This window comes from Streptomyces goshikiensis, assembly GCF_014650555.1.
Lineage (GTDB): Bacteria > Actinomycetota > Actinomycetes > Streptomycetales > Streptomycetaceae > Streptomyces > Streptomyces goshikiensis.
The window spans coordinates 115,343-171,973 of sequence record NZ_BMVE01000010.1; the positions used below are offsets into that span (position 1 = coordinate 115,343).

At 73.7% G+C, this 56,631-nt stretch carries 53 protein-coding genes (2 of these 53 only partly in view); 30 read left to right on the forward strand and 23 right to left on the reverse strand.

Annotated elements, in window-relative coordinates:
• Positions 1-491, reverse strand: the beginning of a protein-coding gene (locus tag IE248_RS25850; RefSeq protein WP_190031856.1) for a helix-turn-helix transcriptional regulator. The gene continues 529 nt to the left of window position 1, outside the view; 491 of the gene's 1,020 nt are visible here — the first part of the coding sequence; its start codon is at positions 489-491; its stop codon lies off the left edge, out of view.
• A gap of 108 nt (positions 492-599) precedes the next feature.
• Between IE248_RS25850 and IE248_RS25855 the strand changes: the two genes are divergently transcribed.
• On the forward strand, positions 600-1,706 hold the full coding sequence (locus IE248_RS25855; RefSeq protein WP_190031936.1) for a winged helix DNA-binding domain-containing protein: 1,107 nt from the start codon (positions 600-602) through the stop codon (positions 1,704-1,706).
• An 8-nt stretch (positions 1,707-1,714) separates the two neighbouring features.
• On the opposite strand, the gene IE248_RS25860 is transcribed toward IE248_RS25855, so the two are convergent.
• Together IE248_RS25860 and IE248_RS25865 are read right to left on the reverse strand one after the other, a co-directional pair.
• A complete protein-coding gene (locus tag IE248_RS25860; protein WP_037796916.1) occupies positions 1,715-2,545 on the reverse strand; it encodes a hypothetical protein in 831 nt (276 codons plus the stop codon).
• 87 nt (positions 2,546-2,632) lie between these two features.
• A complete protein-coding gene (locus IE248_RS25865) occupies positions 2,633-3,871 on the reverse strand; it encodes a hypothetical protein (protein ID WP_190031937.1) in 1,239 nt (412 codons plus the stop codon).
• Between the two features lie 206 nt (positions 3,872-4,077).
• On the opposite strand from IE248_RS25865, the gene IE248_RS25870 reads away from it, so the two are divergent.
• Both IE248_RS25870 and IE248_RS38265 read left to right on the forward strand, forming a co-directional pair.
• Complete coding sequence (locus IE248_RS25870; RefSeq protein WP_037796914.1) at positions 4,078-5,565, forward strand: glycoside hydrolase family 18 protein; 1,488 nt, start codon at positions 4,078-4,080, stop codon at positions 5,563-5,565.
• Positions 5,566-5,729: 164 nt separating this feature from the next.
• Positions 5,730-8,546 (forward strand): AAA family ATPase, encoded by a 2,817-nt coding sequence (locus IE248_RS38265; protein WP_190031857.1) that lies wholly within the window; start codon positions 5,730-5,732, stop codon positions 8,544-8,546.
• 24 nt (positions 8,547-8,570) lie between these two features.
• Here IE248_RS38265 and IE248_RS25880 read toward each other — a convergent pair whose 3' ends face one another.
• The 3 genes from IE248_RS25880 to katG all read right to left on the reverse strand — a co-directional run bounded on the left by IE248_RS25880 (position 8,571) and on the right by katG (position 14,423).
• Complete coding sequence (locus IE248_RS25880; protein WP_037799163.1) at positions 8,571-8,915, reverse strand: GNAT family N-acetyltransferase; 345 nt, start codon at positions 8,913-8,915, stop codon at positions 8,571-8,573.
• 239 nt (positions 8,916-9,154) lie between these two features.
• On the reverse strand, positions 9,155-11,962 hold the full coding sequence (locus tag IE248_RS25885) for an AAA family ATPase (protein WP_190031858.1): 2,808 nt from the start codon (positions 11,960-11,962) through the stop codon (positions 9,155-9,157).
• Positions 11,963-12,191: 229 nt separating this feature from the next.
• Entirely contained in the window at positions 12,192-14,423 is a 2,232-nt protein-coding gene (gene katG, locus IE248_RS25890; RefSeq protein WP_190031859.1) for a catalase/peroxidase HPI, read from the reverse strand.
• 223 nt (positions 14,424-14,646) lie between these two features.
• Here katG and IE248_RS25895 point away from each other — a divergent pair, with 223 nt between their 5' ends.
• Positions 14,647-15,078 (forward strand): Fur family transcriptional regulator, encoded by a 432-nt coding sequence (locus IE248_RS25895; protein ID WP_190031860.1) that lies wholly within the window; start codon positions 14,647-14,649, stop codon positions 15,076-15,078.
• Positions 15,079-15,149: 71 nt separating this feature from the next.
• Here IE248_RS25895 and IE248_RS25900 read toward each other — a convergent pair whose 3' ends face one another.
• From IE248_RS25900 to IE248_RS25910, 3 genes are read right to left on the reverse strand one after another with little or no spacing between them, the layout of a single operon-like run.
• Positions 15,150-15,635 (reverse strand): GNAT family N-acetyltransferase, encoded by a 486-nt coding sequence (locus IE248_RS25900; RefSeq protein WP_190031861.1) that lies wholly within the window; start codon positions 15,633-15,635, stop codon positions 15,150-15,152.
• A 34-nt stretch (positions 15,636-15,669) separates the two neighbouring features.
• Positions 15,670-16,140 (reverse strand): cyanase, encoded by a 471-nt coding sequence (cynS, locus tag IE248_RS25905; protein WP_008742991.1) that lies wholly within the window; start codon positions 16,138-16,140, stop codon positions 15,670-15,672.
• Between the two features lie 46 nt (positions 16,141-16,186).
• Positions 16,187-16,753, reverse strand: coding sequence for a carbonic anhydrase (locus IE248_RS25910; RefSeq protein WP_190031938.1), 567 nt, complete (start codon positions 16,751-16,753; stop codon positions 16,187-16,189).
• Positions 16,754-16,894: 141 nt separating this feature from the next.
• Between IE248_RS25910 and cynR the strand changes: the two genes are divergently transcribed.
• Complete coding sequence (gene cynR / locus IE248_RS25915) at positions 16,895-17,827, forward strand: transcriptional regulator CynR (RefSeq protein WP_190031862.1); 933 nt, start codon at positions 16,895-16,897, stop codon at positions 17,825-17,827.
• On the opposite strand, the gene IE248_RS25920 is transcribed toward cynR, so the two are convergent.
• Both IE248_RS25920 and IE248_RS25925 read right to left on the reverse strand, forming a co-directional pair.
• Entirely contained in the window at positions 17,811-19,157 is a 1,347-nt protein-coding gene (locus IE248_RS25920; protein ID WP_229895526.1) for a L,D-transpeptidase, read from the reverse strand. The two genes, cynR and IE248_RS25920, sit on opposite strands and share 17 nt — an antisense overlap.
• Positions 19,158-19,433: 276 nt before the next feature.
• On the reverse strand, positions 19,434-20,300 hold the full coding sequence (locus IE248_RS25925) for a helix-turn-helix transcriptional regulator (protein ID WP_100581773.1): 867 nt from the start codon (positions 20,298-20,300) through the stop codon (positions 19,434-19,436).
• 101 nt (positions 20,301-20,401) lie between these two features.
• On the opposite strand from IE248_RS25925, the gene IE248_RS25930 reads away from it, so the two are divergent.
• A complete protein-coding gene (locus tag IE248_RS25930) occupies positions 20,402-21,856 on the forward strand; it encodes an MFS transporter (RefSeq protein WP_373301615.1) in 1,455 nt (484 codons plus the stop codon).
• A gap of 30 nt (positions 21,857-21,886) precedes the next feature.
• Here the strand turns inward: IE248_RS25930 and IE248_RS25935 are convergent, their stop codons facing one another.
• The gene (locus IE248_RS25935; RefSeq protein WP_190031863.1) at positions 21,887-24,157 is read right to left on the reverse strand and encodes a HelD family protein; all 2,271 of its coding nucleotides are present in this window, start codon (positions 24,155-24,157) and stop codon (positions 21,887-21,889) included.
• A gap of 156 nt (positions 24,158-24,313) precedes the next feature.
• On the opposite strand from IE248_RS25935, the gene IE248_RS25940 reads away from it, so the two are divergent.
• The 20 genes from IE248_RS25940 to IE248_RS26030 all read left to right on the forward strand — a co-directional run bounded on the left by IE248_RS25940 (position 24,314) and on the right by IE248_RS26030 (position 43,566).
• On the forward strand, positions 24,314-25,015 hold the full coding sequence (locus IE248_RS25940) for a ribonuclease H family protein (RefSeq protein ID WP_008742986.1): 702 nt from the start codon (positions 24,314-24,316) through the stop codon (positions 25,013-25,015).
• Between the two features lie 160 nt (positions 25,016-25,175).
• Positions 25,176-26,330, forward strand: a complete 1,155-nt coding sequence (locus tag IE248_RS25945) for an NAD(P)/FAD-dependent oxidoreductase (RefSeq protein WP_073794497.1) — start codon at positions 25,176-25,178, stop codon at positions 26,328-26,330.
• Between the two features lie 41 nt (positions 26,331-26,371).
• Positions 26,372-26,617 (forward strand): hypothetical protein, encoded by a 246-nt coding sequence (locus IE248_RS25950; RefSeq protein ID WP_143196225.1) that lies wholly within the window; start codon positions 26,372-26,374, stop codon positions 26,615-26,617.
• A 122-nt stretch (positions 26,618-26,739) separates the two neighbouring features.
• Positions 26,740-27,009: a DUF6225 family protein gene (locus IE248_RS25955; RefSeq protein WP_008742983.1), complete on the forward strand. Its 270-nt coding sequence runs from the start codon at positions 26,740-26,742 to the stop codon at positions 27,007-27,009.
• Positions 27,010-27,260: 251 nt separating this feature from the next.
• Positions 27,261-29,036, forward strand: a complete 1,776-nt coding sequence (locus IE248_RS25960) for an enoyl-CoA hydratase-related protein (RefSeq protein ID WP_229895527.1) — start codon at positions 27,261-27,263, stop codon at positions 29,034-29,036.
• A gap of 121 nt (positions 29,037-29,157) precedes the next feature.
• Positions 29,158-30,213, forward strand: a complete 1,056-nt coding sequence (locus IE248_RS25965) for an NADH-quinone oxidoreductase subunit B family protein (protein ID WP_073777732.1) — start codon at positions 29,158-29,160, stop codon at positions 30,211-30,213.
• A 92-nt stretch (positions 30,214-30,305) separates the two neighbouring features.
• The gene (locus tag IE248_RS25970) at positions 30,306-32,090 is read left to right on the forward strand and encodes a nickel-dependent hydrogenase large subunit (protein ID WP_008742979.1); all 1,785 of its coding nucleotides are present in this window, start codon (positions 30,306-30,308) and stop codon (positions 32,088-32,090) included.
• Positions 32,087-32,608 carry a NifU-related iron-sulfur-binding protein gene (locus IE248_RS25975; protein WP_008742978.1) on the forward strand — a complete coding sequence of 174 codons (522 nt, stop codon included), beginning with the start codon at positions 32,087-32,089 and terminating at the stop codon, positions 32,606-32,608. Before IE248_RS25970 ends, IE248_RS25975 begins: the two co-directional genes overlap by 4 nt.
• A 302-nt stretch (positions 32,609-32,910) precedes the next feature.
• Complete coding sequence (locus tag IE248_RS25980) at positions 32,911-33,525, forward strand: DUF5947 family protein (RefSeq protein ID WP_229895549.1); 615 nt, start codon at positions 32,911-32,913, stop codon at positions 33,523-33,525.
• On the forward strand, positions 33,522-34,223 hold the full coding sequence (locus tag IE248_RS25985) for a DUF6084 family protein (RefSeq protein ID WP_190031865.1): 702 nt from the start codon (positions 33,522-33,524) through the stop codon (positions 34,221-34,223). Before IE248_RS25980 ends, IE248_RS25985 begins: the two co-directional genes overlap by 4 nt.
• Entirely contained in the window at positions 34,220-35,644 is a 1,425-nt protein-coding gene (locus IE248_RS25990; RefSeq protein ID WP_190031866.1) for a hypothetical protein, read from the forward strand. Before IE248_RS25985 ends, IE248_RS25990 begins: the two co-directional genes overlap by 4 nt.
• Positions 35,641-36,174: a hydrogenase maturation protease gene (locus IE248_RS25995; protein WP_073794189.1), complete on the forward strand. Its 534-nt coding sequence runs from the start codon at positions 35,641-35,643 to the stop codon at positions 36,172-36,174. The genes IE248_RS25990 and IE248_RS25995 overlap by 4 nt, the downstream gene beginning before the upstream one ends.
• Positions 36,175-36,192: 18 nt before the next feature.
• Positions 36,193-36,297, forward strand: coding sequence for a DUF6893 family small protein (locus tag IE248_RS38595; protein WP_373301617.1), 105 nt, complete (start codon positions 36,193-36,195; stop codon positions 36,295-36,297).
• A 141-nt stretch (positions 36,298-36,438) separates the two neighbouring features.
• Positions 36,439-36,861: a hydrogenase maturation nickel metallochaperone HypA gene (gene hypA / locus IE248_RS26000; protein WP_073794190.1), complete on the forward strand. Its 423-nt coding sequence runs from the start codon at positions 36,439-36,441 to the stop codon at positions 36,859-36,861.
• A 3-nt stretch (positions 36,862-36,864) separates the two neighbouring features.
• Positions 36,865-37,710, forward strand: a complete 846-nt coding sequence (hypB, locus tag IE248_RS26005) for a hydrogenase nickel incorporation protein HypB (protein ID WP_190031867.1) — start codon at positions 36,865-36,867, stop codon at positions 37,708-37,710.
• Positions 37,710-40,088: a carbamoyltransferase HypF gene (hypF, locus tag IE248_RS26010; protein ID WP_190031868.1), complete on the forward strand. Its 2,379-nt coding sequence runs from the start codon at positions 37,710-37,712 to the stop codon at positions 40,086-40,088. The genes hypB and hypF overlap by 1 nt, the downstream gene beginning before the upstream one ends.
• Entirely contained in the window at positions 40,057-40,449 is a 393-nt protein-coding gene (locus IE248_RS26015) for a HypC/HybG/HupF family hydrogenase formation chaperone (RefSeq protein WP_073794195.1), read from the forward strand. Before hypF ends, IE248_RS26015 begins: the two co-directional genes overlap by 32 nt.
• Entirely contained in the window at positions 40,446-41,618 is a 1,173-nt protein-coding gene (gene hypD / locus IE248_RS26020; protein ID WP_190031869.1) for a hydrogenase formation protein HypD, read from the forward strand. The genes IE248_RS26015 and hypD overlap by 4 nt, the downstream gene beginning before the upstream one ends.
• A complete protein-coding gene (hypE, locus tag IE248_RS26025; protein ID WP_008742967.1) occupies positions 41,611-42,672 on the forward strand; it encodes a hydrogenase expression/formation protein HypE in 1,062 nt (353 codons plus the stop codon). Before hypD ends, hypE begins: the two co-directional genes overlap by 8 nt.
• Positions 42,673-42,714: 42 nt before the next feature.
• Complete coding sequence (locus IE248_RS26030; RefSeq protein WP_100581760.1) at positions 42,715-43,566, forward strand: aldo/keto reductase; 852 nt, start codon at positions 42,715-42,717, stop codon at positions 43,564-43,566.
• A gap of 26 nt (positions 43,567-43,592) precedes the next feature.
• On the opposite strand, the gene IE248_RS26035 is transcribed toward IE248_RS26030, so the two are convergent.
• The 4 genes from IE248_RS26035 to IE248_RS26050 form a co-directional block, all read right to left on the reverse strand.
• Positions 43,593-43,976 (reverse strand): hypothetical protein, encoded by a 384-nt coding sequence (locus IE248_RS26035; protein WP_073794200.1) that lies wholly within the window; start codon positions 43,974-43,976, stop codon positions 43,593-43,595.
• Positions 43,977-44,150: 174 nt separating this feature from the next.
• Complete coding sequence (locus tag IE248_RS26040; protein ID WP_037794593.1) at positions 44,151-44,402, reverse strand: EF-hand domain-containing protein; 252 nt, start codon at positions 44,400-44,402, stop codon at positions 44,151-44,153.
• Between the two features lie 104 nt (positions 44,403-44,506).
• Positions 44,507-45,127: an L-threonylcarbamoyladenylate synthase gene (locus tag IE248_RS26045; protein ID WP_037794591.1), complete on the reverse strand. Its 621-nt coding sequence runs from the start codon at positions 45,125-45,127 to the stop codon at positions 44,507-44,509.
• A 94-nt stretch (positions 45,128-45,221) separates the two neighbouring features.
• Complete coding sequence (locus IE248_RS26050; RefSeq protein WP_190031870.1) at positions 45,222-46,280, reverse strand: YncE family protein; 1,059 nt, start codon at positions 46,278-46,280, stop codon at positions 45,222-45,224.
• A 171-nt stretch (positions 46,281-46,451) separates the two neighbouring features.
• Here IE248_RS26050 and IE248_RS26055 point away from each other — a divergent pair, with 171 nt between their 5' ends.
• Complete coding sequence (locus tag IE248_RS26055) at positions 46,452-47,348, forward strand: LysR family transcriptional regulator (protein WP_190031871.1); 897 nt, start codon at positions 46,452-46,454, stop codon at positions 47,346-47,348.
• A gap of 4 nt (positions 47,349-47,352) precedes the next feature.
• Here the strand turns inward: IE248_RS26055 and IE248_RS26060 are convergent, their stop codons facing one another.
• On the reverse strand, positions 47,353-48,807 hold the full coding sequence (locus tag IE248_RS26060; protein WP_190031872.1) for an alpha/beta hydrolase family protein: 1,455 nt from the start codon (positions 48,805-48,807) through the stop codon (positions 47,353-47,355).
• A gap of 206 nt (positions 48,808-49,013) precedes the next feature.
• On the opposite strand from IE248_RS26060, the gene IE248_RS26065 reads away from it, so the two are divergent.
• Positions 49,014-49,466: a hypothetical protein gene (locus IE248_RS26065; RefSeq protein WP_124289772.1), complete on the forward strand. Its 453-nt coding sequence runs from the start codon at positions 49,014-49,016 to the stop codon at positions 49,464-49,466.
• 34 nt (positions 49,467-49,500) lie between these two features.
• On the opposite strand, the gene IE248_RS26070 is transcribed toward IE248_RS26065, so the two are convergent.
• Positions 49,501-50,244: an aspartate/glutamate racemase family protein gene (locus IE248_RS26070; RefSeq protein ID WP_190031873.1), complete on the reverse strand. Its 744-nt coding sequence runs from the start codon at positions 50,242-50,244 to the stop codon at positions 49,501-49,503.
• A 162-nt stretch (positions 50,245-50,406) separates the two neighbouring features.
• Here IE248_RS26070 and IE248_RS26075 point away from each other — a divergent pair, with 162 nt between their 5' ends.
• Positions 50,407-50,910, forward strand: coding sequence for an FBP domain-containing protein (locus IE248_RS26075; RefSeq protein ID WP_008742956.1), 504 nt, complete (start codon positions 50,407-50,409; stop codon positions 50,908-50,910).
• Here the strand turns inward: IE248_RS26075 and IE248_RS26080 are convergent.
• The 4 genes from IE248_RS26080 to IE248_RS26095 form a co-directional block, all read right to left on the reverse strand.
• Entirely contained in the window at positions 50,900-52,198 is a 1,299-nt protein-coding gene (locus IE248_RS26080; protein ID WP_190031874.1) for a PP2C family protein-serine/threonine phosphatase, read from the reverse strand. The two genes, IE248_RS26075 and IE248_RS26080, sit on opposite strands and share 11 nt — an antisense overlap.
• A gap of 60 nt (positions 52,199-52,258) precedes the next feature.
• Positions 52,259-52,816 carry a DUF6328 family protein gene (locus IE248_RS26085; RefSeq protein ID WP_190031875.1) on the reverse strand — a complete coding sequence of 186 codons (558 nt, stop codon included), beginning with the start codon at positions 52,814-52,816 and terminating at the stop codon, positions 52,259-52,261.
• A gap of 55 nt (positions 52,817-52,871) precedes the next feature.
• Positions 52,872-53,258 carry a VOC family protein gene (locus IE248_RS26090; protein WP_073794214.1) on the reverse strand — a complete coding sequence of 129 codons (387 nt, stop codon included), beginning with the start codon at positions 53,256-53,258 and terminating at the stop codon, positions 52,872-52,874.
• A gap of 107 nt (positions 53,259-53,365) precedes the next feature.
• Entirely contained in the window at positions 53,366-54,616 is a 1,251-nt protein-coding gene (locus IE248_RS26095; protein WP_100581751.1) for a phospholipase D-like domain-containing protein, read from the reverse strand.
• Between the two features lie 196 nt (positions 54,617-54,812).
• On the opposite strand from IE248_RS26095, the gene galK reads away from it, so the two are divergent.
• Positions 54,813-55,952: a galactokinase gene (galK, locus tag IE248_RS26100; RefSeq protein WP_037796909.1), complete on the forward strand. Its 1,140-nt coding sequence runs from the start codon at positions 54,813-54,815 to the stop codon at positions 55,950-55,952.
• A 13-nt stretch (positions 55,953-55,965) separates the two neighbouring features.
• Here galK and IE248_RS26105 read toward each other — a convergent pair whose 3' ends face one another.
• Positions 55,966-56,631 carry the 3' portion of an MFS transporter gene (locus IE248_RS26105; protein ID WP_190031876.1) on the reverse strand. 576 nt of this gene lie beyond the right edge of the window, so 666 of the gene's 1,242 nt are visible here — the last part of the coding sequence; the start codon falls outside the window, past its right edge; its stop codon occupies positions 55,966-55,968.

A 56,631-nucleotide genomic window follows, 5' to 3' on the forward strand; every position in this document is an offset into this window, starting at 1 on the left:
TCGGCCGCCGGGTAGTCGAAGCGCAGCAGGTGACGGGCGTGGACGGCCGCGCTGAGCGTCAGCAGTACTTGCGGGTCGGCCTGCGGACGCGGCCGGTCCGGCGCCCGTTCGACCGCCGTGACCCGCAGGGCGTCGATGCGGTGGCGCAGCCGGGCGGGCATGACCTGCCGGACGGTGTTCAAGGCGCGCGCCGCGGCCTCCTCGATCCCGGCGCCGGTGCCGGCGGCCGTCTGGAGGGCGACCGCGAGGGCGACGGCCTGGTCGTCGTCGAACAGCAGCGGCGGCAGCTCCGAACCGGCATCGAGCCGGTAGCCGCCGTCGGGGCCCCGGGTCGCGGCGATGGGATAGCCGAGCTCCCGCAGGCGGTCCACGTCGCGGCGCACCGTGCGCGGGGTGACCTCCAGCCGGTCGGCCAGCAGCTGCCCCGGCCAGTCCCGGCGCGCCTGGAGCAGGGAGAGCAGGGACAGCAGCCGTGCCGAGGTCTTCGCCATGACACCCATGGTGCCCCAGGTAGCGGACAGTACCTGTCCGCTACCCCTGCGACCGTGACCGTACCGAACGACAAGAACCACTGGAACGACTGGAAGGAGCCGGCCACGATGACCGTGCTCGACGCGCGGGCGCTGGGCCGCGCCACTCTCGCCCGGCAGCTGCTGCTCGATCGCGCCGATCTGCCGGCGCTCGACGCGGTGGCGCACCTCGGGGGCATGCAGGCCCAGGAACCCCAGGAGCCGTTCGTCGGGCTCTGGGCAAGGCTGCGGGCCTTCGAGCCCGGCACGCTCTCGGAGCTGCTGGTCCGGCGCCGGGTCGTACGGACGCACCTGATGCGACGCACCGTCCACCTCCTCGCCGCCGAGGACGCGCTGGCCTGGCGCTCCCGCCACGACGCCATGCTGCGCCAGCGGGTGCTCGGGAACTACCGCGCCGAGCTCGCCGGAGTGGACCTCGACGAGCTCGCCGCGGCGGGCGGGGCGGTACTGGCCGACGGGGAGCCCCGCTCGATGACCGAACTCGCGCGGGCGCTCGCCGGGCGCTGGCCCGAGCCGGGGCCGCGGGCCCTGGGGGAGATGCTGGTCGCCGCCCTCGTCCCGGTGGTGCAGCTGCCGCCGCGCGGGCTGTGGCGGGCCAAGGGCGGCGTGCGCAACGTACCGCTCTCCTCCTGGCTGGGCCGCGAGATCGACCCGCCGTCCCCGGACGCCTCCGATCCCGTCGGCCAGGCGCTGGTCCGCCGCTACCTGGCCGCGTACGGCCCCGCCGCCCCGGCCGACCTGCGCGCCTGGTGCGGACTCGCGGGGCTCCCGGCCGCGGTGGCCGCGATGCGCGCGGAACTGGTCACCTTCCGGGACGAGCGCGGCCGACAGCTGCTGGACCTCCCCGACGCCCCGCGTCCCGACCCCGCCACACCCGCCCCGGTGCGGTTCCTGCCGGCGTTCGACAACGCGATCCTCGGCTACCAGCACCGCGGCCGGATCATCGACGACGCCCACCGCGGCCTGTCCGTCGCAGGCGAGCGCGTCGTCCTCGTCGACGGCCGGGTCGCCGCGACCTGGAAGGCTGCGGCCGCCGCCGTGACGGTCACCCCGCTGCGCCGCTTCTCCCGGGCCGAGAGCGCCGCCGTCGCCGAGGAGGGCCGGGAACTGGCCTCGTTCCTCGCCGACGGAGCCGGGGCGGACCACGAGGTGCGGATCGCCCCGCCACCCGGCTGACGGGCTCCCTACCCGGGGCCGTCCGGCCCGGCGGGGGCCGGCTGCGTACCGTCGCGGTCGTTCTGCTGCTTCAGCCGCCGGGTCAGCCCGCCGCCGACGACGATCAGGGCGACGCCGAGCCACCACAGCTGCCCGTCGAAGACGAGGACGGCGATCCCGATCGGTACGAGCAGGCCCGCGAGCGGGAGGAGCAGCCCGGCGAGCGGCAGGCGCTGGGGACCGCCGTGCGCCCGCGCCCGGACGACCTCGGGGTACCAGGCGGTGAAGCGCAGGGCCGCGACGATGGCCAGGACCTGGATGATCCACCCGGTCCAGATGTTGTTCGGGTTGTGCAGGACCAGGTCACCGAAGGCCCCGGCGATCGCGGCCACCAGGAAGGCCAGCCCCCACACCCCCGTGATCATGTAGTTGGTCCGGAGGAAGGCCGGGGAGTACCACAGCGCGGGATCGACCCGCTCGCGCGCGTACTGGAGGGTGAAGGGCTTGTGGAGGGCCATGGAGCCGAAGGCGATGGCCATCAGGGCGATGTTGGAGACCTCACCGGCGTAGGTCTCCAGCCAGCGGTGCGTACCGGGGCTGGCCAGGGCGCCGATGACGGCGAGGATCGCGAAGAACACGACGTCCGAGACCTCAAGGATCTTCAGCGAGCCACCGGGCTTGAGCAGCCGGCTCACGACGACGAGGGCGATGGAGATCGTCAGCGCGATCACGACCGCCCACTCGAAGCGCCCCGGCCCTACGAACAGCGAGAACACGATCCACGGGGACATCCCGATGAACGGGCTGTCCAGCAGCCCGGCCGCCTTCTGGCGGAGGTGAGTACCGGAGGCCTCTGCCATGGGCCCGCCCTTCCTGCGCCACCACCCCCCGCAGTCCTTTCCAACGTACGCCGCCCCCCGCCTCCCGACCTTCCGAACGACGCCGACTCAGCCCTCCGCGTCCCCGCGCCGACGGCGGGTCCGCTCGGCGATCCCGTCGGAGAGCCTGCCCTTCACCGAGCCGGCCCGGTCGAGGGTCCCGCTGCCGAGGGCCCTGGCGGCATCGACGCCCTTCGCTCCCGCCGCGAGCGCCTTGTCCTTCGCCTCCGCGGCCGCATCCGCCCATCGCCTCGCCTCCGATGACCGGCGACCGGAGGTGATCCCGAGCCGGCCGTGGAAGTCATGGACTCCGGTCGCGACGTCGTTGCTCGACTGGACGACGGCGGGAGATTTGGCCGGGTGCAGCAACACCTTCGCGTTGGCGGCGCCGGCGGCCGCGTTCATCCTGGCCACCAAGCGCTGCGTGCTCCGCGAGATGTGCTCCAGCCGGGCCTGCCGGGCGGCCTTCAGCCCGAGGCGATGCCCGTGCAGCTCCTCCGGAGACGCGTCCAGCACCCGGTCGAGTTCGAGCACGGCGATCGCGTCCTGCAACTGGAAGCAGCGAGCCAGAACGGCGAGCCACTCCCGCACCCCGGACTCGGCCTCCCGGGCCGCCTCGGCGAGATCACCGATCTTGGTCTTGATCTCCATCTTCTCGGCCAGAGCGTCGAGTTGGCGCAACGCGTACGCCTGGGTCTCCGCGATCGTCGCCGGTACGGCCTGCACCTTCGACCAGGTGACCTCGTCGACCCTGCCCCTCTTCTCCCGGAGGGTCATGGCCTCCTCGATGACGAAGCCCACTCCGATCATGCGGGCCAGCGCGGCGTCCTTCTGCGCGCGCAGCACGTCGTCGACCTTCTCGTCGATCGTGGCGAGGTAGTCGGTGATCTCGTCCATGGTCTGCTGCATCGCGACCTGCGTCATGATCCTGGCGGCGCCGGCGAGAGCGGCCGGGTTGGTCAGGAGCGACCGGGGCCCCTTCACGAATTCCAGGAATCCCCGGACCTGGCCCTTTTGCCCCTTCACCACGCCGGTGCTGAGACCCGTCTTCGAGCTCTCCCTCAGCCCGTACTTCTCGACGAGCCGCGCCGACTCCTGCGTCAGCTGCACCCAGCGGCCGGAGTTGGCGGCGATCTCCGAACCCGCCTGAGCGGCTCCAGCCCCCGTACCGGCAACGGACTTGAGCCGCTGCAGTCCGAGGTCCTTCGAGGAAAGGCCCTCCGAGGTGAGGAAGCGGTCGACGTCCGTCGGGTTTCCGATGACCGCCAGTCCGTCGCCGTCACTGATCAGCTGAATCTCGTTGTCCATCGCCCGCTCCTGAAGTGGCTTCACGCGGTTGAGGGTAGTGCGGGGTGTGCGCCGGGGTGGTGGGGGTGGTGTTTCTGAGGTGGTGCTTACCTCTGGCTTAAGGGGGGCTCAAGAACGGAGGGGTGGGGGGCGGGGTGGGGATTTGCCGGGTTTGTGGTCGCTAGCGTGCTGATCGATCCTCATCCCGACTCCAGAGGCAGGTCCCCATGACTGGCAATTCCCATCGCCGTACGACGAGCGGCAAGGCAAAGGCGGCCGGGGCGTTGGCCGTCGCGGCTGCCGTCGGGGGTACCGCGCTGGCGTTGACCGGTACCGCGCAGGCCGCGTCGGTCGGCGCCGCCTTCACCAAGGCGAGCAGCTGGAGCACCGGTTACACCGGGCAGTACGTCATCACCAACCACGGCGGTGCGGCGCTGAAGGACTGGACCCTTGAGTTCGACCTGCCCGCCGGTACGAGCATCGCCTCGCTCTGGAACGGCGAACAGAGCGTCAGCGGGCAGCACGTCACGGTCAAGCCGCCCCGCTGGGACACCGCGGGCCTCGCGCCCGGCGCCTCGGTCACCGTCGGATTCGTCACCGCCGCCGGACAGGACGCGGGGGCGCCGACGGGCTGTCTGATCAACAAGGAGAAGTGCTCGGCGGGGACCGGGGCGACGCCCAGCCCCAGCGGCCGGCCCACCACCGCGCCGACGGCGACCGCGACCGCGCCCCAGCCCACGGTCAAGCCGACCGCCCGGCCCACCACGGCGCCCACCGCCACCACCGGGCCGAAGCCGACCGCCACCGCGCCCCGGCCCTCCGGCGGCGCCGCCTTCGCGCCGTACGTGGACACCTCGCTCTATCCGTCCTACGACCTGCTCGACACGGCGGCGAAGACCGGGGTCAAGGAGTTCAACCTCGCCTTCGTCACCTCCGGCGGTGCCTGCTCCCCGCTCTGGGGCGGCACCACGGCCCTCGACGCGGACCGGGTCGCCTCGCAGATCGCCGCCCTGCGGGCGAAGGGCGGGGACGTCCGGGTGTCGTTCGGCGGCGCGGCCGGCTCCGAACTGGGGCTGGTGTGCACCTCCGCCGACAGCCTCGCCGCCGCGTACGGGAAGGTCGTGGACACGTACGGGCTGACCAAGGTGGACTTCGACATCGAGGGCGCGGCCCTGCCCGACACCGCCGCCAACACCCGGCGTGCCCAGGCCATCGCGCAGTTGCAGAAGTCGCACCCCGGGCTCGACGTCTCCTTCACCCTCCCCGTGATGCCCGAGGGCCTCACCCAGCCGGGCGTGGACCTGATAGCCAACGCCCGGCAGAACGGGGTGGCGATCTCCGCCGTCAACATCATGGCGATGGACTACGGCCCGGCGTACAGCGGGGACATGGGCGGATACGCCATCCAGGCGGCCACGGCCACGCAGGCACAGATCAAGGGGGTGCTCGGTCTCGGTGACGCGGCGGCGTGGAAGGCCGTGGCGGTCACGCCGATGATCGGTGTCAACGACGTCAGCAGCGAGGTCTTCACGGTGCAGGACGCCACGCAGCTCGTGGAGTTCGCCCGCGCCAAGGGTCTCGGCTGGCTCGCCATGTGGTCCGGCGCCCGCGACAAGCAGTGCCCGGGCGGCGCCAAGAACTCCGCCGACCCGACCTGTTCCTCGATCCTCCAGGAGCCGCTGGCCTTCACGAAGGCCTTCGCCGCCCGCGGCTAGGCCGCCTCTCGCGGATTCCGCCCGCGCGAGCGGCTGTTCTACTGTGCGCTGAGCACAGGAATGGCAGAACGGCGGGGCAGCGCGTGGAGATCGGGACCCGGAACGGGTGGGGGAGCGCGAGCGGGACGGCGGCGCAGGCGGACCCCGCGGAGCCCGCAGAGCCCATGCAGCCCGCGGACTCCGCGGAGCCCGCTCCGGGGCCCGACCGGACCGGGCGCGGTCCGGAGCGGGCGCTCCTGGAGCCCGCCCTGGCCGCCGTCCGCGAGACCGGCGCGGCGCTCCTGCTGCGGGGCGACCCCGGCATGGGCAAGACCGCCCTCCTCGACTGGGCGGAGGACCGCGCCGCGCGCGCCGGTCTGCGCGTGCTCCGGATGGCCGGGGCCGAAGCGGAGTCCGATCTGCCGTTCGCCGCGCTGCACCAGGTGCTGTGGCCGCTGCTCGACACCGGCCCCGCCCTCCCGGACGGCGCCCAGGGCCCGCTGGAGCGGGCCCTGGGCCTCAGGGAGGGCGCCCTGCCCGCTGTCACGGAGGTCTCCGACGCCGCGCTCGCGCTGCTGGCCCGCGCCGCCGCCGACCGGCCCCTCGTGCTGCTCCTCGACGGCCTGCAGTGGGCCGACCCGGCCAGCGCCGCCGTGTTCCGCTCCGTGGCCGAGCGGGCGGCCGGGCTCCCGCTCGTCGTCATCGGAGCCACCCGCCACGAGGGCACGTACGCGACCTGCCCGGCGGGCCGCGCGATCGACCTCGAACCGCTGGACGACACCCGCGCCGCGCGCCTGCTGCGCGTACTGCACCCCCATCTCGCCGACTGGGCCCGCCGCCGCGTCCTGCGCGCGGCCGGCGGCAACCCCCTCGCCCTGCGGGAGCTGCCCGCCGAGCTCGAACGCGCCGCGCCGGACCGGCTCGCCGTCCTCGCCGACCCGGAGAGCGCGGAACTGCTCGGCGAACTCCCGCTGGGGGAGCGCCTCGGCCGGCTGTACGAGGACAGGCTGCGCGCCCTGCCGCAGGAGGCCCGGCGCGTCCTGCTGCTGGCGGCGCTCGGCGGCCCGGCCGCGCCCACCCAGCCCGGTACGCCGAGCCCTTGGCGGACGATCGAGGACTCCGGGCTCGCGCGCCTCGACCCGGCGACGGGCCGCGTACGGTTCCGCCACCCTCTGGTACGCGCCGGCCTCGTCCACATCGCCTCATCCGCGCAACGCCGCGCCGCCCACCGCCGGCTCGCCGACACGCTGCCGCCGCACGACCCGCGGCGGACCGCCCACCTCGCGGCCGCCGCGATCGGGCCCGACGACGGCCTCGCCGCGCTGCTGTACGCGGAGGCGGAGGCCATGGGGGACCGTGGCGCCGAAGCGGAGGCGGCGAGCGTCATGGCGCGCGCCGCCGGACTCACGGCGGACGTGGAGCGCAGGGCCGCCCGGCTCGTCGCCGCGGCGGAGATGGCCGCCCGGGGCGGCCGGCTGCGCTTCGCGGACCGGCTGCTCGCCGAGGCCGCGACGGAGGCCGCCCCGCGCACGCCGCAGCCGGCTGCCCTGTACGCGCTCGTCGTCGCCTACGTCCGGCTCCACCGCGCCTGCGACTCGGTCCCCGCGGTCGAGAGGCTGCCCGCGATCCTGGACGCCGTTGCCGCCGCCTCCGGCGAACCCGCCGCCCCCGGGGACGCCGCCCGGCGGGCGGCCCTGGTGGAGCCGGCGCTGTTCGTCCTCCTGCTGGTCGCCGTGCACACCGGTGACGAGCGGGCCCGGGCCGCCCTGGACCGGCACGCCGCCGGCGGCTCCCCGCTCGCCGCGCTCTGCCACCAGGCGTGGGCCGACCCGCCCCGTACCGCGCGGGACGTACCGGCCCGCCTGCGCGCCGCCGCCGCGGAGCTGGGGGACGACGCGCACCCCCTCGCGGACCGGCTGCTGCTGTGGACCGCGATGGCGGTCGACCGCGTCGGCGAGCACGACGCCCTGTGGAACCGGCTGGCGCACGGCGGCACCTACGTCACCCAGGCGTTCATCGACCTCGCCCGCACCCACGACGGCTTCCTGCGCGGCCGGTGGGACGAGGCCCTCGCGCGCGCCCGGCGCGGCACCGCGGCCTCCGCAGCGCACGGCTACGGCTTCAACGAGATGATGTTCCTCCTCCACGAGGCCCAGGTCCTCGCCGGCCGGGGCGACACCGCCGGCCTGGAGGCCATCGGCCGGACCCTGTCGCCCTGGGCCACCGAGCACCGCGTCCGCCTCGTCACCGGACGGCTGCTGGGCCTGAAGGCGCTGTGCGCCCTCGGGCACGGGCGGGTCGGCGAGGCCTGGCACCACGTACGGTCCCTGACCCCGCCCGGTGTGCTGCCCCCGGACGTGCCGTGGATCCAGCTCACCCTGCTGGACTTCGCGCAGGCCGCCGTGGAGAGCGGCCACCGGGACGAGGCCCGGGCGCACCTGTCGGCCGTACGGGCGGCCGGGGTCGCAGAGGTCTCGCCCCACCACGCGTTCCTCGTCGCCGCCGCCGAGGCGCTGGCCGCGCCCGACGACAGGGCCGAGGAGCACTACACCGCGGCGTACGCCGTCCCGGGCGCCGGAGACTGGCCCTTCGAGCTCGCCCGGCTCCACCTCGCCCACGGCGCCTGCCTCAGGCGCCGCTCCCGGCGCCGGGAGGCCGCCGCCCGGCTGGCCGCCGCGCACACCGTCTTCGAGCGGCTGCGCGCGACGCCCTGGGCCGGACAGGCCGCCCGGGAACTCGCCGCCGCCGGCGGCGCGGGCCCGGAGCCGGAGCGGCCCGGCACCCCCGCCCGCGGCATCCGGCACCCGCTGTCCGCACAGGAGCTGAGGATCGCCGAACTGGCGGCCCAGGGACTGACCAACCGGGAGATCGGCGCGCGGCTGCGGCTGTCCCCGCGCACCGTCGGCGCACACCTCTACAAGATCTTCCCCAAGCTCGGCATCACGACCCGGGGCGGCATGGCCCAGGCCCTGCGCGAAGCGGGCCCGCGGGAGCCCGCCTAGGCAGGCTCTCGCGGCCCGGCCGCGTCACCAGCGGTCGGGGCGCGCCGCGAGTTCCCACTCGGCGGTACGGGTCACCTCGGCCTCAGGCTGCGGGGCCTCCTCCGGGTGCCGCTGCGCCCACTTCGCCACGTACGGGCAGAGCGGCACCACGGGGACGCCCTCGCGCAGGGCCATCGCGTAGAACTCCCGGGCCAGCGAACCCGCGATGCCCCGGCCCTCGTTGCCCTCCTCGACGACGGTGTGCACTGCGACGAGGGCGTGCGGCGCCGCTTCGAGCACGAAGTACGCGATGCCGCCGAGGTAGGTCCCGTCCTCGAACGCCCCCAGTACACCGCGCTCGCGGTCGTCGCGCAGCACGAGATCTGCCATGTCCACCCCTGGTGGTGTCGTCGAACCGCCCCGTGGACGGTACGGATGAGTCACACCCGCGCCACCGTGCGCGGCCGTCGCAGGGACGATACGGCAGCGGCCGCCCCGGCGTCCGCCCGCCGGGGCGCCGTGGCGCGGGCCGTGCACGGCGGGACCAGCGCCGGGCGCGTCCGGTTCGCTCACGGTCAAGCCGAAGGGCCGTCAGGAGTCCCGGCCGGAGGCCTCCGCCGGACCCTCCCTCAGACCTCCGTCAGATCCCCGAGGGCCCGGGCCACGGCGGCTCGCGAGGTGATCCCGAGCTTGGGGAAGACCTTGTACAGGTGGGCCGCGACCGTGCGGGGCGACAGCCGCAGCTCCACGCCGATCTCCTTGTTCGTCAGCCCGGTGGCGACCAGGCGCGCGATCCGCAGCTCCTGAGGGGTGAGCGGCTCCCCGCCCGTCGCCCCGCCGCCCGCCGCGCCGTCCACCGCCCGGCCCGCCGCCCGCAGTTCCTCCCGGCACTGCTCCGCCCAGGGATCGGCCCGCAGGTCCAGGAAGGCGTGGTAGGCGGCGCGCAGCACGTCGTCCGCCTCGGCGCGCCGGCCGCGGCGGCGCAGCCGGGAGCCGTGGGCCAGCCGCAGCCGGGCCAGGTCGAACACCCAGCGGTCCGCGCCGGGCACCGCGTAGGCCGCGGCGAACCGGGCCTCGGCCTCCTCCGCGTCCTCCTCCTCGGCCCCGGCCGCCAGCGCGTCGGCCGCCGCCAGCAGGAAGGCGTGGTGCCCGGAGATCTCGTCCATCCGCGCCGCCCGCCCGGCGGCCACGTGGGCCACCGCCTCCTCCACCCTGCCGCACCGCACGGCCGCCAGGACGAAGTCGAAGAAGGGCAGGTGGAACCAGGGCAGCCCGGAGGGCAGTTCACCCGGGGTCATCAGCCGGCGCAGCCGCCCGTACGCCTCTTCGTGGCGGCCGTGCGCCAGCGCGGCGAGCGCGCCGAGGTGCGTCAGCTGGTCGGTGACGAAACGCATCCGGGCCGCGGCCGCCGCGGGCTCGATCCGGGCCCGGACCTCACGCAGCCCCCGCTCGTCGCCGCGCCCCGCCAGGAAGTGCGCGTAGTAGTGCCGGAACAGCAACGCGTTGGAGTGGTAGCCGGCTTCCGCCGCGGCGTCCGCCTCGCGCAGGCACTCCTGGGCGGTGTCCCAGCGGCCGCGCAGGAAGTGCCGGTAGGCCCTGGCCTTGGCCACCGACCCCTGGGTGGCGAACGCGTGCTGACCGGCGAAGAGCCGCCACAGGCCACAGTCGGCCGCGTCCACCGCACTGGCGGTCCACAGCAGCAGCCAGGACTTCCCGGTGTCCTGATCGTTCGTCATGCGCTCGACCATGGAGCGCAGTTCGCTCTCGACGCCGTGCGCGGTACGGGGCGGATCGGCCCAGGCGCGGTGACACAGCCGCGCCGCGGGGGAGACGTGCTCCAGATGGGCCTCCAGTGCCCGCCGCCCCCGCGGGTCGCCCGTGTACGCGGTGGCCAGCAGCAGCTTGAAGAACGCCTGCTCGGCCAGGTCGTCGCCGAACGGCCGGGCGGCGGTGGCCGTCAGCCCGGCCAGGGCGCGCGGCAGCAGGGTGAACGAGGACTCGAAGTCCATGTGGTGGCTCTGGTCCACGTACACGACGGCGTACGCGAACAGCGGGGCGATGTCCGCCGGCACCGGCCCCTGCTTGAGCTCCTCCACCAGCCGCGCCGTGTACGGCAGCCGGCCGCCGCGCGCCGACATCACCGCGGCCAGCGTCAGCCGTCTCGCCCGGTTGCCGGCGTCGGTGCTGAGCGCCGCCGCGCGGTCCAGAAGCAGCGCCCCCTCCGCGTCGGCGCCGCGCAGCGCGAGCCGTGAACCGGCCTCCTGGAGCCGCGCGGCGAGCGGCTCACCGGGGGACTCGGCCGCGGAGGCCTCGTGCAGGAGGCGTCGCGCGTCGCCCTCGGGCTCGTACCCCGCCAGTGTCCGGTGGGCGGCGCGCCGCTCCGCCTCCGAGGCGGCGGCGATCACCGCGCTGCGGACCAGCGGATGCCGGAACACCAGCCTGCCCGCGTGGTCCAGCCGGGCCAGCCCGCTGGCCTCGATGCGGTCGAGGGCCATCTCCGCCCCGTCCCCGCCGGCGGCCCGCCACCAGCCGCCGCCCTGCCCGGCGGCCTCGTCGCCGCCCAGCGCGGTCAGCAGGAGCACCCGCATCGGCTCCGCGGACAGCGACCGCAGCCGCTCCGTGAACAGCCGCTCCAGCCGCTCCCCGAGCGGGAGCCGTTCCGGGAGCGGTGCGATGCCCCGCTGGTGCTCCTGGCGCAGCTGGCGCGGGAGTTCGGCCAGTGCGAGGGGATTGCCGGCGGCCTCGTCCACCACGCGCTCGGCGGTGGTGGCGGCCAGCTCCGGATGCCACTGGCGCAACAGGGCGCGGGCGTCCGTACCCGACAGGGCCTCGACGTCCACGGGGTGGGTGGGCCACCCCTCCAGCGCGGATCCGTCCGGTCGGGTCGTCGAGAGCATCACCAGCGGGAGGTCCCCGATCCGCTGGTGGAGGAAAGCGAGGACGGCCTTGCTGGAGGGGTCCACGCAGTGCAGGTCGTCCACGAGGATCAGCAGCGGCCGGCGCCGGGCCTCCTCCGCGAGCAGGGCCAGCGCGGCCGCGCCGACCATGAAACCGCCCGGCGGCAGTCCGTCCCGCAGCCCCAGCGCGTACTCCAGGGCGACCCGTTGACTTCCGGGCAGGGCCCCCGAACCCGCCAGCAGCGGCCGCAGCACCTGGTCGAGCACACCGAACGCGGACGCGACCTCCGCCTCCACGCCGACGGCGCGCAGGACCGTGAACCCGTGCCCGAAGGCGCGTGCCGCCGCCCAGTCCAGCAACGCCGTCTTCCCGATGCCCGGTTCGCCGCGCAGGACCACCGCCGAGCCGCCCGCACCGGAGCGCGCCCCGTCGAGGGCCCGTTCCAGCAGCAGGAGTTCGCGCTGCCGGCCCACGAGCGCGGGCCCGCCGTACTCGCCGTGCCCGGTGGATGCGCTCTGCTTTCGGTACTCGGTGCCCACGGTTGCTCCCAGCCGGCCGGGGGCGAACGCCGGCCCGCCGTGCCTCGCCGGAAGTGGCCGCCCCCAGACCCTTCCGCCCTCGGCCCGTGCGCGTCGCGGCGGGGTTCGAGTGCCACGCCATTATCCCGTACCGGAATTCCGGCCGCCGCCACCGAACCGGGGGCCGAGTGGTGGAAGACGTCCGGGCCGGCCCGTGAGGGCCGGCCCGGACATCGGATCAGGCGTCGGATCAGACGAGGTCGAAGCGGTCCAGGTCCATGACCTTGGCCCACGCGGCGACGAAGTCCGTCACGAACTTCTCCTTCGCGTCATCGCTCGCGTAGACCTCCGCGACCGCGCGCAGCTCGGAGTTGGAGCCGAAGACGAGGTCGGCACGGGTGCCGGTCCACTTGACCTCGCCGGTGGCGGTGTCGAGGCCCTCGAAGGTGTTGGCGTCCTCGGACGTCGCCTTCCACGCCGTGCCCATGTCGAGCAGGTTGACGAAGAAGTCGTTCGTCAGGGACCCGGGGGTCGCCGTGAGCACGCCGTGCTGCGACTGCTGGTGGTTCGCGCCGAGGACCCGGAGGCCGCCGACGAGGACCGTCAGCTCGGGGGCGCTCAGCGTCAGCAGGTTCGCCTTGTCGAGCAGCAGGTACTCGGCCGGCAGCCGGTTGCCCTTGCCGAGGTAGTTGCGGAACCCGTCGGCGGCCGGCTCCAGGGCGGCGAACGACTCCACGTCGGTCTGCTCCTGCGAGGCGTCCGCGCGGCCCGGCGTGAAGGGGACCCGGACCTCGAAGCCGGCGTCCTTCGCGGCCTGTTCGACACCCGCGCCACCGGCGAGCACGATCAGGTCGGCGAGGGAGACGCGCTTGCCGTTGCTCTGGGCGGAGTTGAAGGACTCCTGGATGCCCTCCAGGGTGCGCAGCACCGTGGCGAGCTGGTCGGGCTCGTTGACCTCCCAGCCGCTCTGCGGCTGGAGGCGCAGGCGCGCGCCGTTGGCGCCACCGCGCTTGTCGCTGCCGCGGAAGGACGAGGCCGACGCCCAGGCGGTGGAGACGAGCTGGGACACCGTCAGGTCCGAGGCGAGGACGCTGCTCTTGAGGGCGGCGACGTCCTCGGCGCCGACGAGCGGGTGGCTCACCTCGGGGAGCGGGTCCTGCCACAGCAGGGTCTCGGAGGGGACCTCCGGGCCGAGGTAGCGCACGACCGGGCCCATGTCGCGGTGGGTCAGCTTGAACCAGGCGCGGGCGAAGGCGTCCGCGAACGCGGCCGGGTCCTCCAGGAAGCGCCGCGAGATCTGCTCGTACGCCGGGTCGAAGCGCAGCGAGAGGTCGGTCGTCAGCATCGTCGGGGCGTGGGTCTTCGACGCGTCGTGGGCGTCGGGGACGGTGCCCGCGCCGGCGCCCTCCTTGGGCCGCCACTGGTGGGCGCCCGCCGGGCTCTTGAACAGCTCCCACTCGTAGCCGAAGAGGATCTCGAAGAAGCTGTTGTCCCAGGTGATCGGGGTGTTCGTCCAGATGCCCTCAAGGCCGCTGGTGATCGCGTCGGCGCCCTTGCCGGTGCCGAAGCTGTTGTTCCAGCCGAAGCCCTGCTGCTCGATCGAGGCGGCCTCGGGGTCGGCGCCCACGCTCTCGGCGGGGCCGGCGCCGTGGGTCTTGCCGAAGGTGTGGCCGCCGGCGACCAGCGCGACGGTCTCCTCGTCGTTCATCGCCATCCGGCGGAACGTCTCGCGGATGTCGCGGGCCGCGGCGATCGGGTCGGGGGTGCCGTTCGGGCCCTCGGGGTTGACGTAGATGAGGCCCATCTGGACCGCGCCGAGGGGGTTCTCCAGCTCCCGGTCACCGGTGTAGCGCTCATCGCCGAGCCAGGTGGTCTCGGGACCCCAGTAGACGTCCTCGTCGGGCTCCCAGACGTCCGCGCGGCCGCCGCCGAAGCCGAAGGTCTCGAAGCCCATCTGCTCCAGGGCCACGTTGCCGGTGAGGATCATGAGGTCGGCCCAGGAGAGGCTCTGGCCGTACTTCTTCTTGACCGGCCACAGCAGGCGGCGGGCCTTGTCGAGGTTGCCGTTGTCCGGCCAGCTGTTGAGGGGGGCGAAGCGCTGCTGGCCCGCTCCGGCGCCGCCGCGGCCGTCGCTGATGCGGTAGGTGCCGGCGCTGTGCCAGGCCATCCGGATCATGAAGGGGCCGTAGTGGCCGAAGTCGGCGGGCCACCAGTCCTGCGAGGTGGTCAGCACCTCGGCGATGTCCCGCTTGACCGCAGGCAGGTCCAGGCCCTGGAAGGCCTCGGCGTAGTCGAACTCCTCGCCGAGCGGGTTGGCCACGGCCGGGTTCTTGGCGAGGATCTTCAGGTTCAGGCGTTCGGGCCACCATTGGCGGTTTCCGCCGCCTTGGGTCGGGTGGGGGGCGCGGTCGTGTGCGACGGGGCAGCCACCTCCGCCCTCGTTCTTGGCGTCTACGACGATCGCGTCATGGTTGTCAGACATGGGAATCCTTCCGGGCCGGGCGGATCACGGTGCTGAATAACTGCGGGCGGCGAAACAAGCGGTTCAAGGTCTTCAAGGGGTTCATGTCCTTGGCTATCGACGGAACCGATCCTACGATGGACAGAATCCAAGTCAAGAAGGATGCCAAACCCGTATCCGATAGGATCCCGGACAAGCATGCGGACGCCGGGTGTCCCACCGAACCGGAATAGGTGAACCCGATATGAGTGACCTGCTGGAACGGCTCAGAGGGCGTGGCTGGCGGATGACCTCCCAGCGCCGTGTGGTGGCGGAGGTCCTCGACGGCGATCACGTCCACCTCACGGCGGACGAGGTGCACGCCCGGGCCGCGGAGCGGCTGCCGGAGATCTCACGGGCGACCGTCTACAACGCCCTGGGTGAGCTGGTCCTTCTCGGCGAGGTCCTGGAGCTGTCCACCGACGGCCGGGCGAAGCGCTACGACCCCAACGCGCACCACCCGCACCACCACCTGGTGTGCTCCGGCTGCGGGACCATCCGGGACGTCACCCCGGCCGGCAACCCCCTGGCGGACCTTCCGGAGGGGGAGCGGTTCGGGTTCGAGGTGTCGAAGGCCGAGGTCACCTACCGCGGACTCTGCCCGTCCTGCGCCGGAGCCGCCGGAGCCGCCGGATAGGGCACGCGCGCTCCGGCAGCGCCGGCCGGCCGCCCCGGGAGCACCGCCGCCACCAGGTCCCCGTCAGGCCGTCAGGCCTTCAGCGGGCGCCGGTAGCGGACCCCGGGGCGCCCGTCGAGGGTGACGTCCCCATCGACGGCGAAGCCGGTGCGGGAGAGCACGGCCATGGAGGCGGCGTTGTCCAGAGTGGTGGCCGCGGTGAGCGCGGAGAGGCCGTACGCCGGGCCCGCGAGCCGGCAGACCTCCCGGACCGCGGCCGTCGCGACGCCCCGGCCCGCGGCGTGCTCGCCGATCCGGTAGCCGAGCTCGGCGCTCCCCTCCTCGACGTCCACGAGGTTGACGCGGCCGACGAGGTCTCCCCGGTCGGTCACGACCAGGTGGAAATGACAGGCCCCGGCGTCCTGCTCGGCGAGGAGCGCGCGGTGCCGGGAGGCGAACTCCGCGAAGTAGGCGTCCCCGCGATCGGGCACCGTCCGCGCGAAGTACTCCCGGTTCTCCCGTTCGAACGCCAACAGGGCGTCCGCGTGGCCCGCTCGGAGCCGCACCAGCCTCACCATGGCCGCCAGTCTACGGATCGGCGGGGCGGCGGGGTCAGAAGGGCCTGGTGGGGAGGTACTTGCCGTCGAGGGTGATGACCGCGCGCTCGCCGCCGTCGGGGTCGGCGACCTTCCTCACGTCCAGCTTGAAGTTGATCGCGCTGATGATGCCGTCGCCGAACTGCTCGTGGACCAGGGCCTTCAGGGTGGTGCCGTAGACCTGGAGCATCTCGTGGAAGCGGTAGATCGTCGGGTCGGTCGGGATGCCGCCCGGGATCGAGCCGCGGGTCGGGACGGTCTCCAGCAGGAGCGCGTCGTCGTCGTCGAGGCCGAGGAGGGCGGCGACGGCCCGGGCGGCGGGGGCCGGGAGCGGGTGCTGGCCGAGTACGGCCGCGGTGACGAAGGCGACCGACAGGCCGGCCGCGTCGGCGATCTCCTGCCAGGAGAGGTCCTCGCGGGTCTTGGCCGCGACGGCCCGGGTGGCGAGGGCCTGACGGGCGGCGGGGTCGAACTGGGACTGCAGCATGAGAACGCTTCCTTATAGGGGGGAGAGGGGGAGAAGGGGAGAGGGGTTACGCCGCCGGGGCGAGGCGCTCGACCGTGCCCGTCGCGATGTCGTACACCCAGCCGTGCAGGGTGAGCGCGCCCGCGGCCAGGGCGTGGGCCACCGGGGGGTGGGTGGCGAGGTTCGCCAGCTGCGCGGTGACGTTGTCGCGGATCAGGGTGTCCAGCCGGTCCGCGGTGGAGCCCGCGGCGGCGCCCGCGTGGCGCAGCCAGCGGCCTACGGCCGGTACGGCGGAGAAGTCGTCGCCCCCGGCGAGGGCCGTCATCGCCCCGCAGGCGGAGTGACCGCACACCACGATGTCGCGGACGCCCAGGACGGCGACGGCGTACTCGATCGAGGCCGCGACACCGTCCGGTCCGGGCGCGTGGGCGGGCACCAGATTGCCCGCGGTACGGATGACGAACAGCTCGCCCGGTTCGCGCTGGGTGATCAGCTCGGGTACGACGCGGGCGTCGGAACAGCCGATGAACAGCGTCTGCGGCCGGTGCGTCGTCGCCAACCGGGCGAACAGGTCCGCCTTCGCCGGAAAGACGTCCCGCTGAAAGCGCTCTACGCCCTCGACGAGGTCCCGCATGGTCCGTACGGCCTGCATGGTCACTCCCTTCGGTGGATGCCGCCCCGTGGGGCTGACGAGATCCACCATGCATGAGCTGCATTCATAGTGTCCAAGGCGTACTGAGCATGCTTCCTATTGGTCTCATCTATAGTTGACCGCATGGCCCCGGAACTGCGTCACGTCCGCTATCTGCTCGCCGTCGCCGAACACGGCAGCTTCACCCGCGCCGCCGAAGAGCTGCGCGTCTCCCAGCCCACCCTGTCCCAGCAGGTCAAACAGCTGGAGCGGGCCGTCGGGGTCCAGTTGCTCGACCGCTCGGGCCGCTCCGTACGGCTCACCGACGCCGGAGCGGCCTACCTCCCCTACGCCCGCCGCGCCCTCCAGGACCTCGCCGCCGCCGAACGCGCCGTCCTCGACGTCGCGGACCTCTCCCGCGGCGCCCTGCGCCTCGGCATGACCCCCACCTTCACCGCGTACCTCCTCGGCCCGCTCGCCGCCGAGCTCCACGCCCGCCACCCCCACATCACGCTGGACGTGAGGGAGTTGGCCCAGGACCGGCTGGAGCCCGCCCTGCTGGCCGACGAACTCGACCTGGGCATCGCCTTCCACGGCCCCCGGCTGCCCGGCATCGGCGCCCTCGACCTGTTCACCGAGACCCTCGGTCTCGTCGTCGGCCCCGCCCACCCCCTCGCCGGCCGTACCGAGCCCCTGCCGGTACGCGAACTCGCGGCCCACCCGCTCGCGTTGCTCAGCGGGGACTTCGCCACCCGGGGTCACATTGACGCCCACCTCGCCCGGTACCGCGTCGAACCGCCCGTCGCGGTGCAGGCGAACACCATCAGCGCCCTCACCGAGATCGTCCGGCGCACCGGCCTCGCCACCGTGCTCCCCGACGCCCTCACCCGCGACGACACCCGCCTGCACCCCGTCCCGCTCGACCCGGCCCTCCCGGCGCGCACCGCCACCCTCCTGCGGCGCGAGGGCGGTTACGAGAGCGCCGCCGCCCGCGCCTTCACCGCGATCGCCCACGACTGGGCGGCGGCGATGGCGACAGCGGCGGCCGCGGAACTCGGCGTCACGTCAGCGGGCTGAGCCGGGGCAGCGCGGCCGGGGCCCGCACGCCATCGGCCAGGGCGCTGCCCGCCAGCCAGGCCCGCCAGTCCAGGTTCCAGTCGCCGAACCCGTTGGCGAACGGCGCCATCTCCTCGCCCCCGCTGTTGACCACCTCCACGATGTCCCCGACCCGGACCGTCTCGAAGAACCAGGCGGCGTCCTGCGTGCTCATGCCCGTACAGCCGTGGCTGACGTTCTCCTCGCCCTGCGCCTCGACCGACCAGGGCGCGGCGTGCACGTACTCGCCGCTCCAGGTCACCCGGGTCGCGTAGAACACCGGCAGGTCGTAGAACTCGCTCGTGCCGGGCCGGATGCCGACGGTGTCCCCGCGCATCCGGACCTGGTACTCCTTGCCCAGGACGACCTTGACACCGGTACGGGTGCGGAACCCCGCCTTCCCGGTGGTGACCGGGATGGTCCGCAGGACCCGGCCGTTGCGGCGCACCGTCATCTCGTGCGCGGCGGAGTCGGTGACTGCCTCGATCCGGTCCCCGATGGCGAGCTGGAGGGACTCGGAGGGGCCGCCGTAGAGGTGGTCCCCGAACGCCACCCCGTCGAGACCGCCGCGCACCCGCACCACGGCGTGCGCCGGCCAGTACGTACGCGGCCGGTAGTGCAGCGTCGAGTCGTCGACCCAGTGCCAGGCCCCCTCGACCGCCGGCTCCGAGGTCACCTGGAGCGCCCGCTCCAGCCGCGCCCGGGACGTGGGGTCGGAGGCGGGGACGGGGTGGCTGAGGGAGGCCGTCACGATCTGCCCGGCGCCGTAGGTCCCGGCCCTCGGCCCGAACTCCACCGTCAGCCGCTCGTCCTCGGTGGGCGGGGCCGTCCGGAACGCCATGGTCACCCCGACCGGGGTCCCGGCCGCGTCCTGCGCGCCGACCCGGACCGTGTAGACCTCGCCCGCCCGCAGCGGTTCGGTGTTGGTCCAGTGTCTGTTCTTCGCCCCGAGCGCGCCGCCCAGATAGCGCCCGTGCGCGTCGTGGACGGTGACGTCGGTGAGCTGCCCCGGCTCGACGAGGGAGATCTCCAGCGGGCCGTCCGCGTCCGTCGGCAGTGCGATCGTGCGGGCCGCCCGGGCCGCCGCCTTCCGCGACACCGGGTCCCGCAGCACCGCCCCGGCGCCCCGGGCGGTGGCCAGCACCCGCTGCTGGCGCCCGTCGTCGCACAGACCGGCGTGGAAGGCCTCCCGCCCGCACCGCCCGCCCGCGCCGCCGGAACCCTCCTCCAGGACCCGCGCGACCAGCAGCGTGACCGAGGCCTCCGCGCTCCCGGCCGCGCCCCGCGCCGCGTCCGGGTCCGGCATCCGCACCGGCGCCGCCGCGATGACGAGGGCGGCCCCGGTGACCGCGGCGACCGCGCTCCACGCCCTGCTCGACCGCGGCGCCGACCGGCCCGAACCGCCGCCCGCTCGCCCTGCCCCTGACCCTGCCCGTTGCCCACCGTGCGCCGAATCCATCGCCCCGTAGCCCTTCCAGATCGCCCAAGACCGGATGGCAGCATCAAAACGATTGCGGGCCAAAATGATGATCATGAACGCGGGTCATACGGCCGAACGGGCACCCAAGAGAACTCGTACGGAGCAACTTCAGGCGGCGACCCCGGCTTCCGTCCGGGACAATTCCCGCAGCCGTTCGAGGCGCTCGCGGGTCTCCCCGTCCATCGGGACGTACGTCACCAGGCGGGGCCCCGCCCCCGGGCCGAGCCACAGGTGCGTGTGCTCCAGGCGCAGCAGGCCGACGTGCGGGTTGCGGATGTACTTGGACCTCCCGCCCGTGCCGACCACCTCGTGGCGCGCCCACGCCTCCCGGAACTCCGGGGACGCGGCCTCCAGCCTCGCCAGCAGCGTCTTCCAGGCCGGCTCCGACAGGTGCTCCGCCATCGACGCCCGGAACTTGGCCGCCATCACCCGGTTCACCTCGTGGAGGTCGACCACGGCCGCCCGCCACGCCGGGTCGGTGAACGCGAGCCACATGCAGTTGCGGTCCTCGGGCCGGACCCCGTCCAGATCGCACAGCAGCCGCGAGAACGCGTCGTTGTACGCGAGGATGTCGAACCGGCTGTTCTGGATGAACGCCGGCATCGGGCTGAGCTGTTCGAGCATCGCCCGCAGCGCCGGCGTGATGCTCGGGCACGGGGTGTCCGGCGCCGGATCGGAGGTCCCGGCCAGCGCGAACAGGTGCGCCCGCTCGCTGCGGTCCAGCAGCAGCGCCCGCGCCACCGCGTCCAGCACCTGCGGGGACACCTTGATCTCGCGGGCCTGCTCCAGCCATGTGTACCAGGTGACGCCGACCGAGGACAGCTGCGCGACCTCCTCGCGCCGCAGCCCCGGGGTGCGCCGGCGCCGGCCGTTCGGCAGCCCGACCTGCTCGGGGGTGATGCGCTCGCGGCGGCTGCGCAGGAATTCGGCCAGCTCGTGCCGGCGGACATCGCCCTCGGGCGCCACAGTGGTCATGACACCAGGGTGCCTCACCCGTGATCCACGTGCCAGGTACTGCCGGTACCAGGATAAAGAGACTCTGGTACCAGGCTGAGAAGGGGAGCATCGTCAACACCGTGAGTGAGACAACGCTACGCCCGACCCCTCAGCCCCCGACCACCCCGCAGACCCCCGTCGGGGCCCGCGCCGAAGCCGCCATCGGCCCGCTCGGCCTGTTCACGGTCCTGCTGGGCGCCGCCCTGCCGCTGATCGACTTCTTCATCGTCAACGTGGCGCTCCCCGCCATCGACAGCGACCTCGCCGCCGGCCCGGCCATGCTCGAACTGATCGTCGCCGGCTACGGAGTCACCTACGCGGTGCTCCTCGTCCTCGGCGGCCGGCTCGGCGACACCGCCGGCCGGCGCAGGCTCTTCCTCATCGGCATGGCCGCCTTCGGCGTCACCTCGCTCGCCTGCGGCATCGCCCCCACCGCCTGGACCCTGGTCGCCGCCCGCGTGGCCCAGGGCGCCGCCTCCGCACTGATGCTGCCGCAGGTGCTCGCCACCATCCAGGCCACCACCCAAGGCCCGCGCCGCGCCCGGGCGATGAGCCTGTACGGGGCCACCGCGGGACTGTCCATGGTCACCGGCCAGATCCTCGGCGGCGTCCTGGTCGCCGCCGACATCGCCGGCACGAGCTGGCGCGCGGTGTTCCTGGTGAACGTGCCCGTGGTCCTCGTCGGCCTGGTCCTCGCCGTCCGCGCCGTCCCCGAGACCCGCTCGGACCGCCCGGCCTCCGTCGACGTACCGGGAACCCTGCTGCTCGCCCTGTCCCTGCTGTCGCTGCTGCTCCCGCTCACCGAGGGCCGGGCCGCCGGCTGGCCGCTGTGGACCTGGGTCTCCCTCGTCGTCTTCCCCTTCGCCGCCGTCGCGTTCTACCTGACGGAACGCCGAGCCGACCGCCTCGGACGCACCCCGCTCGTCCCGCCGAGCCTGCTGCGGCTGGAATCGCTGCGGCGCGGCCTGATGATGGTGGTGCCCTTCTCGATCGGCTTCAGCGGCTTCATGTTCGTGATCGCCGTGGTGCTCCAGCAGGGCCTGCACAAGGGCCCGGTGGCCGCCGGCCTCGCCCTCGTCCCGATGGCGCTCGCGTTCTTCGCCGCCTCCCTCGCCGGACCGCGGCTGGTCGGGCGGTTCGGCAGCAGGGTCGTCACCGCCGGCGCCCTCCTCCAGGCGGTGGGCATAGGCCTGCTCCTGCTGGCGGTCCAGCGCGACTGGCCCGGCCTCGGATTCGCCGAACTGGCCCCCGGCGTGGCCGTCGCCGGCCTCGGCCAGGGGCTCCAGCTCCCGGTCCTGATGCGCCTGATGCTCTCGGACGTACCGACCGACCGGGCCGGTGTGGGCGGCGGAGTCATGATCACCACCCAGCAGTCCGCCCTCGCGCTGGGCGTCGCGACCCTGGGCAGCCTCTTCCTCGCCCTGGCCGAGACGTCCGGCATGCGGGAGGCGCTCACCGTCACCCTGCTGGTCCAGGCCGGCCTGATCGCGCTCACCGCGCTGCTGAGCCTGCGCCTGCCCCGCATCGTGAGGTGAGACGGCCCCGCGCCGTACGCCGTCCCGCCGTCAGGCCTCGATGCCCTGCGGCAGACGGCCGGTGTGGACCACGCCGAGGGTCTGGGTGGCGCGGGTCAGCGCCACGTACAGATCGCTCGGCTCGTGGTCCGCGGGCTCCACGACGATCACCGTGTCGAACTCCAGCCCCTTCGCCTGGCGCGGGTCCAGCAGCACCACGGACCGGGTGAGATCCGGCTCCTCGCCCGCCCGTACGCCGGGCAGCGCCGCGGCCAGCGCCCCGTGCAGCGGCCGCGGCGCGATCACCGCCAGCCGGCCCTCCCGGGGAGCGCCCTCCCGCACCGCCTCGGCGACCGTACGGGCCGGGTCGTCGCTCTCGCGCACCCAGGGCCGTACGCCCGTGGACCGCACCGACCGGGGCGGCTCGAAACCGGGATGACGGGCCCGCAGCACGGCTGCGGCCACGTCCATGATCTCGGCGGGCGTACGGTAGTTGACGCCGAGGCGCACCAGCTCCCAGCGGTCGCCGACGTACGGATCCAGGATCCGCCGCCACGAACCGCAGCCGGCCTCGTCACCGGTCTGGGCCGGGTCGCCCACCAGCGTCATCGAGCGGGTCGGGCAGCGCCGCATCAGCATCCGCCAGGCCATCGCCGACAGCTCCTGCGCCTCGTCCACGATCACGTGCCCGAAGGCCCAGGTGCGGTCGGCGGCCGCGCGCTCGGCGGTGCTGCGGTGGTCGGCCTCCTCGTGCCGCTCCGCCATCCGCTCCGCGTCGATGATGTCGTGCGCGGCGAGGAACTCGTTCTCCGCGTCCTCGAATTCGTACGACTCCGAGCCCAGCGACAGGTCCAGGACGCCCTGCGCGTACGCGATGCGCTCCAGCCGCTCCCGCTCCTCGGCCGCCCGCAGCGCGCTGTCGTCCACCCCGAGGAGCTCGGCGGCTTCGTCAAGCAGCGGGACGTCCGCCGGGGTCCAGCCGTCGCCCGTGTCCCCGGTCCTCCGGATCAACTCGGCATCGGCCGGGGCCAGATGGGTGGGGTCGGCGAGGAACTCCGAGATCAGCCGCCGGGGCGTCAGGGGCGGCCACAGCGAGTCGATGGCCGCGTGCACCTCGGCGCTCGTGGCGATCTCCTTGCCGAGCTGCGCCACGTCGTCCGGGCCCAGCAGATTGGGCCCGCCGTACGGGTCCGCGCCGAGCCGGTCGGCGAGCTGCTCGGTGAGCGCGTCGATGACGCGGAAGGCGAAGTACGGGCGCGCGAGGTTGTGCGGCAGTCCGGTGGCGCGGGCCCGGTCCCGGGCCTCGTGGGCCATCGTCCGGTCCAGCAGCAGCGTCCCGTAGTCGTCGTGGTCGATCTCCAGCGCCGGTTCGGGGACCACGGAGCTGTCCTCGCCGCTGCCCGGGGGCACCTCCTCCGGCAGCGCCTGCCGGTCGCACACCACGCGCGCCAGCACCTCGGCCATCTCGGCGCGGCCCTTCACGGCGGCGGCCCCCGGCCGGTCGGTGCCGGTCGCGCAGACGCCGGGGAAGAGCTCGCCCACGGTCGCCAGCAGCACCCCGGTCTCGCCGAGGGCCGGGAGCACCTCGCCGATGTAGCCGAGGAAGGCCGGGTTCGGGCCGACGATCAACACGCCCCGCTTGGCGAGGAGTTCCCGGTGCGCGTACAGGAGGTACGCCGCGCGGTGCAGGGCCACCGCCGTCTTCCCGGTCCCCGGCCCGCCCTCCACGACGAGCACGCCGCGGTGCGGGGAGCGGATGATCCGGTCCTGCTCGGCCTGGATGGTCCGCACGATGTCGTGCATCCGGCCGGTCCGGGCCGCGTCCAGCGCGGCGAGCAGCACGGCGTCCGCGTCCGCCCCCTCGTAGCCGGTGCGCTCGGTGTCGGCGAGGTCGAGGATCTCGTCGTGCAGCGCGGTGACCTCCCGGCCCCGGGTGCTGATGTGGCGGCGCCTGCGCAATCCCATCGGATGGTGCCCGGTGGCGAGGTAGAAGGGGCGCGCCACTTCCGCCCGCCAGTCGAGAACGAGCGGAGTGCGCTCCGCGTCGTCCTGGCGGACGCCGATGCGGCCGATGTGATGGTCGCGGCCGTCGGAGAACTCCAGCCGGCCGAAACAGAGTCCGTTCTCGCCCCGGTCCAGCGCGGAAAGCAGCCCGGACTGCTCGGCGACGAGCACATCGCGCTCCAGCCGCGCCTGGAGCCCGCTCCCGGCATCGGCCAGCGCGCCCCGTACGGCGCGTTCGGCCTGGCAGCGCAGTTCATCGAGACGCTCATAGAGCGCGGTGATGAATTGCTGCTCATTCCGGAATTCCTCGATTGACAATTCCACTCCCGACGCGGTACAGTGTCCTCACAAAGCTTCTTCACGATCTCGGTCAATGGGAACGTGAAACATCCAATATATGCAGATGAATACCCCGGCCGTCAATCGGACCCGGGGTATTTTCGTGTCTCCCTATTCATGCGGCATGATCGGGGGATGTCTGAACGGATCATTGCCGCCTGTGACGGTGCGGCCAAGGGGAATCCCGGGCCCGCCGGGTGGGCGTGGGTCATCGCCGACGCGCAGGGCCGTCCGGAGCGCTGGGAAGCCGGGGCGCTCGGCCGGGCCACGAACAACGTGGGTGAACTCACCGCGCTGCAAAGGCTGCTGGAGGCCCTGGCTCCCGGTACCGCCGTCGAGGTGCGGATGGACTCCCAGTACGCCATGAAGGCCGTCACGCAGTGGCTCCCGGCGTGGAAGCGCAACGGGTGGAAGACCGCGGCGGGCAAGCCGGTGGCCAACCGGGAACTCGTCGAGAGCATCGACGCCCTGCTGGCCGACCGCGAGGTGGAGTTCCGCTACGTGCCGGCCCACCGGGAGGACGGCGACCACCTCAACGCCATCGCCGACCAGGCCGCCAGCGACGCCGCCCGCACCCAGCAGCCCGCCGGCACCGCCCTGGGCCAGGAAGCCATGCCGGTACCGGCCGAAGTGCGCGCCGCCCCCGCCCGCCGTACGTCCGCCGCCCCGGCCAAGAAGGCGGCGGCCGCGCGCGGACGCGCCACGATCAAGGCGAAGTTCCCCGGCACCTGCCCCTGCGGCACGTCGTACGCGGCCGGCGAGAAGATCGCCAAGCTCGGTACCCGGTGGGGACACCCCGACTGCGGCAGCGCGGTCGCCGAGGCCGCCGCCACGTAGGAACCGCCTCCGGGCGCCCGTCGGCCAGGGGCCGGAGCGAGTTTGGTCAGGAGTCTGACAAATCGCTCCGCCCCGGCCGGGATCGGGTGAAAAGATCGACTTCGAGACGTGCCCGGACCGGGGCACGGCCGAGGCCGACTTCGAGATGGCGGAGATCATCATGCCCGAGCCCTACGTGGTCGTCGGCACCGGAATCGCCGGTGCCAACGCCGCCCTCACCCTCCGTGCCGAAGGCTACGCCGGAGACCTCGTCCTCATCGGCGAGGAGCCCGAACTCCCTTACCGCAGACCGCCCTTGTCCAAGGAGATACTCTCCGGGGCGCAGCCCCCGTCGCGGAGCCTGCTGAGGCCCGCGAGCAGTTGGGCGGAGCAGGACATCGAGCTCCGCACCGGCACCGCCGTCACCGCGTTACGCCCCGCCGAGCGCACCCTCGTCCTCGACGACGGCAGCCCGCTCCGCTACGACCGGCTCCTCCTCGCCACCGGCGGCCGCCCCCGCCACCTCCCCGGGACGGAAGGGCTCGCCGGGGTCCACCGGCTGCGCACCCTCGCCGACGCCCGCGACCTGCGGGCCGCGCTGATCGACGGCGGCCCCGTCCTCGTCGTCGGCGCCGGCCTCATCGGCCTCGAAGTCGCCGCCACCGCCAGCGGGATGGGCTGCGAGGTCACCGTCACGGAGACCGAGGCGCACCCCCTGCGGCGCGTCCTGCCCGCAGCGATCGCCGACGCCGTCACCGGACTGCACCGCGCCCGCGGCGTCGACGTCCGCACCGGCGTCCGCCTCGAACGCTTCGAACGGCAGGGCGACTTCGTGGTCGCCACCGACGCCCGGGGCGCCGCCCTGTCGGCGCGTACGGTGGTCGTCGCCGTCGGCATGGCCCCCGACACGGACCTCGCCGAACGCGCCGGGCTCAAGGTGGACGACGGCATCGTCGTGGACGCGTTCGGGGAGACCTCCGTCCCCGGGATCTACGCGGCGGGCGACGTGGCCCGCCGGCCCGCCCGGGCCGACGGCGGCAGCTGCCGCGTCGAACACTGGACCAACGCCCAGGACCACGGCGCCGCCGTCGCCCGCAGCATGCTGGGCGTCCCGACCCCCCACACCCCCGTCCCGTGGTTCTGGACCCACCAGTACGGGACCAACATCCAGGCGGCCGGCCACCCCCAGGGCCCGGGCACCCTGACGGTGGAGGGAGACCTGGAGGCCCTCGACTTCACGGCGCTCCTCCATCACGAGGACCGGCTCACGGGGGTGGTCTGCGCCGGCCGCGCCCGCGAGTTCAAGGCGCTGCGCACCCGGCTGGACGCCACGTGACGACGAAGGCGTGGCGTCGTTGCCCCGATATGACCGATCTCATGGTGAAGATGCCGGCCCACTGGCTGGCCACGGTGTTCCTCCTCCTGCGCCGCAGCGCGTCCGGGGAGGTGCAGGCCCTCGCCGCCGAGTTGCGGCCGTTCACGGAGCAACCCGGACAGCGGGTCCAGGTTCCCCGGGCCGTGGTGCGGCGCACCGAGCTGGCGCTGCACGGGGAACTGGAGCGCAGCCCCCGGCGGTCCGAGGAGGTCCGCCATCTGATCAGGGCCCGATCGGGCGGCTGGTAACCCGTACGGCCTGACCCGCGCGGGACGCTCCAGGTCCTTCCGGGTCAGGCCGCCGCCCGGCTTGGTCCCCGCTCCGGCGCGCCGCCGCCGTCCGCGGGTTTCGCGGCCTCTAATGTCGCCGCATGGCTGACATGTTCGATCACAATCCGCAGGTGTGGACCGCAGGACGGCTCCGCGAGGCGCTGGCCGGTCTGCCCGACGAGACGCCGATCCACGTGGGCGTCGCCGACGGCCCGGGTGACTTCGAGGGCTACGGGGAGTACGTCCTCGTGGACGCCGAGCCGGTGGAACTGGACACCGACGGCGAGGAGTCCGGCGAGCCCGGGCCGCGCGTCCAGTTCACGCTCTTCGCAGACGCCAAGGCCGGGGTCTACTACCCCGACATGGACTGACTCCGGCGGACCGCTCCGGCGGACCGCCCGGCCGTCACCGCTCCGGCGGACGGTTCCGGCGGACCGCCCGGCCGGCACCGCCCCGGCCACCCGGGCATCGACCAGGTGGCCGCCGCGGCTCCCACGTCCGGGTGACACCGCCGTAGGCCTCGGCGATCGGCGGACGGCCGTGTCCGACGATCGCCAGCGGCCGTACCCCGTTCCGGTGTTCCGGCTGCCGATCGCCGAGGTCCGGCCGCTTGGGAGATCCAGTGCACATCCTGCTCGCCGTCAGCGCGTTCAACAGCCTCACGCAGCGCGTCCACGCCGAACTCAGGGACCACGGCCACAGCGTGGCCGTCGAACTCGCCCTGCCCGGCGGCTCCCTCCCCGACGCCGTCCGCCGCCACCGGCCGGACCTCGTCCTCGCGCCGATGCTGAAGACGGTCGTGCCCCGGGAGGTGTGGTCCGCCCACACCTGCCTCATCGTCCACCCCGGTCCCCTCGGCGACCGGGGCCCCTCCTCCCTCGACTGGGCCGTCACCCGCGGCGCCACCCGCTGGGGCGTCACCGTCCTCCAGGCCGGCGCCGACATGGACGCGGGCGACGTCTGGGCCACCGTCGACTGCCCCGTCCCGCCCCTCGGCAAGAGCGACCTCTACCGCGGCGAGATCGCCGACGCGGCCCTGACCGCCGTCCTGCTCGCCGTCGACCGCTTCGCCTCCGGCACCCACACCCCGCAGCCGCAGCCCCCCGGCGCCGGCCGCACCCTGCCCTACCTGCGCCAGGAGTTCCGCCGGATCGACTGGCGGATCGACCCCACCGAGAGCGTCGTACGGGCGCTGCGCGCCGCCGACTCCCGGCCCGGCGTCCTCGACGACCTGCTGGGCGGCCAGTGGTACCTGCACGGCGGCCATCCGGAGGACCGGCTGCGCGGCCGCCCCGGAGAACTGCTGGCCACCCGCGCGGGCGCGATCTGCCGGGCGACCCGCGACGGCGCCGTGTGGATCCCCGAGCTGAGGGCCCGCCGCGAGCCCGGCCGGCCCGCCCCCGTCAAACTCCCCGCCGCGCTCGCCCTCGGGGACCTGCTGCCGCCACTGCCCGAGATCCCCGCGCCGCAGCAGCCCGACCCGCGCGTACGCACCTGGTCCGACATCGGCTACGAGGAGCGCGACGGGGCCGGCTTCCTGTCGTTCTCCTTCCCCGGCGGCGCGATGAGCACCGGGCAGTGCCGGCGGCTGCTCGCCGCCTACCGGGAGGCCTGCTCCCGGCCCACCTCCGTACTCGTCCTCGGTGGCGGCCGCGACTTCTTCTCCAACGGAATCCACCTCGGCGTCATCGAGGCGGCCGCCGACCCGGGCGCCGAGTCCTGGGCCAACATCAACGCCATGGACGACCTGGTCGAGGCCGTCCTGACCACCACCGACAAGCTCGTCGTCGCGGCCCTCGGCGGCAACGCGGCCGCCGGCGGCGCCATGCTCGCGCTCGCCGCCGACGAGGTCTGGTGCAGGGCCGGGGCCGTCATCAACCCGCACTACCGGCTGATGGGCCTGTACGGCTCGGAGTACTGGACGTACACCCTGCCCCGCCGGACCGGGACCGGCGTCGCCGAGCGCCTCACCGCCGAGGCCCTGCCGCTCAGTGCCGAGGCCGCCCAGCGGCTCGGCCTGTCCGACCGGACCGTCGCCTGCGCTCCCGGGGCCTTCGCCGACGAGACCGCCCGCCTCGCCGCCCTGCTGGCGCGGTCGCCCGGCACCCGGTCCCGGATCGCCGCGAAGAAGGCCCGGCGCGACCGCGACGAGGCGGAGCGGCCGCTCGCCGCCTACCGGGAGGCCGAGCTGACCCGGATGCGCGTGACCTTCTTCGACCCGCAGGCCCCGTACCACGCGCTGCGCCGTGCCTTCGTACGCAAGGAGCCCCCGGACGGCACCCCGCCGCACCTCGCCCGAACGGCAGCCGGACGACACCGGGCGCCGCTCCCCTTCCGGCGGCCCGGCGTCACTGGACCGGCCCAGCAAGACAGGGCGCGGGCCACGGGCGGCTGCTAGCAAGAAGGGTGGGACCGGCAGCCGGGAACCCCCCGGCGCGGGCCCGCCCCGCTCGACCCGGCTCCGTACGCGCGAGCCCCCATCCACCTCCCCCCGCATCCCTTCCCAAGGAGCGATCCTCATGGATGCAGCAACGCCGAGCACGGTAGAGGACCCTCCGATCCACATCCTCTGGATCAACGCGGGACTGAGCTGCGACGGCGACTCAGTGTCCCTGACGGCGGCCATGCAGCCCAGCATCGAGGAGATCGTGACGGGCACCCTCCCGGGCCTGCCCAAGATCGCCGTGCACTGGCCGCTGATCGACTTCGAGTGCGGTCCGGTCGGCGGCGCCGACACGTTCATCGAATGGTTCTTCAAGGGGGAGCGGGGCGAGATCGACCCGTTCGTCCTGGTCGTCGAGGGCTCGATCCCCAACGAGAAGATCAAGCCCGAGGGCTACTGGTGCGGCTTCGGCGACGACCCGGAGACCGGCCAGCCCATCACCACCAGCGAGTGGATCGACCGGCTGGCGCCCAAGGCCCTCGCCGTGGTCGCGATCGGCACCTGCGCCACGTACGGCGGCATCCACGCCATGGAGGGCAACCCCACCGGCGCCATGGGCCTGCCCGACTACCTGGGCTGGGACTGGAAGTCGCACGCCGGCATCCCGATCGTGTGCGTGCCGGGCTGTCCGATCCAGCCCGACAACTTCTCCGAGACCCTCACGTACCTGCTCTACCAGGCCGCAGGCTCCGCCCCGATGATCCCGCTCGACGACAAGCTGCGCCCCACCTGGCTGTTCGGCGCCACCGTCCACGAGGGCTGCGACCGGGCCGGCTACTACGAGCAGGGCGAGTTCGCGCACACCTACGACTCGCCCAAGTGCCTGGTGAAGCTCGGCTGCTGGGGCCCGGTCGTGAAGTGCAACGTGCCCAAGCGCGGCTGGATGAACGGCATCGGCGGCTGCCCCAACGTCGGCGGCATCTGCATCGCCTGCACCATGCCCGGCTTCCCCGACAAGTTCATGCCGTTCATGGACGAGCCGCCCGGGGCCACCGTGTCCACCGCGGCCAGCGGGGCGTACGGGATGGTCATCCGCCGGCTCCGGGCGATCACGCTGCACACCGTGGACCAGGAGCCGAAGTGGCGCCGCGCCGGCAAGAAGCTGGCCACCGGCTACCGCCCGCCCTGGTGACCTGACCCGCCGGACCCGGGCCGCGCCCCGCGGCCCGGGTCCCTCACGTCCAGTTCACGCCCCCCAGTCCAAGAAGGGTCACGGAAGACAAGATGGCACCGAAGACGAAGGCGGCCGGTGACGGCAGCGGGCTGGTCGAGATGGCCTGGGATCCGATCACCCGGATCGTGGGCAGCCTCGGCATCCACACGAAGATCGACTTCAAGCAGAAGCGGGTCGCGGAGTGCTACAGCACCTCGTCGGTCTTCCGCGGGTACAGCGTCTTCATGCGCGGCAAGGACCCCCGCGACGCGCACTTCATCACCAGCCGCATCTGCGGCATCTGCGGCGACAACCACGCCACCTGCTCCGTGTACGCCCAGAACATGGCGTACGGCGTGAAGCCGCCGCACCTCGCCGAGTGGATCATCAACCTCGGTGAGTCGGCGGAGTACATGTTCGACCACAACATCTTCCAGGAGAACCTGGTCGGGGTCGACTACTGCGAGAAGATGGTCCGCGAGACCAACCCGGGCGTCCTGGAACTCGCCGAGCGCACCCCTTCCCCGCACGCCGGGGAACACGGCTACAAGACCATCGCCGACATCATGCGCTCCCTCAACCCCATCGAGGGCGAGTTCTACCGCGAGGCGCTCCAGGTGAGCCGCTACACGCGCGAGATGTTCTGCCTGATGGAGGGCCGCCACGTGCACCCCTCCACCCTCTACCCGGGCGGCGTCGGCACCATCGCCTCCGTCCAGCTCTTCACGGACTACATGAGCCGCCTCATGCGGTACTGCGAGTTCATGAAGCGCGTCGTCCCGCTCCACGACGACCTCTTCGACTTCTTCTACGAGGCGCTGCCCGGGTACGAGGAGGTCGGCCGCCGGCGCGTCCTGCTCGGCTGCTGGGGCGCCCTCAACGACCCCGAGTACTGCGACTTCACGTACGCCAACATGACCGACTGGGGACGGAAGATGTTCGTCACCCCCGGCGTGGTGGTGGACGGCAAACTGGTCACCAACGACCTCACCGAGATCAACCTCGGCATCCGCATCCTGCTCGGCAGCTCGTACTACGACGACTGGCAGGGCCAGGAGAAGTTCGTCACCCACGACCCGCTCGGCAACCCGGTGGACGCCCGCCACCCGTGGAACCAGCACACCATCCCCGCCCCGCAGAAGCGGAACTTCGACGACAAGTACAGCTGGGTGATGTCGCCGCGCTGGTTCGACGGCAAGGACCACCTCGCGCTCGACACCGGCGGCGGCCCCATCGCCCGCCTGTGGTCCACCGCGCTGTCCGGCCTCGTGCACACCGACTACGTGCAGGCGACCGGCCACAGCGTGGTCATCACCCTGCCGAAGACGATGACCAAGCCCGAGACCCGCTTCGAGTGGAAGATCCCGAAGTGGAGCAACGCGCTGGAGCGCAACCGCGCCCGCACGTACTTCCAGGCGTACGCGGCCGCCATCGCGCTGCACTGCGCCGAGAAGGGACTCGCCGAGGTCCGCGCCGGACGCACCCAGACCTGGGAGAAGTTCGAGGTCCCGGACGAGGGCCTGGGGGTCGGCTTCACCGAGGCCGTCCGCGGCGTGCTCTCGCACCACATGGTGATCCGCGACGGCAAGATCGCCAACTACCACCCGTACCCGCCGACCCCGTGGAACGCCAGCACCCGCGACACCTTCGGCACGCCCGGCCCCTACGAGGACGCCGTGCAGAACACCCCGATCTTCGAGGAGAACACCCCGGAGAACTTCAAGGGCATCGACATCATGCGCGCCGTGCGCAGCTTCGACCCCTGTCTGCCGTGCGGCGTCCACATGTACGTCGGCAGCGGCAAGACGGTCAAGCAGATGCACGTCCCCACCGGCCTGAGCGGGCTGGGCGGATGAGCGCCGCCGTCACCGACGCCCGGCAGGCGGGCCGGCGGGTCGACGAGGTCCTCGACCGGCTCGCCGCCACCGGCGACCGGGAGGCGAGCGCGGCCGCCGAGGAACTCGTGCGGGTGCTCATGGAGTTCTACGGCGCCGGGCTCGCCCGTGTCGTGGAGCGGATGGGGCAGGGAACGCTGTCCGGGATGCTGGACGACGAGCTGGTGGCGGGGCTGCTGGCGCTGCACGACCTGAACCCCGAGGACCTGCCCACCCGGATCGGGCGCGCCCTCGCGACGGTACGGGAGCCGGTCGAACTGCTCGGCTTCGACGAGGCCACCGCCACCGTGCGGCTGCGCACCGAGGCGAGCGGCGGCTGCGGATGCGGCGGTTCGGGCGACGCGGTGCGACAGGCCGCCGAGGACGCGCTGGCCTGCTTCGCGCCCGAAGTGACCGCGGTGGAGCTGGAAACGGCCCCGAAGTCCGCGCCGCTGCTCCAGATCGGCACCCGCCCGCAGACCCCGGCGCGGGTGCGATGAGCGCCTCCCACGCGGGGGACGCCCCTGCCGCGTCGCGGGACGTACCGATCCCCCCGGGCGCGGGCGGTGCGTCCGGCGCGGCCGGCGCGCCAGGCGCGTCCGGCCAGCTCGGCTCGGCCGGCTCGCTCGGCCAGCTCGGCGCGCCAGGTACGTCCGGCCAGCCCGGCCAGCCCGGCGCGGCTGGCGCGTTCGGTGCGCCCGGCGCGGCCGGTACGTCCGGCGCGCCCGGTGCGGTCGGTGCGGTCGGGCCGTTCGGGACGCACGGGCCGCTCGGTGGTCGGGGGCTGGGCGGTGCGCGGGGGTTGCGGCGGTTCGCGGGGCGCCGGGCGCCCCGGCCCGAGGTCTGCGAGCTGTGCGGGGTGGCGGTCGCCGAGGACGCCCACCGCCACCTCGTGGAGGTCGAGAAGCGCTCCCTGGTCTGCGCCTGCACCGCCTGCGCCCTGCTCTTCGACCGGCCGGGCGCCGGCAGCGGCCGGTTCCGCCTCGTCCCGCGGCGCTACCTCGCCGACCCCGGGCACCCGCTCGACGACGGCGCCTGGGAACTGCTGCAGATCCCGGTCGGCGTCGCCTTCTTCTTCCGCAACGCCTCCCTCGACCGCCTCGTCGCGCTCTACCCGAGCCCGGCGGGCGCCACCGAGAGCGAACTCGACCCGGAGACCTGGCAGACCGTACTCGGCGCCGGCCGGCTCGCCGCGCTCCTCGAACCCGACGTGGAGGCGCTGCTGCTGCGCCGCGCCGAGGGCCGGACCGAGTGCTACCTGGTGCCGATCGACGTCTGTTACGAGCTCGTCGGGCGGATGCGGATGCTGTGGACCGGCTTCGACGGCGGAGCCGAGGCCCGCGCCGCGCTGCGGACCTTCTTCGAAGCGGTCGAACGGCGCGCCAAGGTCCCGGCGGGGGAGGAGCGCCGGCCATGACCGACTTCACCTTCACCTGCACCGGGGTGCGCGCCGACCCGTACGCCGCCGGCCCGACGCTCGTCTTCCGGCTGCGCGTCACCGCGACCGCCGGAACCCGCGTCCACGCCCTCGCGCTGCGCTGCCAGATCCGCATCGAACCGGCCCGGCGCGGCTACGGCCCCGGCGAGGCCGCCGCGCTCCACGACCTGTTCGGGGAGCGCTCGCGCTGGGGCACCACCCTCCAGCCCCTCCAGTTCGCCCAGGTCTCCGTCATGGTCCCCAGCTTCACCGGGGAGATCGAGACCGACGTGCCCGTGCCCTGCTCCTACGACATGGACATCGCGGCCGGCCGCTACTTCAGCGCCCTGGAGGACGGTGAGGCACCCCTGCTCATGCTGTTCTCCGGCACCGCCTTCACCGGCGCCGGCGGCTTCCACGTCGAACCCGTGCCCTGGGACCGCGAGGCGTCGTACCGGATGCCCGCCCCGGTGTGGAAGGAGATGATGGAGCAGCACTTCCCCGGCTGCGGCTGGCTCAAGCTGCCCACCGACACCATGGACGAGCTGCTCGCCTTCCGCTCCCGGCACTCGCTCGCCTCCTGGGAGGCGACCGTACGGACCCTCCTGGACGCTGCCGTACCCGCCGAAACCCCGCGCCCCGGTCCCGGCCGGGCCGGCCCCGTACTGCCGCGTGCCGCCGAGAGGACCGCGCCATGACCACCACGTCCTCCCTGCCCACGTCCCGGTTCGACGTCGCCCGGCAGGTCGCCGACGCCGTCCTCTTCGAGGGCTACGTCCTCTATCCGTACCGGGCCTCGGCCGCCAAGAACCGGCTGCGCTGGCAGTTCGGCGTCCTCGTCCCGCCCGCGTGGGCCCCCGCGCACGAGGAGCACTCGTTCCAGCGGACCGAGATCGTGATGGAGCCGCGCGGCGAGGCCACCCTCGCCGTGGAACTCCGCTTCCTGCACGCCCGCCGCCGCACCGTCCAAGAGGCGCGCCCGGACGGCTCGTTCGCCGAGGTCGCCGAACTCCAGCTGCCCGACCGGGTACTCGTCCCCTGGGACGAGGGCGCCGAGGAGCGGATCGACATGACCGTTCCCGTGGCCGAGCTGGAGGCCGGGGAGGTGTCCCTGCCCTTCGCCCGGCCCGCCGGCGAGGAGACCGAGCCCGTCGTCGACGCCGACGGCCGGGAGATCGGCCGCCTGGTCCGGCGCAGCGAGCGGATCGACGGGGTGCTGCGCCTGCGGGCCGAGGAACTCGGCGTCCCCTACCGGGCGCTGAAGCTCACGGCCGTCGTGGAGAACACCAGCGCCTGGACCCCGCCGCGGCAGGGCGCCGACCGGGACGCGGCCCTGCCGCACTCATTGGTCGCGGCCCACCTGCTGCTCGGCCTCAGCGCCGGGTCCTTCCTCTCCATGACCGACCCGCCCGAGTGGGCCAAGGGCGTGGTCGCCGACTGCGCCAACCGGCACACCTGGCCCGTGCTCGCCGGGGAACCCGGCCGCGCCGACGTGGTGCTCTCCTCCCCGATCATCCTGGAGGACCACCCCGCCATCGCCCCCGAGAGCATCGGGGCCATGTACGACGCCACCGAGATCGACGAGATCCTCGCCCTGCGCACCGCGGCCCTGACCGACCAGGAGAAGCGCGAGGCGCGCGGCACGGACGCCCGCGCGGCCGCCGTGATCGACCTCGCGGACACCATGCCCCCCGAGGTGCTCGACCGCCTCCACGGCGCCGTGCGGGCGCTGCGCGAGATCACCGGACCGGACGCGCCCGCCGACGACCGGATCCCCGAACTCTGGCAGGAGGAAGCGGTGTTCAAACCCGACACCCCCTGGTGGGACCCGGCGCGCGACGACACCGCGGACCCCGCCCGCGACCGGATCCCGATCGACGGGGTCCTCGTCGGCGTCGGCAGCCGCGTCCTGCTGCGCCCGGGCCTGCGGCGCACCGACGCCCAGGACCTCTTCCTCCAGGGCCACACCGCCCTGGTCGAGGCCGTCCTCCACGACGTCGACGGAGGGGTGCACCTCGCCGTCACCGTCGAAGGCGACCCGGGCGCCGACATCCGCCGCGAACAGGGCCGGTTCCTCTACTTCCAGCCCGACGAGGTCGCCCCCCTGGAGGTCAGGTGAACGGCCGGATCCTGATCGCCGGCATCGGCAACGTCTTCCTCGGCGACGACGGCTTCGGCGTCGAGACCGTCCGGTGGCTGACCGGGCCCGACCACCCGCTGCCGGACCACGTCGAGGTGGTGGACATCGGCGTCCGCGGCGTCCACCTCGCCTACCAGCTCCTCGACGGCTACGACACGCTCGTCCTGGTGGACGCCACCGCCCGCGGCGGCGCCCCCGGGACGCTGTACCTGATCGAGGCCGCCGAGCCCGGCACCATCGCCCCCGGCAGCCCCGTACTCGACGGACACCACATGTCGCCGGACGCGGTGCTGGCCCTGCTGGGCACCCTGTGCGCCGGCACCGGCGCCGCCCCGCCCCGGCGCACCTGGGTCATCGGCTGCGAACCCGCCTGCCTGGACGAGGGCATCGGCCTGAGCGACCCGGTGGCCGCCGCCGTACCGGAGGCCGTACGGATGATCGTGGACCTGGTCCGGGACGAGGCCCGGCGGCCCGTCCCGGAGGACGACCGCAACGCCGCCGCCACCTGAGGAGAATCGAGAACCCCCATGAAGAAGGCCATCTTCGGCGGCGTGGCCGCCGCCGCGCTCGCCGCCGCACTGACGGTGCTCCTCCCGGACATCCAGCGCTACCTGCGCATCCGCCGGATGTGACCCGCGGGCGACGGCGCCGCCGCTCGCACCCCTGCGACGCCCCGGCGCCGAATGGCGTACGGGGCGTCGGCGCGTCGGCGTGCCCGAGCGCGCCCCCCGCCTCCGGCCGGTCTAATGAGGCCCGGCAGGACGGAGCCCCGCATGCACGAGATGTCGATCGCCATGGCCGTGGTGACCCAGGTCGAGGAAGCCGCCCGCAGCGGCGGCGCCACCGCCGTCACCTCGGTCCGGCTCCAGATCGGCGAACTGGCCGGCGTCGTACCCGACGCCCTGGCCTTCTGTTTCGAACTGGCCTGCGCCGGAACGGTCCTTGAAGGAGCCGAACTCGTCACGGAACCCGTGGCCGCCCGCGCGCACTGCGGCGCCTGTACGGACGACTGGGCGGTCGGCATGCCGCCCCGGCTGGTCTGCCCCCGGTGCGGCCGGGCCGCGGAGGTCGAACTCCGCTCCGGGCGCGAGCTGCAGATCCTCAGCGTGCGCTGGGAGGACGGCCCGGCCCACGTCCCGCCCGCCGCCGCCCACGCGGGGAACCCCGCCCGCGAACCGATCTCCGAGGAGCGCTGAACCATGTGCCGTGTGGTCGACCTTCAACAGGCGGTCCTCGCCAAGAACGACACGACCGCGCACGCCCTGCGCACCGAACTCACCGCCCGTGGCACCACGGTCGTCAACCTCCTGTCCAGCCCGGGCAGCGGCAAGACGGCCCTGCTGGAACTGGAACTCGGCCTGGCGCGGCAGCGGAAGGTGCCGGTCGCCGCCCTGACGGCCGACCTCGCCACCGAGAACGACGCGGTACGGCTGGCCCGTTCGGGCGTCCCCGTCAAGCAGGTGCTCACCGACGGGCTCTGTCACCTGGAGGCCGGGATGCTCGGCCGGCACCTGGACGGATGGCTCGCCGACGACACCCGGCTGCTGTTCGTGGAGAACGTCGGCAACCTCGTCTGCCCGGCCTCCTACGACCTCGGGGAGTCGCTGCGCGTCGTCCTGGCCTCGGTGACGGAGGGCGAGGACAAGCCGCTGAAGTACCCGACCGCCTTCGGGCTGGCCCACCTCGTCGTCGTGACGAAGACCGACATCGCGGCCGCGGTGGAATTTGACGAGGCCGCCTTCCGCGCGCACGTCCAGCAGGTCAACCCGGGGGTGGAGGTGGTGCTGACCTCGGCCCGCTCCGGAGCCGGCGTGGGCGAACTGCTGGAGCGGGCGCTGGCCGTGGGCGACGGCGCGGCGGTGCACCAGCCGGTCATGGCGGGGCAGCAGCAGCACGGCCACCACCACCACCATCATCATCACCACGACCACGACGGTCACGACGGCCATGACCACGGCGGCCACGGGCACCACGGCCACGACCACCGTGACGGCCACGGCGCCGGTCACGGCCACACGCACCCCGCCGCGGCGCAGACCCACTGATGGAGGCCGTCCAGCGGCGCCGGGTCACCGTGCGGGGCGTGGTGCAGGGCGTCGGGTTCCGCCCGTACGTCTACACCCGCGCGACCGGACTCGGGCTCGCCGGGCACGTCACCAACACCCCCGACGGCGTCGTCGCCGAGGTCGAGGGCGCCCCCGCGGCCGTCTCGGCCTTCTGTGAGCGGCTCGCAGCCGAGGCCCCGCCGCTGGCCGTCGTCGACACCGTCGACCACTGCGAGGTCCCGGTCGCAGGCGGCGCCGGCTTCACCATCGTCGCCTCCCGGTCCGGCGGCCCGGCCCGCACGCTCGTCTCCCCGGACGTCGCCACCTGCGCCGACTGCCTGGCCGAGCTGGCCGATCCCGCCGACCGCCGCCACCGGCACCCCTTCATCACCTGCACGCACTGCGGACCCCGCTTCACGATCGTCACCGGGCTGCCCTACGACCGCGCGCACACCACCATGGCCCGCTTCCCGATGTGCGCCGACTGCGCCCGCGAGTACGCCGACCCCACCGACCGGCGCTTCCACGCCCAGCCGGTGGCCTGCCCCGCCTGCGGACCCCGGCTGCGCCTCCTCGTCGGCACCCCGCCCCGCGAGACGGCCGGCGCCGACCCGGTCGCCGAGGCGCGCCGGCTGCTGGCCGACGGGGCGATCCTCGCGGTCAAGGGGCTCGGCGGATACCACCTGGCCTGCGACGCCGCCCACCCCGGGGCCGTCGCCGAACTGCGCCGCCGCAAGGACCGCGGGGCCAAGCCGTTCGCACTGATGGCCCGCGATCTCACCGACGTCGAAGGCCTCGTCCGCATCGGCCCCGAGGAGCGGGCGCTGCTCACCGGCGGGGTACGGCCCATCGTGCTGCTGCGCCGCCGCCCGGACGGCCCCCCGCTGCCCGGGGTCGCCCCCGGCAGCCCCGACCTCGGCGTGATGCTCCCGTACACCCCCGTCCACCACCTCCTGCTCGGCCTGGACGGCGATCCGCAGGGCCCGCGACTGCTGGTGATGACCAGCGGCAACCTGTCCGGCGAGCCCATCGTCACCGACGACACCGAGGCCCTGGACCGGCTCGGCCACCTCGCCGACGCCTGGCTCACCCACGACCGCCCCATCCACGTCCCCTGCGACGACTCCGTGGTGCGCGTCTGCGACGGCGAACCGCTGACCGTGCGCCGCTCCCGCGGCTACGCCCCGCTGCCCCTCACCCTGCCGTGGCCGGTCCCGCCGGCCCTGGCCACCGGGGGCGACCTGAAGAACGCCTTCTGCCTCGGCGAGGGCCGCCAGGCCTGGCTCTCCGCACACATCGGCGACATGGACGACCTGGCCACCCAGTACGCCTTCGAACGGGCCGAGCGGCAACTGGAGTCCATCACCGGTGTGGCCCCCGCCCTGCTGGCCGCCGACCGGCACCCCGGCTACCGCTCGGGGCGGTGGGCCCGGCGCAACGCCGGCGCCCGTCCCCTCGTCGAGGTCCAGCACCACCACGCACACATCGCCTCCGCGATGGCCGAACACGGTCTCGACGGCAGCGGCCGGGTGATCGGCTTCGCCTTCGACGGCACCGGCTACGGCGACGACGGCGCCGTATGGGGCGGGGAGGTCCTCCTCGCCGACTACACCGGGTACGAGCGGTTCGCGCACCTCGGCTACGTACCGCTGCCCGGGGGCGACGCCGCCGTACTGCGCCCGTACCGGATGGCCCTGTCCCATCTGCGCGCCGCCGGGATCGCGTGGTCGCCGGACCTGCCCTGCGTGGCGGCCTGCCCGCCCGACGAACTCCGCGTACTGGGCCGCCAGCTGGACCGGAACCTCAACTGTGTCCGCACCTCCGGCATGGGGCGGCTCTTCGACGCCGTCTCCTCCCTCGCCGGCATCTGCCAGCTCGTCGGATACGAGGCCCAGGCCGCCGTGGAGCTGGAGGCGGCGGCCCTGTCGGCGGCGCCCGCCGGGGCCGCCGGCGGCTACGCCTTCGCCCTGGGCGGCGGCTCGGCGCGGGGGGCCGCCGCCCCGGTCACGGCCGACCCGGCGCCCCTCCTCGCCGCGGTCGTGGCCGACGTACGCACGGGAACGCCGCCGGCCCTGATCGCCGCGCGCTTCCACACCGCGGTCGCCGCTCTCGTGGCCGCGCTCGCGACCCTGGCCCGCGAACGCCACGACCTGCACACCGTCGCCCTCAGCGGCGGAGTCTTCGCCAACACCCTGCTCTCCGCAGCCTGTTCGAGCGCCCTGCGCGAGCGGGGCTTCACCGTCCTGCGCCACCACCGGATCCCCCCGAACGACGGGGGACTGGCGCTCGGCCAGCTGATGGTGGCCGCGGCGCGCACCACGCCACCCCCACAGCAAGGAGAGGTCCATGTGTCTGGCGGTACCCGGCAGAGTGCTTGACATCGGGGAGAAGGACGGCACCCGGATGGCGACCGTCGACTTCGGCGGCGTGGTCAAGGAGGTGTGCCTGGAGTACCTCCCGGACCTCCAGGTCGGCGAGTACGCCATCGTTCACGTCGGCTTCGCGCTCCAGCGCCTCGACGAGGAGTCCGCCAAGCAGACCCTGGAGCTCTTCGCGCAGCTCGGCATGCTCCAGGAGGAGTTCGGAGATCCGTGGGAGCAGGCAGCGGCGGCCGGGGGCGAGCCCTGGCCGTTCACGGACGACCCGGCCGACGGCCCCGCCGGCGGCCTGCCGGCGGAGCCGGTGCTGGAGCCGGGCCGGCAGGAGCAGCAGTCGGAGCGGGAGGCGCGGCAGCCGTGAAGTACATCGAAGAGTTCCAGGACCCCGAGCTGGCCCGGCGCCTGCTCGACGACATCCACGCCACCGTCACCCGGCCCTGGGCCCTGATGGAGGTCTGCGGCGGCCAGACCCACACCATCATCCGGCACGGCATCGACCAACTCCTGCCCGAACAGATCGAGTTGATCCACGGGCCGGGCTGCCCGGTGTGCGTGACCCCGCTGGAGGTCATCGACAAGGCGCTGGAGATCGCCTCCCGCCCCGAGGTCATCTTCTGCTCGTTCGGCGACATGCTCCGCGTCCCCGGCAGCGGCCGTGACCTCTTCCGGGTACGCAGCGAAGGGGGCGACGTACGCGTCGTCTACTCCCCGCTCGACGCCCTGCGGATCGCCCGGCAGAACCCGGACCGCGAGGTGGTGTTCTTCGGCATCGGCTTCGAGACGACCGCGCCGCCCAACGCCATGACCGTGTACCAGGCGAAGAAGCTCGGCATCCCGAACTTCAGCCTCCTGGTCTCCCACGTCCGGGTGCCCCCGGCCATCGAGGCGATCATGACCTCGCCGAGCTGCCGGGTCCAGGGCTTCCTCGCCGCCGGGCACGTGTGCAGCGTGATGGGCATGGGCGAGTACCCGGAGCTGGCGGCCCGCCACCGCGTCCCGATCGTGGTGACCGGCTTCGAACCGCTGGACATCCTCGAAGGCGTACGCCGGGCCGTACTCCAGCTGGAGCGCGGCGAGCACACCGTGGACAACGCCTACGCCCGCGCCGTCCGCCCTGAGGGGAACCCGGCCGCGCTCGCCATGCTGGAGGACGTCTTCGAGGTCACCGACCGGGCCTGGCGCGGCATCGGCGTCATCCCGCGCAGCGGCTGGCGGCTGTCCGCGCGCTACCGGGACTTCGACGCCGAGCACCGCTTCTCGGTCACGGACATCGCCACCCTGGAACCGGCCGAGTGCCGCAGCGGCGAGGTGCTCCAGGGGCTGATCAAGCCGCACGAGTGCGAGGCCTTCGGTACCACCTGCACCCCGCGCAACCCGCTCGGCGCCACCATGGTCTCCAGCGAGGGCGCGTGCGCCGCGTACTACCTCTACCGGCGCCTGGACATCGCGGCGGCCCGCAAGCCGGAGACAGGGACCGCACCCGAGACCGCACCCGAGACCGCGCCGCTGGAGGCGAGCCCCGTTGTCTGACACCGCACTCGACGTCACGGGCTGGACCTGCCCGGCCCCCCTGCGCGACCACCCCCGCGTGGTGATGGGCCACGGCGGCGGCGGAGCGCTGTCCGCCGAACTCGTCCGGCACGTCTTCGCCCCCGCCTTCGGCGGCGAGGTCCTCGCCCAGCTCGGCGACTCCGCCGCCATCACCCTGGGCGGGGCCCGGCTGGCCTTCTCCACCGACTCGTACGTGGTGCGGCCGCTGTTCTTCCCCGGCGGTGGCATCGGCGACCTCGCGGTCAACGGCACCGTCAACGACCTGGCCATGAGCGGGGCCCGGGCCGCCTACCTGTCCTGCGGGTTCATCCTCGAAGAGGGCGTCGAGGTCGCCACGGTGGCCCGGGTGGCCGAGGCCATGGGCGCCGCCGCGCGCGCCGCGGGCGTCGAGATCGCGACCGGCGACACCAAGGTCGTGGAGGCGGGCCACGGGGACGGGGTGTACATCAACACCGCGGGCATCGGCCTCATCCCGCAAGGGGTGGACCTGCGCCCGCAGCGCGTCGTCCCGGGCGACGTCGTCATCGTCAGCGGCGAGATCGGCCTCCACGGGGTGGCCATCATGAGCGTCCGCGAGGGCCTCGGCTTCGAGGCGGACATCGTGAGCGACTGCGCGCCGCTGGGCGGCCTCGTCGAGACCATGCTCGCGGTCACCCCCGACCTCCACGTCCTGCGCGACCCCACGCGCGGCGGCCTGGCGGCCGCCCTCAACGAGATCGCGGCCGCCTCGGACACCGGCGTCGTCATCAGCGAGGGCCGCGTGCCGGTGCCCGAGCCGGTGGCGAACGCCTGCGCCATCCTCGGCCTCGACCCCTTCTACGTGGCCAACGAGGGCAAGCTGGTCGCCTTCGTCCCCCGCGAGCACGCCGACGCCGTCCTCGACGCGATGCGCGCCCACCCGCTGGGCCGGCACGCGACCGTGATCGGCGAGGCGGTCGAGGCGCACCCGGGCCTGGTCGTGGCCCGCACCGGCCTCGGCGGCACCCGGGTCGTCGACCTGCCGATCGGGGAGCAGCTGCCCCGGATCTGCTGACACCGGCGATCGCCCGAGAGCCCGAGCGACAAGGAAGGTCCCATGCGGAGCGTCACCCTCAACAACGGCGTCAGGATGCCGATCCTCGGCTTCGGCGTCTACCAGATCCCGCCGGAGCAGACCGAGCGGGCCGTCACCGACGCCCTCGCCGCCGGCTACCGGCTGCTCGACACCGCGGCGGCCTACGGCAACGAGGAAGCCGTCGGCCGCGCCGTCAGGAACAGCGGCGTCCCGCGCGGGGAACTGTTCGTCACCACCAAGCTGTGGATCCAGGACGCCCCCGCCCAGGACAACGCCCGCCGGGCCTTCGAGACCTCCCTGACCAAGCTGGGCCTGGACCACGTCGACCTGTACCTGATGCACCAGCCGTTCGGCGACGTCTACGGCCAGTGGCGCGCCATGGAGGACGCGGGCCGGGAGGGCCTGGCCAAGGCGATCGGCGTCGCCAACTTCCACCCCGACCGTCTCCTGGACCTGATCCTCAACAACGAGGTCGTCCCGGCGGTCAACCAGATCGAGACGCACCCGTTCTTCCAGCGCACCGCCGACCAGGAGCTCATGCGCGAGCACGGAGTCCAGCACCAGTCCTGGGGCGGCTTCGCCGAGGGCAAGAACAACCTGTTCACCCACCCCGTCCTCAGCGAGATCGGCGCGGCGCACGACAAGTCCGCCGCCCAGGTCGCGCTGCGCTGGCTGATCCAGCGCGACATCGTCACGATCCCCAAGTCGGTCGACCCCGGCCGGATGGCGCAGAACATCGACGTCTTCGACTTCGAACTCGGCGAGGACCAGATGGCCGCCATCGCCACCCTCGACACCGGTGCCTCGGTGTTCTTCGACCACCGCGACCCCGGGGCGGTCGCCCGGCTCGGCAGGCACCGTCTGGAGGGCTGACCGGGCGGGGGCGCCCGGTCAGGGGCTCAGAGCCGCTCCTCCAGCCGGATCGCCGCCTCAAGGTCTTCCTGGGCCTGGCTGCGCTCGCCCGCGCCGTCGCCCGCCCGCAGTTCCAGGACCACCGCCGCGATGGCGTCGAGCTTGCGCTGGACGGCGTGCTCGGCGCGGCGCTCGGCGTTCTTCAGCAGGGCCAGCAGCAGCAGGGACACGGCGGCCATCGCGTCGCCCGCCAGGTGCTGCCATTCCGTGGGCAGCCCCGCCACGTGGACGGCCACGAAGCCGAGCACCAGCAGGACGCACAGGAGCGAGAAAACGGGGGAACTCGTGAAGTTGGAGGCCAGCTCGGCGAGCTTCTCGAAGCGGCCGACCTGCCCGTCCGCCTTGCGCCGCGCCGGATGTTCGAAGGTCACGCCGTACGCCTTCCCGCTGCGGGCCGGGTGACACACCCGAGGTGGCCGGTGGGTGGCCGCGGTAGGGAGGGGGAGTACCGCGGCCACCCGGCGGACCTCGTGGGCCGCTCACCGCACGAGCCGCCACCTCCAGCGTAGGCCGTAGTCGCCGACGCCGCTGGGAGCGCGCCCCGGCTACCAGCCGAAGCGGCGGTCCACCTCGCGGGAGAATTCCTCGAAGCTCAGCACGGCGTCGCCGTTCTGGTCGGCGGCGTCGAACAGGGCCGAGGAGGCGTCCGCGTCGCCCACGCCCCAGAACGGCAGGTCCCCGCCCGCGGCGAGGGTCGGGCCCTTCGAACGCAGCGCGGTGATCACCTCGGCGCGCGTCAGGACGCCGTCACTGTTGAGGTCGAGCGCTTCGAACAGCTTGCGGGCCTTCTCGCTCATCGCATGGTCCTTCCGGCAGGAAATCGGGCGGACTTTCCCGCCGCCCGACACCCTATGTCCGCCGCTCGCCGCCCCCGCGGGCCCCCTCCCCGCAGGGCGCCCGCCTACTCGAACCGGGAGGGGTCGCCCGCACCGCGGCGCACGATCTCCGCCTCGCCGCTGGAGAAGTCGATGACCGTCGTCGGTTCGGTCCCGCACTCACCGGAATCGATCACGCTGTCCACGACGTGGTCGAGCCGGTCCTTGATCTCCCAGCCCTGCGTCATCGGCTCCGCCTCGTCCGGCAGGAGCAGGGTGCTCGACAGCAGCGGCTCACCGAGCTCGGCGAGGAGCGCCTGCGTCACGACGTGGTCGGGGATGCGGACGCCGACCGTCTTCTTCTTCGGGTGCAACAGCTGGCGCGGCACCTCCTTCGTGGCCGGGAGGATGAAGGTGTAGCTGCCGGGAGTGGCCGCCTTGACCGCGCGGAACACGTTGTTGTCCAGGTTCACGAACTGGCCCAGCTGAGCGAAGTTCTGGCACACCAGGGTGAAGTGGTGACGGTCGTCGAGATTCCGGATGGTCCGGATGCGGTTCAGGCCGTCACGGTTGCCGAGCTGGCATCCCAGTGCGTAACAGGAGTCCGTGGGGTACGCGACGAGCGCGCCGCCCCGGATGGAGTCCGCGATGCTGCTGATGGTGCGCGCCTGAGGATTCTCGGGGTGCACGTCGAAGTACTTCGCCATCCGCCGAGACTACGCGATCCGGCAGCTCCCGCCCCCGGCGGCATCCGGCAGCAGCGCACGCCGGATGCCGGATGCCGCCGGGGGCCGTGCGCCGTCAGGCCCTCGGGACGTACGCGAGGCCGTGCGCTCCCGCACCGTCGCGCAGGCCGATCTCCAGCCGTCCCAGCCGGCGCATCGACTCAAGGTCGACCACGTCCACCGTCGACGACACCACACAGGCGACGTAGCCGGTCCGGCCGTCGGGCGACGAGGTGATGGTGAGCGGGAACAGGCCGACCTCGATGCCGCCGAGGCGCTCGCCGCCTTCCCCGGAGAACACCGTCAGCCGCCCCGGGGCGTGCCGGCCGAGCGGGGCCCCGGGATCCGGCGCCATGCGCAGCTCGCCCGCGAGCACCCGGCCGGTGGCGGTGTGGTGGACGGGGAAGACGAGGCCCTCGGTGGCCAGCGTGGCGGTGACCCCGGCGCGCGCGGTGTCGATGATCCGTACCCCGTTCGCGGGGCGCCCGCCGGCGCCGTCCTCCCGGCCGGCGAAGGAGCCGTAGGGCGCGGCCACGAACACCCGGGAACCGTCGGGGGAGACGGCGATGCCCTCGCTGCCCGGGACCTCGATCCGGTCGGTGAGCTTCCCGAGGCGCAGGTCGACGACGGAGACGAAGGGCGCCTCCTTGTTGCTCGCGTACCCGGTGGTGCCCGTGGCGTCGACGACGAACCAGTGCGGTCCGGGCGCCCCGGTGTCGATACGGCCGATCGGCCGCCGCGTCGCGGTGTCGATGACCACGACGCCGCCGGAGCGGTCGGGGCCGCCCTCGACGCTCACGTACAGCAGGCCCCGCGCCGCGTCGAGCGCGAGGCCGTGCGGGGCGTGCTCGGGCGCCAGGTCGACGACCTCGACGATCCGGCGGGTGTCCGGGTCGATGACGGTCAGCTCGCTGCGCCGGCCGCTGTTCGCGTGGTAGAAGCCCGACCGGTAGGAGGTGGTGCACCACAGGAGGCGCCGCGTCGGGTCGAAACAGAGCTCATGGGGCTCGGCCGGCACCTCGACGCCGCCGAGCGGGGTGTGCCGGGCGGCGTCGAAGAAGGAGACATCGGCGCCGCTCTGGCTGACCACCGCCAGTACGTCGCCTTCGGCTCCGGGACGGATCAGTTCCTGCATGTCGACTCCGGTGTGACGCAAGGGGAATGTGCCGCGGATCCGCAGCGCAAGGGGGATGTGCCGCGGATCCGCGGACGGGTCCCAGTCTCGAAGACGGCCGTACCCCCGGGCAATGCAAAGATCGGCATCATATGGTTGCGCCGAACGCAATCATCAGCGCCCGGAGTCGCCATGGACCTGAACCTGCTGCGCGCCCTCGACGTCCTCCTCCAGGAGAGCAGCGTGACGCGCGCCGCCGAACGGCTCGGCACCTCGCCCGCCGCCGCCAGCCGCATGCTGGGCAAACTCCGCCGGGCGGTGGGCGACCCCCTGCTGGTTCGGGCCGGCCAGCGGATGGTGCCCACCCCGCGCGCCCTGGAGCTGCGCGACGAGGTCGGCGCGCTCATGCGGCGCACCGACACCCTGCTCACCCCCTCCGCCGGATTCGATGCGGCCCACCTGCACCGGACCTTCACCGTCCAGGCGGGAGACCTGCTGCTGACCGGGCTGGCCGGGCCCCTGACCGACCGGGTGGGCGCCGAGGCACCCGGAGTGGACGTGGTGTTCCTGCCGGAGTCGGCGGAAGGCGGACCGGGGCTGCGGCTGGGGGACGTGGACGTGGAGCTGGGGGTGCTGGACCACCTCGATCCGGAGACCCGGACCGAGGAGCTGGCCCGGGTGCCCCTGGCCGGCGTCGCCCGCACCGGCCACCCCCTCTTCGACGGGCCGATCGACGCCCGCCGCTTCGCCGAGGCCGGCCACATCGGGATCTCCCGGCGCGGCCGGCGGCTCGGCCCGATCGACATCGCCCTGGCCCGCCAGGGGCTGCGGCGCCGGGTCGCGGTCGTCGTGCCCGGTCACACCAGCGCGATGATGCTGGCCGCCACCACCGACCTGGTGGCCCTCACCGTGGCCGGCTGGCTGCCGGAGGCCACCGCCGCGCTCGGCCTGCGGACCTTCCCCGTGCCGCTGGACCTCCCGCCGCTGGACATCGGGATGGCCTGGCACCCGCGCAACGGCGCCGACCCCGCCCACCGCTGGTTCCGGAGCCACGTCCGGGCCGCCGTCACCGGCCGGGCGCTCATCTGACCGGTCAGCGTCCGCCGCCCGGCCGGTGGACGCTCAGCTCCCCGTAGGCCGACAGGGCGGTGGGGAGATCGCCCCCGCCGCCTCGCAGCACGGAGTCGAGGAAGGCGAGGCAGGGTGCGGCGGTGGTGCGCACGCTCTCGGTGCGGCCCAGCGATCCGACGAGCGAGGGCACGGGGGGCAGGAAGAGAGGGGCGTCGGTGAAGGTGAGGTGCGCCGCCCCGGGAACGGTCAGGCGGTAGCCCGTCGCGGTGCCGAGGTCGAGGACCCGGGTGAGCTTCGGCAGGTAGTCGGGGTCGGTCGCCGGGCCGATCTCCTGGGTGAGCGCGAGCACCGGCTGGTGGTAGGGGGCCGGGGCGGGGTCGTGGGGGAAGCCGTCCAGGTCGATGACCGCGGCGAAACCCGGATCCTGGCGGGCCGCCTGGAGGGCGGCGCCACCGCCGAGGGAGTGCCCGGCGGCGGCGACTCGGTCGGTGTCGAGGCGGCCGGCGAGCACGCCCGCCGCCTCCCCGCGCGCGATCCGGCCCAACTCGGCCCGTACGAAGGAGAGATCGGCGGCCCGGACCGCCGTCCAGCCGGCCGCCCGCCGCTCGTCCTCGGCGTCGTCTCCGCTGGAGCCGACCCGCGTACGGACCACCCTGCCGTCGGAGAGGAGGACCGCGGCGGAGTCGTACGGGTGGTCCACGGCGGCGACCACATAGCCGTGTGAGGCGAGTTCCTCGGCCCAGGCCGTGTTCTGCGTACGCACCCCGCCCAGCCCGGGCGAGAACAGCACGACGGGGAAGCGCCCGCCCCGGCCGGCCACCGGGGCGCCCGGCACGGCGTGCGTACGGGCCCGGCCGAGGCCGTCCAGTACGAACCCGGGGGCGCCGGAATAGGCCGCGAGGCCGTCGGAGACGATACGGGCCTCCCGCTCGGTGGCGCCGAGGTAGCGGGCCCGCGGGGTCCCGGCGGGGCTGTCCCCCGCGGGGTACCAGAGCTGCACCACGACGGTCCGCCGGTCGTCGGGGGCGGCCGTGGCGGGTTCCGGTCGCGCGGGGTCGGTCAGCTCCAAGGCGGCGGTACCGACCGCGAATTGGCCCGACGGTTCGGGGAACACCGGCACGGGAAGGGCCCAGGAGGCGACCGGGCCCGCGGCGATCAGCGCGAGGCAGAGCGCCGACCCGGGCAGCGCCAGCCACCACCGCGCCCGGCGCGGCGTCCGCCCGCCGCGCCGCGGCAGCAGCGGGGCGAGCGCGAACGGCAGGGCGGCCGCCGCGCCGGCGAACACCGGGAGCAGCTGCCAGCGCGCGCCGATGACACCCGATGCCGCGCCCGACGCCAGGAACAGCGCCGCCGCGGCGATCGTCACCGGCCGGCGGGCGCCGGCGGGCAGCCAGCGCGCGAGGACCAGCGCGACGGCGGCCGCCACCAGGAGGACTTCAAGGGGGGACAGGGGTAATCCCGCAAGGGTTTCCTTCACATGGCGATGCTCGCCGGGCGGGCGGGAGGCTTCATCGCTCTCCGGTCGCGTGCGCCGTACGACCTGAGTCGTACCGGATCCCTTGCGGCGCAACGGCCCCAGCGGCGGCCGATTGCGGGGTCCGGCACCCTGTGCCAGCGTGGGTAGCCGGGGAGCTCGGGGACGTGAGGGGCGGGGCGACACCCAATCCCGACGAGGGGAAACTCATGAGGCGCATTCTGAGTACGGCCGTGAGCACCGCCGCGGCGCTGGTCCTGGCCGCAGGCGGAGCCTCCGCGGCGTTCGCGGCGGGCCCGAGTGGTGAACCGAGCGGCCAGCCGAGCGCGGCCGCGGCGCAACTGTGCACCGACCTGACCAAGCTCAACTCCGACACCGCGGCGCTCAACGCGCTGAATCCGTCGACCGCGACCAAGGACCAGGTCAAGACCGCCTACGACGCCGTCCAGAGCGACTGGGAGACGGTCGCGAAGTCCACGGCCACGTGGGAGGCGGCGCAGAAGGACGCGGTGAAGTCCGCCGCGGACGGCCTGAAGAAGTCCTACCAGGCCCTGCCCGGCGACACCACCGGCGGCGACGCCGTGAAGAAGCTGAAGCCGCAGGCCCAGACGCTGGACGCCGCCGTGAAGGCCGCGCGGACCGGGCTCAGCTGCCCCTCCTGAGGAAGCCGTACGGAATCGCCGGCCGGGCGCGTGCTCACGCGCTCCGGCCGGCGGTGCCGGTCCCGGCGCCGGTACCGGTGAGGGCCGTACTGCCCAGGGCCGCCTCCACGGCGGCCTCCGCGTGGATCCGGGCCGTCGGGAAGACCGGAACGGGGCTGTCCGCCGCGCCGACGAGCAGTTCGATCTCGGTGCAGCCCAGGATGATCCCCTCGGCGCCGTCGGCCACGAGCTGCCCGATGACGCGCCGGTAGGCGGCGCGGGATTCCTCGCGGACGATGCCCTGGCAGAGCTCTTCGTAGATCACCCGGTGCACCAGCGCGCGTCCGGCGGCGTCCGGCACGCGCACGTCGAGCCCGGCCGCCGCGAGCCGGCCGCGGTAGAAGTCCTGTTCCATGGTGAACGCCGTGCCGAGCAGCCCGACACGGCGCGCGCCGGCGGCCTTGACGGCGTCGGCGGTCGCGTCGGCGAGGTGCAGCAGCGGCACCGAGATTCCGGCCTGGACCTGGTCGGCGACCTTGTGCATGGTGTTGGTGCAGATCAGCACCAGATCCGCGCCCGCCGCCTCCAGGGAGCCGGCCGCCGCCGCCAGGACCTCGCCCGCCTCCGACCAGCGGCCCCCGGCCTGGAGCCGCTCGATTTCCGCGAAGTCGACGGAGTACAGCACGCAGCGGGCGGAATGCAGGCCGCCGAGGCGCTCGCGGGTGAGCTCGTTCAGCAGGCGGTAGTACTCGGCGGTCGACTCCCAGCTCATCCCGCCGAGCAGTCCGATCGTTTTCATGGCAGCGCTCCTCGGATTCGGCTCGGGCGAACCCGCCCTTCCATAAGTCATCACCCTATCAGTGGCTCGATCCATAAGTACTTCTTTGGTTCGGTGAAGGGCTCGTGGCGCTGTGGCAAAGTCGGATGACTGCGGTCCGTACCGCCACGTATCGTGCGTGACATGGACCCGCTCAACGAGAAACAGATCCGATCCTCCTTCGTGAACTGCACCAAGGGTGAGGCGGCCCGTCTGAAGCTGCCGGCGGATTTCGCCCAACTCCCCTGGGGGGACCTCGACTTCCTCGGCTGGGTGGATCCGGGCGCCCCGCTGCGTGCCCATGTCGTACGCCCCGGAGCGGACGGCTCCGCCGTCGGCATCACCCTCCGGGTCCCCGCCGTGAACCGCACCAGCGCCCTCAAGTCCAGCGTCTGCCAGATCTGTATGACCGGACACGCCGCCTCCGGCGTCTCGCTCCTCGTCGCCCCGCTCGCGGGCGCCCGCGGCCGCGAGGGCAACACGGTGGGGGTCTACGTCTGCGCCGACCTGGCCTGCTCCCTCTACATCCGGGGCAAGCGGCAGCCCAAGCTGCGGGGCACGGCCCACGAGGAGACGCTGACCGTGGACGAGCGCATCGCCCGCGCCAACGCCAATCTCGACGCGTTCGCCTCGCGCGTCACCGGCTGACGCGGCCCGGCACCACCCCGTCCGGCAGGCCGACGATCGCCTCGACCTCTCCGGTCCGGCGGTCCGGCCCGAGCCATTCGGCCAGCACCACGGTCGCGTCGTCGGCCAGCCGTTCGCGATGGTGGTCGAGGATCGCGTGGGTGAGCCGGCGCAGGGTCTCGGGGACGGGCAGCCCGTCGGAGTGGTGCCGGATGAGGAAGTCCATGAACCCGTCGAGGCCGAACTGGAGGCCGTCGGGATTGCGGGCCTCGGTGATGCCGTCCGTGTACAGCACCAGCCGGTCACCCGGTTCGAGCTGTTCGTGGCAGACGGTCGTCGCCAGCCCCAGATCGGTTCCCATGGGGTGGCCGGGCGGGCAGTGCAGCAGGGCGGACCAGCGGCCGCCGCGGATCACCACGGGCGGGTGGTGCCCGCGGTTGACCCAGGTCAGCCGGCCGGTCCGGGTGTTCAGATCGGCCAGCACCGCCGTCACGTACCGCTCCCGCCGGAACTCGCCCAGCAGCACCTCCTCGATGGCCTCGCTGGTCCGCGCCAGGTCCATCCCGTGGCGGCGGTTGTTGCGGCTGGTGGCGACCGCGAGGTTGGCGGTCATGCCCGCCGAGGTGTCGTGGCCCATGGCGTCGAAGACCGACAGGTGGAGCACGTCGTCGGCGAGGGCGTAGTCGAAGGCGTCCCCGCCGATCTCGTAGGCGGGTTCCATCACGCCGCAGATGACCACCTGGCCGTCCGCGTACGTCTGCGGCGGCGTGAGGTTCCACTGCATCTCCGCGGCCACGTTCATCTCCCGGGTGCGGACCAGGCGCGCGTGCGCGTCGCTGGAATCCCGCTTGCTCACCACCAGGAGCGCGACCGCGGTGGCCAGCAGCCGCATGCGGGCGGCCGTCGCCGCGTCGTCTCCCGCGGTGGTCACCCGCAGGACGCCCAGCCGCTCCGTCCCGCTCAGCAGTGGCAGCCACCACTGGTGGCCGCTCTCCACCCCGCCCGGCCCCTGGGACAGCACCCGGCCCAGCTGGAAGGCCCGGCCGGCCACGGTGGTGTCGATCCGCAGCTCGGCGTCCGCACCGGCGCCGGGACCGGCGTCCGCACCCGTGCCTCCCGGGGCGGCGCCCGGCAGCAGCACCAGCACGCGCTCCTGGAGGTCCGCGAGATAGATGAGCGCGTCCTCCAGCCCGGCGCGCGCGGCGTACGTACGGACCGCACCCGGCAGGTCGCGCCATGACATCAGGTGACTGGCCGCCAGCAGCCCGCCGAGCACGTCCGGGGCCCCGGGTGGTCCCTGATCGGCCATGCTCAGCTCCCTAGGTCCGCTCCCTCCAGCGTAAGAGCCGACCCGGAACGCGGCGCGCGGTCAGGGCCGGCCGGCGCCGCGGCCCCGGCGCCGGCCGCGGACCCACAGGGGCAGCGCGAACCAGCACAGCAGGTACCAGAGGAGGACTCCCGCGACGAGCCAGGGCACGAGCGCGTTGTGCGTGGTCACGCGCAGGACCAGGAGCAGGGCGGTGGTCAGGGTCGCCAGCAGCAGCAGGATGCCGATGAAGGTGAGCCGCGAGGCCCACACGACCGTCTCGGGTTTGATCCGGCGGCCCCACACGAGGCGGTGGAAGGCGACGGGACCGATGAGCGCGCCGGTGGCCAGGGAGGCGAGGACCACGGTGACGACGTAGATCGTCGTGTCCGTCTGCGGGAGGCGCCGGAACTCCGTGGTGAAGGCGACGGAGAGCAGGAAGCCGAAGAGGATCTGCACCCCGGTCTGGGCGACCCGGATCTCCTGGACCAGATCCTGCCACTGCCGGTCCGCGCGTTCCTCCGGACTCTCGTCCCGGCCGTCGTCCCTGCCGTCGTTCCGGCCGCCGTCACGCGCGTCGTGCCCGGCGGGGTCCGGCCGGGCGTCGCCACTGCTGCTCATGGATCCTCCCTCGGGCGGCACCCGGCTCCTGCCCGCCCGGACCACCCCCAACCCCTCACGGGCGGAACCGGAGCGGATGGTCCGCCGGGACCTCCACGACGGCGATGCGCACGCCGTCCGGGTCGGCGATCCACATCTCGATCAGCCCCCAGGGCTCCCGCAGCGGCGGCCGCAGCACCTCCGCGCCCCGCGCCCGCAGCTCCTCGTACACCGCCTGTACGTCGGCGACTTGGAGCCACAGCCGCAGCCCGGGCGCCGGTGGGTCCTCGGAGCGGCCCGAGACCTCCAGGAAGCCGCCGCCGAGGAAGTACACCGTGCCCCGCTCCGGACCGGTGCCGAACTCGCGGTAGACGGCGAGCCCGAGGGTCTCACCGTAGAAGGCCCGGGAACGCTCCGGGTCCGTGGGGCGCAGCAGGACCCTGCTGCCCAGTACGTGCACCATGCGCCGACTGTAGGGCCTGCGCGCCGGTGGCCCCCGGTGAATCGCGGGAGGAGCGCCGCCACCGGGTCGGGGGCGGGCCGCCCCGCCCCGCCCCGCCTCACCTCATCTCACCACGCCGCGCAGTGCGGACCCGCCTTGATCGAATCGAAGTTCGCAGCGAACGCGTCGTACACCGCCGCGTCGTCGATCTTCAGCAGCGTCTCGTCGTGCGAACGCAGGTTCGGGTAGGTGTAGTTGTGGCTGCCCGTGAAGACCAGCTTGCGGTGGGCCCCGCCCAGGTAGGTGCCCTCGATCAGCAGGTACTTGGAGTGGATGCCGATCGCCCGGGTCGCCCCGGCGGCATCGGTCGCGGTGCCCGCGCACCGCGCGGTGTGGTCGAGCCGCCCGGCGATCGCGTCCCGGACGCCGTCGCCGAGGTTGCCGTCCTCCCCGTTGTGCAGGAGCTCCACCCGGCAGCCCGCTGCCTTCAGCCCGACGAGCTTGTCCGCCACCTGGGTGCGGGTGAAGGCGTACATGCCGATCCGGACCTTGGTCGCCCCGCCCGCGCAGTCCACGTTGTTCAGCAGCGAGACCACGGTGTCGGTACCGGGGTCGGTGGCGTACGTCGTCCCCGCCTTCTCCTGGCGCGGGAAGAAGTACGTCTTGTACGGGCCCGCGTCCGTGGTCTTGTAGTACGTGGCCAGGCCGTTCCCGGAGGCGCCGTACCCGCGCAGGTCCTGCCAGTACGCCAGGTACGACGCGTACAGGCCGGAGCCCGCGTCCGGGATGGTCACCGCGTTGTTGAAGAGGTTGCGCCGCTGACTGGTGGTCAGGTTCGCGGAGGTCTGGAACACCACCTTCTCGGTGGCGCCGACCTTGGAGAAGAGCATGAACTTGTTGTGGTTGATGGCGCCGTCGTCGCCCCCGCCCAGGTTCCGGTTGCCGACGCACCCGCGCGTCGCCGGGCAGGCCAGCACCCACGAGTCGGCGGCGAGGTCCGTTCCCAGGCCGGTCGCCGCCGCGAGCGTCGCGTACTCCGAGCCGGTGGCCTTGCCGTCCGGGCCGGTGGCCGCCACCGCGTCACCGTCCACGATGAGCCTGACCTTCACCCCTCGCTTCTTCGCCGAGATCAGCGCGTTGCTGACACCGCCGTCCGTGAACAGGTACATCGAGCCGCTGATCTCCGCACCGGCCGGCGTCCGGTTGACCAGGGAGATCAGCTGGTTGCGGATCGCGTCCTGCTGCGCCGCCGTCCCGGCGGGGTCGTTGAAGGTCGCGGTGAGCGCCACGGTGTCGTCCGCGGCGACCGCGCCCGGCGCCTCCAGCAGCGCGGCCCCCAGGATGAGTGCCCCTGCCACCGCTGCGTTGCGTATGCGCACGCCCTGCTCCGATCTGATCTTCCAACGAGTCGATCTTGGAACCTACCGCACCGCGCGGCACCCTCCTGCGGGCGAGGGCGCCGTGCTCGTTCCCGGTTCTGTTGACTTCGCACGGGGCGGTCAGGATCCTGGCTCTTGCCGTGACCGGGGCGCGCACCCGACGGGGCGCGTGCACCCGAGGAGAGGAACGGAAGCCGTGGGGGAGTACGAGGGGGCGGCCGCCTTCGCGCGGCACTTCGGCGGCGCGGCCGAGGGAGTGTGGTCGGCCCCGGGCCGGGTCAACTTCATCGGCGAACACACCGACTACAACGACGGCTTCGTCCTCCCGATCGCCCTGCCCCACCGTACGAGGGTCCACGCACGGCGCCGCGCCGACGACACGCTCCACCTCGTCTCCACCGCCGCGCCGGCCCCGGCGTCCTACGACCTGACCGCGCTGCGGCCGGGCGCGGCGGGCGCACCCGGCGGCTGGTCAGCGTACGCCGCCGGCGTCGCCTGGGCCCTGCGCGGAGCCGGACACCGCGTGGGCGGAGCGGAACTCCTCATCGACGGCGACGTGCCCCCGGGCGCCGGGCTGTCCTCCTCCGCCGCCCTCGAATGTGCGGTGGCCACGGCGCTCCGTGCCCTGTACGGGATCGCGCTCACGGCTCCCGAGACGGCCCTGCTGGCCCAGCGCGCCGAGAACGCCTTCGTCGGCGTCCCGTGCGGAGTGATGGACCAGATGGCCTCCATGTGCTGCACCCCGGGGCACGCCCTCTTCCTCGACACCCGCTCCCTCGCCCTCGCGCAGGAGCCGCTTGACCTGGCGGCCGCGGGCCTGCGCCTCCTCGTCATCGACACCGGGACCAAGCACGCCCTGGCCGACGGGGAGTACGCCGCACGGCGCCGGGAGTGCGAACTGGCCGCCGTCCTGATCGGGGTGGACGCACTGCGCGACATCGAATCCGTGGCGCAGCTGAACGTCCTGCACGACCCGGTGCTCCGCGCCCGGGCGCGGCACGTCGTCACCGAGAACGCCCGGGTGCTGCGCACCGTCCGCCTGCTCCGCTCCCACCGGCTGCGGGAGACCGGCCCGCTCCTCACCGCCTCCCACCTCTCGCTGCGCGACGACTTCGCCGTCTCCTGCCCCGAGCTGGACCTCGCCGTGGAGGCCGCTCTGGCGGCGGGCGCGCTCGGCGCCCGGATGACGGGCGGCGGCTTCGGGGGCTCGGCGATCGCCCTGGTCGAGGCCGCCGGGGCGGGAGCGGTGTCGGCCGCGGTCCTGCGCGCGTTCGCCGCGGCGGGCTTCGGCGCGCCGCGCCTCTTCGAGGCGGTGCCGTCCGCCGGGGCGTCGTGAGCGGCGGGCCCGGTCAGGCCACCCCGCGGATCCGGCGGACCAGGACCGATCCCGCGAGGGCGAGGAAACCCGCGAGCGCGTACAGCGCGGTGTAGCCGCCGAGGTGGGAGACGACCGGCGCGGCGATCACCGGGGCCAGTACCTGGGGCAGGGCGTTGGCGATGTTGATGACGCCGAGGTCCCTGCCCCGGTCCTCGGCCGTCGGCAGGACGTCCGTCAGCAGGGCGAAGTCCACCGACGTGTAGACGCCGAAACCGAGGCCGAGGACGAGCGAGGCGACGACCGCGCCGGTCCAGGTCTGCCAGACGGCCAGCAGCAGGGTAGCCGCCGTGATCACCAGCCCCGACCCGATGACGTACGCCTTCCGCCGGCCCGAACGGTCCGAGCGGATCCCGCTGACGACCACCGTGGACAGCAGGGTGAGCGCGTTGAGCGCGGTGAGGATCAGGACGCCGGTGTCCGCGTCACCCTCGTAGCGCACCGCGTCGGTCAGGTAGTAGAGCAGGTACATCGTGCTGATGGAGTACGAGAGGTTCATCAGGAACCGGGTGAGCCAGGCCCACCCGAAGTCGGGGTGGCGGCGCGGGTCGATCCAGAAGCCGGTGAGGAAGGTCCGCCACCGCAGAGCCGGGCGGTCGGCGGGGGAGAGCCGTACGTCCCGCCGCATCAGGACGTACGG

Bases quoted from the DNA above. Each gene is read 5' to 3' on its own strand.
- IE248_RS25855 (WP_190031936.1), top strand. From the start codon at position 600: ATGACCGTGCTCGACGCGCGGGCGCTGGGCCGCGCCACTCTCGCCCGG.
- IE248_RS25860 (WP_037796916.1), bottom strand. From the start codon at position 2,545: ATGGCAGAGGCCTCCGGTACTCACCTCCGCCAGAAGGCGGCCGGGCTG.
- IE248_RS25865 (WP_190031937.1), bottom strand. From the start codon at position 3,871: ATGGACAACGAGATTCAGCTGATCAGTGACGGCGACGGACTGGCGGTC.
- IE248_RS25870 (WP_037796914.1), top strand. From the start codon at position 4,078: ATGACTGGCAATTCCCATCGCCGTACGACGAGCGGCAAGGCAAAGGCG.
- IE248_RS38265 (WP_190031857.1), top strand. From the start codon at position 5,730: ATGCAGCCCGCGGACTCCGCGGAGCCCGCTCCGGGGCCCGACCGGACC.
- IE248_RS25880 (WP_037799163.1), bottom strand. From the start codon at position 8,915: ATGGCAGATCTCGTGCTGCGCGACGACCGCGAGCGCGGTGTACTGGGG.
- katG (WP_190031859.1), bottom strand. From the start codon at position 14,423: ATGTCTGACAACCATGACGCGATCGTCGTAGACGCCAAGAACGAGGGC.
- IE248_RS25895 (WP_190031860.1), top strand. From the start codon at position 14,647: ATGAGTGACCTGCTGGAACGGCTCAGAGGGCGTGGCTGGCGGATGACC.
- IE248_RS25900 (WP_190031861.1), bottom strand. From the start codon at position 15,635: ATGGTGAGGCTGGTGCGGCTCCGAGCGGGCCACGCGGACGCCCTGTTG.
- cynS (WP_008742991.1), bottom strand. From the start codon at position 16,140: ATGCTGCAGTCCCAGTTCGACCCCGCCGCCCGTCAGGCCCTCGCCACC.
- IE248_RS25910 (WP_190031938.1), bottom strand. From the start codon at position 16,753: ATGCGGGACCTCGTCGAGGGCGTAGAGCGCTTTCAGCGGGACGTCTTT.
- cynR (WP_190031862.1), top strand. From the start codon at position 16,895: ATGGCCCCGGAACTGCGTCACGTCCGCTATCTGCTCGCCGTCGCCGAA.
- IE248_RS25925 (WP_100581773.1), bottom strand. From the start codon at position 20,300: ATGACCACTGTGGCGCCCGAGGGCGATGTCCGCCGGCACGAGCTGGCC.
- IE248_RS25940 (WP_008742986.1), top strand. From the start codon at position 24,314: ATGTCTGAACGGATCATTGCCGCCTGTGACGGTGCGGCCAAGGGGAAT.
- IE248_RS25945 (WP_073794497.1), top strand. From the start codon at position 25,176: ATGCCCGAGCCCTACGTGGTCGTCGGCACCGGAATCGCCGGTGCCAAC.
- IE248_RS25950 (WP_143196225.1), top strand. From the start codon at position 26,372: ATGGTGAAGATGCCGGCCCACTGGCTGGCCACGGTGTTCCTCCTCCTG.
- IE248_RS25955 (WP_008742983.1), top strand. From the start codon at position 26,740: ATGGCTGACATGTTCGATCACAATCCGCAGGTGTGGACCGCAGGACGG.
- IE248_RS25965 (WP_073777732.1), top strand. From the start codon at position 29,158: ATGGATGCAGCAACGCCGAGCACGGTAGAGGACCCTCCGATCCACATC.
- IE248_RS25970 (WP_008742979.1), top strand. From the start codon at position 30,306: ATGGCACCGAAGACGAAGGCGGCCGGTGACGGCAGCGGGCTGGTCGAG.
- IE248_RS25975 (WP_008742978.1), top strand. From the start codon at position 32,087: ATGAGCGCCGCCGTCACCGACGCCCGGCAGGCGGGCCGGCGGGTCGAC.
- IE248_RS25985 (WP_190031865.1), top strand. From the start codon at position 33,522: ATGACCGACTTCACCTTCACCTGCACCGGGGTGCGCGCCGACCCGTAC.
- IE248_RS25990 (WP_190031866.1), top strand. From the start codon at position 34,220: ATGACCACCACGTCCTCCCTGCCCACGTCCCGGTTCGACGTCGCCCGG.
- IE248_RS38595 (WP_373301617.1), top strand. From the start codon at position 36,193: ATGAAGAAGGCCATCTTCGGCGGCGTGGCCGCCGCCGCGCTCGCCGCC.
- hypA (WP_073794190.1), top strand. From the start codon at position 36,439: ATGCACGAGATGTCGATCGCCATGGCCGTGGTGACCCAGGTCGAGGAA.
- hypB (WP_190031867.1), top strand. From the start codon at position 36,865: ATGTGCCGTGTGGTCGACCTTCAACAGGCGGTCCTCGCCAAGAACGAC.
- hypF (WP_190031868.1), top strand. From the start codon at position 37,710: ATGGAGGCCGTCCAGCGGCGCCGGGTCACCGTGCGGGGCGTGGTGCAG.
- IE248_RS26015 (WP_073794195.1), top strand. From the start codon at position 40,057: ATGTGTCTGGCGGTACCCGGCAGAGTGCTTGACATCGGGGAGAAGGAC.
- IE248_RS26030 (WP_100581760.1), top strand. From the start codon at position 42,715: ATGCGGAGCGTCACCCTCAACAACGGCGTCAGGATGCCGATCCTCGGC.
- IE248_RS26040 (WP_037794593.1), bottom strand. From the start codon at position 44,402: ATGAGCGAGAAGGCCCGCAAGCTGTTCGAAGCGCTCGACCTCAACAGT.
- IE248_RS26045 (WP_037794591.1), bottom strand. From the start codon at position 45,127: ATGGCGAAGTACTTCGACGTGCACCCCGAGAATCCTCAGGCGCGCACC.
- IE248_RS26050 (WP_190031870.1), bottom strand. From the start codon at position 46,280: ATGCAGGAACTGATCCGTCCCGGAGCCGAAGGCGACGTACTGGCGGTG.
- IE248_RS26055 (WP_190031871.1), top strand. From the start codon at position 46,452: ATGGACCTGAACCTGCTGCGCGCCCTCGACGTCCTCCTCCAGGAGAGC.
- IE248_RS26065 (WP_124289772.1), top strand. From the start codon at position 49,014: ATGAGGCGCATTCTGAGTACGGCCGTGAGCACCGCCGCGGCGCTGGTC.
- IE248_RS26070 (WP_190031873.1), bottom strand. From the start codon at position 50,244: ATGAAAACGATCGGACTGCTCGGCGGGATGAGCTGGGAGTCGACCGCC.
- IE248_RS26075 (WP_008742956.1), top strand. From the start codon at position 50,407: ATGGACCCGCTCAACGAGAAACAGATCCGATCCTCCTTCGTGAACTGC.
- IE248_RS26080 (WP_190031874.1), bottom strand. From the start codon at position 52,198: ATGGCCGATCAGGGACCACCCGGGGCCCCGGACGTGCTCGGCGGGCTG.
- IE248_RS26085 (WP_190031875.1), bottom strand. From the start codon at position 52,816: ATGAGCAGCAGTGGCGACGCCCGGCCGGACCCCGCCGGGCACGACGCG.
- IE248_RS26090 (WP_073794214.1), bottom strand. From the start codon at position 53,258: ATGGTGCACGTACTGGGCAGCAGGGTCCTGCTGCGCCCCACGGACCCG.